This window comes from Burkholderia sp. Ac-20353 (assembly GCF_017104785.1).
Taxonomy (GTDB): Bacteria; Pseudomonadota; Gammaproteobacteria; order Burkholderiales; family Burkholderiaceae; genus Burkholderia.
The window spans coordinates 1-57,468 of sequence record NZ_JAAGPL010000038.1 but is presented as its reverse complement, the minus strand read 5'-3'; the positions used below and the strand labels follow the sequence as shown (position 1 = coordinate 57,468).

Genomic DNA, 57,468 nt, shown 5'->3' with positions numbered 1-57,468 from the left:
CTCGCTCGGCGCGGGCGAATGGATCAAGCGCGGGATCGGCGCCGCGCTGCTGGCCGGCGTGGCCGCGATCGCGCTCGGGCTCGATACGGGCGCCCTCGCACAACTGTCGACGGTCACGACCGGCGGCCTCGAGGCAAAGCTCGTCGATCGCCTCGGCGGGCACGCGCCCGGCGCGCCGGCGATGGCTGCAGAAAACACCGCAGCCAATGCGCCTGCAGACGGCGTGATGACCGCCGCAGGCACCTCCGCCACGCAACGCGATGGCGGCGCGATGATGCGCGCGGCCGACACGTCGCCACAGCCGGCGCCGCAACCGATGCACGCCGCCGCGGTCGCCGCGCTGCCGGTCGAAGGCACGCTGCCCGCGCTCGACGGCGCCGTGCAATGGCTGAACTCGCCGCCGCTCACGACGGCCGGCCTGCGCGGCAAGGTCGTGCTCGTCGACTTCTGGACCTATTCGTGCATCAACTGCCTGCGCACGTTGCCATATATCCAGGCATGGGCGCACAAGTACGCGCCGTACGGGCTCGTCGTGATTGGCGTGCACGCGCCGGAATTCGCGTTCGAACGGGACATCGGCAACGTCCGCAAGGCCGTGCACGATCTCGGCATCGACTATCCGGTCGCGATCGACAACCGCTACGTAATCTGGCGTGCATTCGGCAACGAATACTGGCCGGCGCACTACTTCATCGACGCGCAAGGCCGGATCCGCCGCCACCATTTCGGCGAAGGCGAGTATGTGGAATCGGAGCGCGCGATCCAGGCGCTGCTTGCCGAAGCGGGCCACCCGGAGGCGCTGAACGTGCCGATCGGCATCGCGGCGGCGAACGCGAAGGGGGCGATGGCCGCGGCCGACAACGCGGACATCCAGTCGCCCGAGACCTACGTCGGCTATGCGCGAGCGGAAGACTTCGCGTCGCCGGGCGGCGTCGTGCGAGATGTCGCGCACCGCTACGACACGCCGGTGCGCCCCGGCCTGAACGACTGGGGATTCGCCGGCAAGTGGCAGGTCGGCGCGGAAGACGCGACGCTCGCCGCACCCGCCGGCCGGATCGTCTACCGCTTTCATGCGCGCGACCTGCACCTCGTGCTCGGGCCTGACGCGAACGGCAAGCCGGTCCGCTTCCGGATCGCGCTCGACGGCGCGGCGCCCGGCGACGCGCATGGCGCGGATGTCGATGCGCAAGGCTACGGCACCGTGACGGGGCAACGCCTGTATCAGCTGGTGCGCCAGCAAGGTCAGATCGCGGATCGCACGTTCTCGATCGAGTTTCTCGATTCCGGCGTGCGCGCGTATTCGTTCACGTTCGGCTGAGCGTATGCGGCCCACCGACCGATACCCGGTTTCGTCTCGTCCGGTTCGACACAGGAGAACATCGTGAACACAACCTCATCGCAACAACCCACTCCGCCGCGCGGATCTGCCCTCCGGCATCGCATCGGCGTGCTCGCGCTGGCCGCCGCAGCCGCGTTCGGCTATCAGCGCATCGTCAACTCGGCCGAGCCGGTGACGACCGTGCCGGCGCCCACGCTCGACGAAACGCCCGCTGCATCGCACAACGAAACCGCCGTCCTTGCGGGCGGCTGCTTCTGGGGCGTGCAGGGTGTGTTCGAGCACGTGAAGGGCGTGAAGCAGGTGACCGCCGGTTACGCGGGCGGCATGGCCGCGACCGCGCACTACGAACTCGTCGGCTCCGGGCTGACGGGGCACGCGGAATCGGTCAGCATCGTCTACGATCCCGCGCAGATCAGCTACGGCCGGCTGCTGCAGATCTTCTTCTCGGTCGTGCACGACCCGACCGAGCTGAACCACCAAGGCCCCGACGACGGCACGCAGTACCGTTCGGCAATCTTCCCGACCGACGCGCAGCAGCGCGCGGTCGCGACCGCCTACATCGCGCAGCTCGGCCGCGCGCACGTGTTTCCCGCGCCGATCGTCACGCGCGTCGAGACGTTCGGCGGGTTCTACCCGGCCGAGACCTATCACCAGAACTACCTCGAGCTGCACCCGGACGCTCCGTACATCGCGTACAACGATCTGCCGAAGGTCGCCGGGCTGAAGCGGCTGTTCCCGGCGATCTACCGACCCGACGCAGTGCTCTGGCGGCAGGCGCATCTTTGACGGTGCGGTGTGCGCGTGACGCGACGGCGGTTGGCGGTTGGCGGTTGGCGACTAGCCGCATGCGCAACCGCCCGTTCGCTGCAGCACGGGAAACCGCGCGTTCACGACACGCGTTGTCGCGCGCGGCACCGCGCCACACCACGCGAACGCGCGCAATGTCGCAACGCAGCGGATGTCGCGTTCGCAAAGGCGCCGTTTTGACCGGAATCAATCCGGATCATGCTCGCGTATCCCGACGTTCCCTGATCTGGCGCTCCATCACGACCGACTTCGCGTAGACTGGACCCGATCCACCGTCCACATTCAGCGACGGTCGATTCTCCCGTCATGGAAGGAGGCGTCGCGCATGCGTGCAGTGCCCTTGCCGGATCATCGTGTCATCGAGCCACCCGCCAGCGCGCCCGTGCGCGACCTGCGCCGGGTGCCCATCCATCCCGATCACTGGTATCCGCTCGCGTGGTCGCACGAAGTCAAGCGCGGCAAAACGCTCGGCGCGCACTTCGCCGGCGACCCGATCGTGCTCGTGCGCACCGAATCCGGCACGGTCTTCGCGCTCGAAGATCGTTGCGCGCACCGCCAGGTGCCGCTGCACGCGGGCGTCGTCACCGGCGAATCGATCCGCTGCTGCTACCACGGCTGGACCTACGACTGCAGCGGCCGTTGCATCGACGTGCCGTACCTCGGGCGCGAGCGCCTGCCCAACGGCGTGCGCAGCTATCCGTGCCGCGAAGCGCACGGGCTGATCTTCGTGTTTCCCGGCGATGCGGCGCTCGCCGACCAGCGTCCGGTCCCCGCGCTGGCGTCAGCGGACGACCGCGCGTACAAGACGCGCCGCTTCGGCCGCGAAGTCAAATGCCACTACTCGTTCATGCACGAGAACCTGATGGACATGAACCACCAGTTCCTGCACCGGCGGCAGATGGGGCAGATGCGCGCGCGCTCGCTCGGCCGCCGGCGCGGCGACGACTGGGTCGAGGTGGACTACACGTTCGCGCGGATGGAAGGCAAGCAGCCGGTGGGCGAGGCACTCGTGTTCGGCGCCAGCAGGAAGGCCGGCGACCAGACCGACAAGAGCGTGATGACGGTGCGCACCGGCTATCCGTACCAGACGCTGCAGATCCGGTCGAGCGAAGGCACGCTGGTGATGGACCTGTGGATCGTCTACGTGCCGCTCGATGCCGCGCAGCGCACCAATCGAACGTTCGGAGTGTTGTCGATCCGCAAGCCCGGCGTGCCGTACGCGCTCGATCTCGCGTGGCCGCTACTCGTCTGGTTCACCGAGCGCATCTTCAAGGAAGACCGCTGGATCGTCGAGCGCGAGCAGGAAGCGCACGACATGCAGGGTGCCGACTGGAACCACGAGGTGTTTCCGGTGATCAACGAACTGCGCGACCTGCTGCGCAACTGTGGCGGCCGCATGGTGATTCCGATTCGGGATGCGGATGATCGCGCGTGATGCGGTGGCAGCCGGCGTCGGCGCGTCATTTCCCCGACCCGGTCACGACAATCGCTCGACCTCGACCTCGATTTCGGGTTCGACCGGTGCATCGGCCCCGTGCGTATTGCGCTCGAAACGCCGCGCGAGCCGATCGAATGCGAGATAAACGACCGGCGTCGTGAAAAGCGTCAGCAACTGCGACAGGATCAGCCCGCCGACGATCGCAATGCCGAGCGGCACACGCAGCTCGGCACCTGCGCCATGTCCGATCGCGAGCGGCAGCGCGCCGAACAGTGCGGCGAGCGTCGTCATCATGATGGGCCGGAAGCGCAGCACGCAGGCCTGGCGGATTGCGGCGACCGGCGCGAGGCCCTGCTCGCGCTCGGCCGCGAGCGCGAAGTCGATCATCATGATCGCGTTCTTCTTGACGATGCCGATCAGCAGGATGATGCCGATCATCCCCATGATCGACAGGTCCTGCCCGCAGAGCAGCAACGCGAGCAGCGCCCCGACGCCCGCAGACGGCAGCGTCGAGATGATCGTCAGCGGATGGATCGGGTTCTCGTAGAGCATCCCGAGCACGAGGTACACGACGACGAGCGCAGCGAGAATCAGGTACGGCTCGCTCGCGAGCGAAGCCTGGAACGCCTGCGCCGTACCCTGGAACGTGCCCGTGAGCGTGTCGGGTTTGCCGGCCGCCGCCTCGGCCGCGCGAATGGCCGCCACGGCATCGCCGAGCGAATGCCCCGGCGCGAGGTTGAACGAGATCGTCACGGACGGGAACAGCCCCTGGTGGTTGACCGAGATCGGCGACACGTTGTTTTCGATGCCGACCAGCACGTTCATCGGCACGAGTTCGCCGGTAAGCGGCGAGCGCACGTACAGGTGCGCCAGCGCGTCGGTGGACAACTGGAACTTCGGATCGACCTCCTCGACGACGTGATACTGGTTCAGCGACGTGAACAACGTCGCGATCTGGCGCTGGCCGAACGCGTCGTACAGCGTGTCGTCGATCGCCTGCGCGGTGATGCCGAAGCGCGATGCGGTGTTGCGATCGATCACGAGCGTCGCGCTCGTCGCCGACGCCTGCTGGTCCGAACTGACGTCGGTGAGCTGCGGCAGTGTCGCGAAGCGCTGCGTCAGCCGCTGCGCCCACAGGTTCAGCTCCTGCACGTCCGCGTCCTGCAGCGTGTACTGGTATTGCGCGGCACTGATCCGCCCGCCCACCTGGATGTCCTGCCTGACCTGCATCGACAGCGTGATGCCCATCACTTTCGCCAGCTTCGGCCGCAACCGGGCGAGCACCTGCGCGGCGCTTGCCGTGCGCTGGCCGAACGGCTTCAGGTTGATCATCATGCGGCCCTGGCTCACGGTCGGGTTCGGGCCGATCCAGTAATAGGCGTTGTCGACGGCCGGGTCAGCCTCGACAATCCGGCCGAGCTGCAGCATCTTCTCCGCCATCGCCGGCGGCGAAATGTCGGGCGCCGCCTGCGCGACACCCATGATCAGCCCCGAATCCTCCTGCGGGAAGAAGCCTTTCGGCACCGTCACGAACAGCGTGGCCGTGAGCGCGACGGTGCCGACGGTAACCGCCAGCATCGTGTTGCGATGCGCGAGCGCCCAGTCGAGACCGCGCTCGTAATGCCCCTCGACCGCGACGAACGCGATTTCGAGCCAGCGCTCGAGCGCGCGCAGCCGGCCGCGGTCCGAGCCCGGCGGGCGGATCAGCCAGCCGCACAGCATCGGCGTGACGGTCAGCGACACCAGCGCCGACATCACGATCGCGACGCTGACCGTCACCGCGAACTCGCGGAACAGCCGGCCGACGATGCCGCCCATCATCAGGATCGGAATGAACACGGCGATCAGCGAGATCGTCATCGAGACAATCGTGAAGCGCACCTCGCGCGCGCCGAGCAGCGCAGCGCGCAGCTTCGGCACGCCCTCCTCGATGTGGCGCATCACGTTCTCGATCACGACGATCGCATCGTCGACGACGAAGCCGACCGCGATCGTCAGCCCCATCAGCGACAGGTTGTCGAGACTGTAGTCGAGCAGATACATCACGCCGAACGTCGCGACCAGCGACAGCGGGATCGTGAGGCTCGGGATCACGGTGGCCCACACGTTGCGCAGGAACGAGAAGATCACCATCACGACGAGCGCGATCGTCAGCATCAGCGTGAACTGCACGTCGTGCACCGACGCGTCGATCGTCTGCGTGCGATCGCCGACGACGCGCACGTGCGCGGCCGCAGGCAGCGATGCCTCGAGCTGCGGCAGGCGCGACGTGATGTTGCGGATCGTCGCGACGACGTTGTAGCCGGGTTGCTTGTGCACGTCGATGATGATCGCGCGCTCGTGCTGCAGCCAGGCCGCCTGCTGCGTGTCCTCCGCCGCGTCGACCACGGTGCCGAGATCGTCGAGCCGGACCGGCGCGCCGTTCTTGTAGGCGACGACGAGATTGCGGTAGGCCGCAGCGGATGTGAGCTGGTCGGTCGCATTGAGCACGACCGAGCGGTCCGGCCCGTTGAGATTGCCCTTCGGCGCATTGACGGTCTGCACGCCGACGATCGAGCGGACGTCTTCCAGCGTGAGGCCGCGCGCGGCAAGCTTGTCCGGGTCGATGCGAATCCGCACCGACGGCCGCTGCTGTCCGTGGAAGTCGACGAGGCCGACGCCCGGCATCTGCGAAATCTGCTGCGCGAGAAAGTTCTCCGCGTAGCTGTCGAGCTGCGTGAGCGTCAGCGACGGCGACGTCAGTGCCAGCGACAGCATCGTGAAATCGGCCGGATTGACCTTCTCGTAGGTCGGCGGATTCGGCAGGTTCTTCGGCAGCGTGCCGCCCGCCGCGTTGATCGCGGTCTGCACGTCCTGCGCCGCGCTGTTGATGTCGCGCGACAGGTCGAACTGGATCGCGATCGAGGTCGTGCCGAGCGAGCTCGACGACGTCATCTGCGTGATGCCGGAAATGTTCGACAACTGTCGCTCGAGCGGCGTCGCGACCGACGTCGCCATCGTGTCCGCGCTCGCGCCCGGCAGCTTCGCGACGACCTGGATGGTCGGGAAATCGACCTGCGGCAGCGGCGCGACGGGCAGCATGAAGTAAGCGACGAGCCCGACGAGCAGCACGGCGAGCGCGAGGAACGACGTCGCGACGCGCCGGCGGATGAACAGTTCGAGCAGGCTCATGACGCTGCATCCAGCGTGGCGGCCGGCGCGGGCGTCGCGGCCTCGTCGCGCGCGCCGACGAGTTTCGCCGTCACGGGCGTGCCCGGATCGAGGCGGCTCTGACCTTCGAACACGACGAGGTCGCCGGCGGCCACACCGCTGCGGATCTCGGTCATGCCGTCGACCGCGACCCCCGTCTGCACCGCACGCAGGCGGGCCTTGCCGGACGCATCGATCACATAGAGCTGCGGGCCGGCCTGCGTGTTGACGACCGCGCGGCTCGGCACCGCAAGCCGCTGGCGGTCGGTACGCAGCAGCACCCGCGCGTTGACGAGTTCGCCCGGCCACAACTTGCGGTCGGTGTTGGCGAACGCACCCTTCAATTTGATCTGGCCGGTGGTCCGGTCGACCTGGCTGTCGATGAAGCTCAACGTGCCCTGCGCGAGTGCCTCGCCGCCCGCGCGCGCGGTGACGGTCACCGGCAACGGCGCTTTCGCCTGGCCGGCGAGCAGGTCGGGCAGCACGTCCTGCGGCACCGAGAACTGCACGTCGATCGGCTCCATCTGCGTGACGGTGACGATACCCGTCGCATCACCGGGATGCACGATCGCCCCGATGTCGGCCTCGCGCGCGCCGACCCGCCCGGCGAATGGCGCGGTCAGCGTCGTGAAGCCAAGCTGCAGGCGGTCGTTCTGCACGATCGCGGCATCGGCCGCGACGGTCGCCGTCAGCGCCTTGACCTGCGTGCGCGCCGTATCGACACTCTGCGTCGTCGCCGCGCCGATGCCGACCAGCTTCGAATAGCGGTCGAAATCGAGCCTCGCATTCTCGAGGCTGGCCTGATCCTTGTTCTGCGTCGCCTCGGCCTGGCGCAGTTGCGCGGCAAGCGGCCCCTGGTCGAGCTGCGCGAGCACCTGCCCGGCCTTCACGTCCTGCCCTTCGGCGAACAGCACGCGCTGCAGCTGGCCGTCGACGCGCACTTTCACGTCGACGGCATTGCGTGCCTGCACCGTGCCGACCGCGACGGCCCGGATCGGGAAATCGGCCGTCACCGGATGGCCGGCCGTGACCGGCACGGCCGGTTTGGCCGCGGGTGCCGCGTGCTTCGGCCACTGCCACCACGCGACGAGTGCGAGCACGGCGGCGGCGCCGACGGCGAGCCGGAACGAAAAGCGGCGGCCGTGCCGGATCGGCTGCCGCGGGGGAAGATCGGCAATGTGATTCATGGCGCGATGGAAGATGATGAAGGGACGGACGGCGCGGCCGGACCTGCCGCGCTCGCCAGCGCCGGCGGCGCTTGCGTGACGCCGAAGCCGCCGCCGAATGCACGGAACAGCCCGACGGACGCCTGCAGCCGGGCGAGGCGCGTCTGCACGAGCGTGTCCTCGGACTGATAGCGGGTGCGCTGCGTATCGAGCACCGTGAGGAAATCGACCGTGCCGCTGCGGTATTGCGCGTCGGCGAGCTGCGCGGCCTTGGCGGCAGCGTCGGCCGCCTGCTGGTCGGCGGACTCGACCTGCTGTTGCTGCGAGGCCGCCGACAGCATGTCTTCGACATCCTGGAGCGCGGCAACGATCGTCTGGCGGTAGTCGGCGACGCTCTTCGCGGACGCCGCCTCGCTCGCGTGCAGCTGGCCACGCAGCGCGCCGCCGTCGAAGATCGGTGCGGTCAGCGCGGCGGCCACGCTCGCGAACGGACTCGACAGGAAGTGCGACAGCGCGCTGCTGCTCAACCCGCCGTCCGCCGTCAGCACGAGGTTCGGAAAGAACGCGGCACGCGCGGCGCCGACGTCGTAGTTGGCCGCCTGAAGCCGCGCTTCCGACGCGCGGATGTCGGGTCGCGTATCGAGCAGGGTGGCCGGCAGGTTCGGACGCGGCTGCGGCACCGCGATGCCGGCCAGCGGCGCGGGCGCGACGTCGAAGCCCTCCGGCGCCGCGCCGACGAGCGTCGCGAGCAGATGCAGGTTCTGGTCGAGCTGCTGGCGCAGCGCCGGAATCGTGGCCTGGAAGGTGGCGAGCGCATTGCGCTGCTGCTGCACCTGCAGCTCGGTCGCGACGCCCGCCGCCTGCTGCGCCTGCAGCAACGCGAGGATCCGCGCCGCATTCGCCGAGATCGACTGCGCGAGCGCCACGCGTTCCCGCACGCTCTGCACCTGGAAGTACGTGTCGACGATCGACGCGGTCAGTGTCAGCGCGACCGTATCGCGATCGAAGCCGGCGGCCTGCGCGAGCGTGCCTGCCGCGTTCGCGGTGGCGGCGTTGCGGCCCCAGAAATCGATCTCGTAGCTCGCCTCGGCGAACAGGCTCTGGCTGCGGCTCGCGCCGCCCGAGTTCGACGATCCGCTGCTTGCGCTGCGGCGATGGCTGCGATCGAACGTGCCGTTCAGCGTCAATGACGGATAGAGCGGTGCACCGGCCTTCTCCGCGTTGGCGCGTGCCTCGTCGACGCTGGCGAGCGCCGACGCGAGCGAATAGTTATGCTGCAGCCCGCGCTCGACGAGCGTGTCGAGCGCGGCGTCGCCATAGCTGCGCCACCAGCCGCTCGTCACCGGCACGGTGCCCGCGAGCGACGTTTGCGCGGCGTCGTTCCAGCCGGCGGGCGCGGGCGGCGCCGGCCGCCGGTAGGTCGGCACGAACGAACAGCCCGCCAACGATGCGGCGAGCAACGTGACGGCGATCAGGCCGTGAATGGACTTGCGCCGCGGCGCGCGCCGGGGCGGCGGACCGTCCGACCGAAGCATGGATCGACTCCCTCGCAACTTTTACGCGACGAGGATAGCGACGGGTTCCTGTCCGGCCTTTCGCTCCAGGATGAAATTTATTTAATCGATATCGGCACGTACGTCGGGCGTGCTCATTCGCCGGCGCGCACCATGTAGCCGGCGCCGACGACGGTATGGATCAGCGGCTCGGCAAAGCCACGGTCGACCTTTGCGCGCAGCCGATGCACGTGCATGTCGATCACGTTGCCGCGCGGCTCGAACTGGTAGTCCCAGGCCGCCTCGAGCAGCATGCTGCGCGTGACGACCTGCCCCGCGTGGCGCATCAGGCACTCGAGCAGCAGGTATTCGCGATGTTGCAGTTGCAGGTCGCGCCCGCCCCGGCTCGCCCGGCGCGTGCGCCGGTCGAGTGACAGGTCGCCCACGCGCAGCACGTCCTGCAGCCGGGTGCGATCAGCGCGCCGCGCCAGTGCCTCGACGCGCGCCAGCAGTTCGGAAAATGCATACGGTTTGGCAAGGTAGTCGTCGCAACCGGCGCGAATCCCGTCGACCCGATCGTCGAGGCCCGCGATCGCGGACAGCATCAGCACCGGCGTTGCGCGATCCTGCTCGCGCAGGCGACGCACGAGTTCCATCCCGTCGAGCCCCGGCAGCCTGCGATCCGTCACGATCACGTCGTAGATGCCTTCGCGCGCGAGCGCGAGCCCGAGCGCGCCGTCGCCCGCCGTGTCCACGACGTGGCCGCTCTCCGTCAGGCCGCGCACGATGAACTGCGCGCCGCGCACATCGTCTTCGACGATCAGAATCCGCATGCAGGCAATAAACCAGATTAAATTTATTTCATGTTGGCGCGAACCGGATGTTTGGCGCGCCGGTGCATACTGTCGGCGAACAGTTTACGCTTCGCGCGCGGCCAGCGGGCCACCGTCGGCCGCGCCTCCTCCCTGGCGAAATACGGATGCCGAATATCCTGGTCGTCGAAGACGATCATCAGACCCTCGACGAAATCGTCTGCGCGCTCACCGACTATGGCTGGGTGGTCGAATCCGCGCAGACTGGCCGTGACGGCCTCGTGCTCGCCGTCGCGAAGCAGTACGACGCGATCGTGCTGGACCGGATGCTGACCGGCGGCCTGGAAGGGCTCGGCATGCTCGCGGCGATCCGCAGCGCCGGCGTGACCACCCCCGTGCTGATCCTGAGCGCGCTGTCCGCGGTCGACGAGCGGGTGCGCGGCCTGCGCGCCGGCGGCGACGATTACCTGACCAAGCCGTTCGAGTTCGTCGAACTGACGGCACGCCTCGATGCGCTGATGCGTCGCCGCGATGTGCCGGCAAGCGCCGCGCACGAATACCAGATCGGACCGCTGTCGCTGAACCTGCTGACCCGCGAGGTCACCTGTGCCGGGCAACCCGTCGCGCTGCTGCCGCGCGAATACCTGCTGCTCGAGTTCCTGATGCGACACGCCGACCAGACGGTGAGCCGCACGATGCTGTTCGAGGCCGTCTGGGGCTACCGGCTCGACGAGCGGACCAACGTGATCGACGTGCATGTGAGCCGGCTGCGCAAGAAACTCGATCCGACCGGCTCGCTGTCGCTGATCCAGACCGTTCGTGGCTCGGGATATACGCTCCGTGCAGCTGGCTGACCTGCACCGCACTACCAGCTTCCGGCTCGCGACGCTGTTCCTCGCGATGTTCGGCATCGTCTCGGCCGTGCTGTTCGCCTACCTGTACGTCGAAATCACCGGCTTCGAGACGGAGCGCGTCGACGACTGGCTGATGCGCGAGCACGCCGCGACCGTGCGCGACGCCAGGACCGACCTGGCCGCGCGCTTCGCGCACCAGAGCCAGTTCGATCCGCGCCAGCAGCGGCCATTCGGGCTGTTCGACGCGCAGGGCAAGCACCTCGCGGGCGGCTACGCGGGCGACCGGCCGCCGATCCCGGCATTCGACAAGCCGTTCTCGATGCGGCTGCCGCTGGGCGGCGAGCGTCACGCGCCGGGCCGCTGCATCGCCGCGCAGCTGCCGGACGGCCGCACCGCGCTGCAGTGCCAGAACACCCGCGAGCTCGATCATTTCGACGAAGAGCTGCTGCACGTGCTGGTGACGGCCGGCCTGCTGATGTTGCTGACGGGGCTCGTCGGCGCCGCGATCGTCGGGGTCGGCGCCGTGCGGCGGCTCGACGCCGTCACGCACTCGATCGAGGAGATCGTGTCCGGCAACCTGAGCCGGCGTCTGCCGGTGCATACGAAGCATGACGACATCGGGCGGCTCGTGCACGTCGTCAACGGCATGCTCGACGAGATCGAACGGCTGATGCAGGAAGTCAAGGGCGTGTGCGACGCGATCGCGCACGACTTGCGCACGCCGCTCACCCGCCTGCTCGCGGGGCTCGAACGCGCGCAGCGGCGCGCGCGGAACGAGGCGGATTACCGGATCGCGATCGACGACACGATCGCCGAAGCCGGCAGCATCCTGCACACGTTCAACGCACTGCTGCGGATCTCCGAGATCGAGTCCCATGCGCGCCAGCAGAGCTTCGCCGCCGTGGATCTCGCCACGGTCACCGACGACGTCGTCGAGTACTACGAACCTACTGCCGAAGACAAGCGCGTGACGCTCGACTACCACCGGGCGTCGGACGGTCCGCTCGAATTGCAGGGCGACCGCAACCTGCTGTTCGAGGCGCTGGCCAATCTCGTCGACAACGCGATCAAGTTCGCGCCGGAAGGTGGCCACGTGTCGATCCGGCCGTTTCGCGACGCAACGGGCATCGGCATCACGATCGCCGACGACGGCCCCGGCATCCCGCCCGACGAACGGCAGGCCGTGCTGCGGCGGTTCTATCGCGCGGAGACGAGCCGGCATACGGCCGGAAGCGGCCTCGGCCTCAGCCTCGCGGCTGCGATCGCGACCATGCACGGGATGGCGCTGCGCTTCAACGACGTCGCGACCGGCTGCAGCGTCACGCTGTATGTGCCACGCGGGCGGAACGCGGCCGCGCGCCGCTGACGGCTTGCGGCCGGCCGCCGCCGCTCAGTGCAGCGTGCGCAGCGCGTCGTCGACGAATGCGTTGGTATAGGTCCGTTCGACCTTCACCGACGCGCAGGACGGATTCGCCGCGGCGAGCACCTGCCACTCCTTCGTCGCACCATCGTCCGGCATGCGCCCGTCGTTCGCGAACATCGGGATTTCCTCCTTCAGCACCTTCAGATAGGCGGCGCGATCCTTGCCGCTGATCTCTGGCGGAATGACGGCCAGGAGCTGCTCGGGCGTATGCGTGTTGATGTACCGCAGCGTGCGCACGAACGCGGCCGCCAGATGCCGGGCAATTTCCGGATGCGCGCGAACCCGCGGGCCCGACATATAGACCGTGCTCGACGGAAACAGCGTGCCCAGGGTCCGGCGCGTGCCGTCGACCGACGTCAGGTCCGCAAAGACCGTCGCCACGCCTTTCGATTCGTAGACGTCGCCGTCAGGCGTCGGCGCCACGACGAAATCGGCGGCGCCGTTACGCAATGCGTCGACGTTCTTCTCCTTGCCGTCCGTGCCGAGCCGCGTGTAATCGCCGATGCCGTGGCCGCCCGCCAGCACGAGCGCATTCGCGACCGTGCTCTTCGACGAGCCGGCGCCGCCCGCGATGAAGCGCGCGCCCTCGAGATCGGTCACGCTCCGATACTTGTCCCTGGCCTGATTCGCGACCAGCACCTTCGCGCCCGGCGTCACGCCGAGCGTGACGACAGCCTCCGTATCGATGCCGTGCGCGTGGTTGACCACGTTGTGATGGTAATAGGCGACCACCGCGTCGACCCGTCCGTCCTTCAGCATGTCGGCGCTCGACACGTCGTCGCGGATGTTCATCACGGTCACGGTCGCCCCGCCGTCGCTCAGGTAACCGAGGCGCTCCGCGAGCACCACCGGGAAATTGCGGATCGCCTTGATTTCGTCGACGAGCAGCACGATGCGTGACGGCGGCGCATCGGCAGCGGGCGCAGCAGGTACAGCGGGTTCAGCAGATGCAGCAGGCTCGGCGGCCATCGCGTGCCCGCCGAGCAGGCAGGCGGACACCACCGCGAGTGCGAGTCGTTTCATCGGATGCTCCTTGTCAGTGGACGGATGGGTCATGGGCTCACGGCCACCGGATCGGCAACCACCACCTGCTCTTCGGTGCGCACGTTCTTCTTGCTGTCGCTGATCGCCTTCCATTCGGGGCTCTGCTTCAGGCGCTCGCGGACCTTGTCCACGACGGCCTCGCGCGCGCTCAGCGCGGCCTCATCCCGGTACTGCAGGATCACCATCGCCGTCCACGGGCGGCCGGCCGGGAACTGGCTCGTATAGAGCGAATACCCCGACAGCACGCCTTCGTCCATCCATCCGTTGAACTGAGGAATCACATAGGCGTCCGCATACTTCTCGTAGTCGCCGGCCGATACCAGCGTCTTGTACGGGATGACCACGTACACCGCATTCGGCGATTTCGCGTCGAGTGCCGCTGCGCGCCGGGTATCGACCGGCGTCGTATGGATCGACGTCGTCACCGCGAGTGCCTTTCCGGACAGCGCCGCGGGCTGCACCTGCTCGACCGAGCGCCAGCGATACAGGTCGTCCGGCGTCGCGAACGTCAGCAGCGCCATCGCATCCCAGTTGTCCGAATCGGCATAGCGATTGAACAGCAGCGCGTAGCGGCGCAGCCGCCCGTCGTGCTTCCAGCGCGCGAACTCGTGCGCGGTCGATTGCGCCAGTTCGCGACGCAGCGCGGGCCGGTTCGCGGGCGTCGTCTGGTAAGTGATGATCAGCGACAGCGCATCGTTGCCGGACGCCTCCGCGGCAAGCGCGGCCCCGGCGTTCAGCACGCCGGCCAGCACGCCGGCCAGCGCGACCACGGCTGCGAGGAAACGGCCGACGGCCCGGATCGATACGGGTTTCATGAAGTTTCGCTCGACGAGAGAAAGTGAAAGGGCTGGGCGTCGCATCAGAAATCGATCCTGGCGACCATCTTCACGCTGCGATCCATCCCCGTGCCGAGCGTGCCGGTCTGCACGGAATTCCAGTAGCGCTTGTTGAACAGGTTGTCGACCGCGAGCTTGATATCGACGTGCTTGCCGGCGATCAGGGTCGTGTAGCTGGCGCCGAGCGAGTAGATGGTGTACCCGGGGATGTATCCCTGATCCTGCGGGTTGACCGGGCGCTTCGTGATGAACGATGCGCGCACCGTCAGCGCGAGGCCGGGCAGCCACGCAGGGCGATGGGTCAGCGCGATGTTGCCGACCCACTTCGGCGTGTTTTCCGGCGTGAGGCCCTTGATCGTCATGTCATACACGGGATTCTGCACCGCGTGCATGTACTGGATCGCTTCGGACAGCGACCACTGACGCGTGATGTCCTGCGTCAGCACCGCTTCCGCGCCCCGGTATTCGATCGTGCCGTCGTTCGCGAAGATCTGCGTGGCCGAGTTGGTCACCGCGTTCGCACGCTTGATGTCGAACACCGACGCGCTGAATTGCAGCCACCTGAAGTAGTGGTCGCGCACGCCGATCTCGTATTGCGTCGACACGGCCGGTGCGAGCACCTGGTACGCGTTCTTCGCATTCGCGGGCGCGACACCGCCGTCCTCCAGGCCTTTCATGTAGCTCGCGAACAGCGTCGTGGTCGGCAGCACGTCGTAGAGGATGCCGAACGCCGGGGACCCGACCCAGGTCGACGACGACACGACGCCGTCATTCGCCGACGACCGGCTTGCGCGGAAGCCGAGCAGGAACTTCCACTTCGGGCCGACGCCGACCATGTCATACGTATAGAGTCCGGTATCCGCGTTGACCTGCTTCGGCAGCGACGTGTCGGGGTGGGTCGGCACCGGTGCGGGCAACGGGATCGGATCGAAGATGTTGACGCGCACCGGCAACACGATCGTATTTTGCGCAGGCGTCTCGGCGATGCGCTCGCTGCGCGACACGCCGAACGTGATGTCGTGCGTGAGCGGGCCCGTCGCGAACTGGCCGAGCAGCTCCGCCCGCTTGTACTTGTTGAAATAGACCTGCGTCACCTCGCTGACGGTCGGGATGCCACCCGCGCCGGTAAACACGTTGTACCCGCCGATCCGGGTCGTCGAGCGCGAACGGTCCGAATCCGACTGGCCGATTTCGGCGAGCACCTTCCAGCCCGGCGCGATCTCGTAGTCGACGCGCCCCTGGACGTTCGTCGTCTTCGCGGAAAAAACCGCCCACGGGCCCGACAGCAGGTTCCTCGGATCCGGCACGCGCGGCAGCGTGATGTGCCCCTTGACGGCCGTCGGCAGGCTGATGCTGCCCTGCTCGACGACCTCCTTCCGGTACGTTTCGAGATCGAACTGGAAGTGCAGGCGGTTGGTGACCTGCCAGTCGGCGCCGACGCTGCCGAACCAGCCGCGCCCGTTCGCGCCGTGCACGCCGTTCTCGATGTGCGTGTCCGACGCATTCACGCGGATACCGAATTGTTTTTCGCTGCCGAACCGATGGCTGACGTCGGCTGCGACGCCGATCTGCCCGAACGAATTGCCGAGCAGCGCGAGCGACGCGACGTCCTTGTCCATCGGCGCGCGCTTCGTCACCATGTTGAGGATGCCCGCGGGGCTCGCCACGCCGAACATCAGCGCGTTCGCGCCCTTCAGCGTCTCCACGCGCTGCTTGTTCTCCGCGGGCACCGACATCACGTTCGCGGTCGGCAGGCCGCCGTTGAGCCGGTAGTTCGCGAACAGGTTGACCTTGATGCCGCGGATGCTGGCCGCATCGGCCGGGCTGCCCGACGAGTTGGTCGGCGACACGCCGGCCTGGTTCTTGACCGCGTCGGTCACCCCCTCCTGCGCGGTCTGCAGCGCGCCGGCGCCCATCACCTCCTTGGTCATCGGCAGCGATTCCTTGTTGCCGAGCGCCTCCGCGTTCAGTTGCGCCACGATCACCGACGTTGCCGGCTCGAGCCGCCTCGGTTCGTAAAGCGCGGCGGCGTCGCGGATCCGCTTGCGCAGTTCGTCCCGGATCGTCTCGGCCTTCTTCACGAGCACCGCCTGGTCGTCGGACGCGCGGTATGGCATCACGACGCCGAGCGCGCCGATCGTCCGGCCCGCGGCATCCTGCAGCGGCAGCTCCACTTCGAGGCGATCGCCGTCGCGGCCGATCGCGGTCTGGGTCTTGCCGGTCTCGATCACACGCCGGTCGTCCGCATCGGCCGGCTTGCCGATGCGGCCGATGTTCGATGCAATGATCGGATAGTCGCCGTCACCGCCCGGTCGCGCGACGTGCATCGCGAGCACCATCACGTCGCGGCGCGTGCGGATCACGTCGTCGACGAGCGTCTGCGCGTACGGATTCGCCGGAATGCCCGTGGTCGGCAGCACGGGGTCGAAGAGTTCGTTCCCGTAGCGGATCTGCCGGCTCAGTTCGTCGCGGATCAGCGCGCCTGCCCGGATCAGCGCGTCCTTGTCGAGGCCGGAACCCGGCGGGTACGGGAACGTCACTTCGACTTCGCCGATCACCTTGCGCGTGACGTCGAGCAACGGCAAATGCACCTCGACGTTCTGGTCGGCGCGCTTGTTCACTTCCACGAACGGCGTGCCGGTCCGGACCACGTCGAGATCGTCGGGGTCCGACTTCCTGCCGATCCGGTTCGCCGATTTCGCCGCGACGATCACGCTGTCGTTCTCGCCCGGGGGACGCATGTGAAGATCCAGCTCGACGAGCTCCGGGTGCAGCGCGACCGTGCGCTCCACCAGTTGCTGCGCATAGTGCTTCGCGTGTCCGGGCTGCGGCACCTGCGCATTCTCGTGCGGGCCGCTGTCGGCCTGCGCGTAGAGCAACGGGGAAAACAAGGCCAGGACGGCCATTGCCACCATGGTTCTTCTGATCACGGTCTCCTCCAGGTCGTTTGCATTATCCGTCTTCGATCCGGTCCGGCCGCAACCGGCGTCGCGCCCGGCGGCACGAGGCCGGCGGCCGCCGTCCGGTCAGATGTCCAGCACCAGCAGATCCCCCTTCGCACGCGAGCAGCAGGGCGTGAAATGTCCGTGCCGTTCGCGCTGTGCGGGCGTCAGCACGCAGTCGAGGTGTTCGACGTCGCCGGCCAGCACCCGCGTGACGCAGGTGCCGCAAACACCCTGCTCGCACGACGTCGGAATCCTGACGCCGTGCTCGGCGAGCGACGCGACGACGGACTTGTCCGCGGGGATCCGGTACACCTTGCCCGTGCTGGCGAGCTGCACGTCGAACGCACGTGCCGCCGCATGCACTTGCGCAGCCGGTGCAAAGCGCTCGCAGTGCAGCTGCCGCTCGGGCCAGCCGCGGTTGCGCGCGGCGCGCAGCACCGTATCGATGAAGCCCGCGGGCCCGCACACATACAGATGCGTGGCCGGCGACTGGCTGTCGAGCACGCACTCGATGTCGAAGCGCCGCTCCGTGCGTGCGTCGCTGAAGTGGAACCTTGCACGGCCGGCGAACGGCGCGCGCACGAGCCGCTGCACGAATGCGGCGCGCGAGCGCGAGCGGGCGCAATAGTGCAGTTCGAAGTCGGCGTCGTGCCACGCAAGCCGCTCCGCCATGCCGATGATCGGCGTGATGCCGATCCCGCCCGCGAGCAGCAGCGAGCGCGACGCGGTCTCGTCCAGCGCAAAGTGATTGACCGGCGCCCCGATCTCGAGCAGGTCGCCTTCGTGTATCCGTTCGTGCATGGCCGCCGATCCGCCACGCGAGTGCGTGACGCGCAGCACGGCGATCACGTAGCGGCGCCGTTCGCGGGGATCGCCGCACAGCGAGTACTGGCGCACGAGGCCATCGCCCAGATGCACGTCGATATGGGCGCCTGCCGCGAACGGCGGCAGCTTGCGTCCGGCCGGATCCGTCAGCTCGAACGCACACACGCCGTCGGCCTCGATCGTCTTGCTTGCGACGCGCACGCTCAGGCGCGCATCGTGCGCCGCAGGACGCCACAGGCGGCGCAACGCGTTGCGGATCCCGGTCCAGGCAAGCAGCGGCACGCACAGCGCGCCGGCCAGCAGCAACAGTTGCCCGAACACGCCGCCCACCGCACCGGTGTGCCACGACAACGCCCAGAAATACAGCTTGTGTCCGATGCTGCTGCGCGCATACGGAACGAAGCGCAGCACCTTGCCCGTGTAGGCATCGATGAACAGCATCGTGCGAGCGTTCGGGTGCGGCGCGTCGCGATCGATCAGATACATCTCGACCGGATCGCGCGGCTTCCCGGGAACATGCAGCAGCGCGTCTTGCGGGTCGGGCGACAGCGACTGCGCGGTGCGCCAGAAACGCTCGAGCGGTTGCCGCTGCGCGTCGTTGGCAGGCACCGCCGACTTCGGTGGCCTCGCGGGCTGCGGCGAACCTGTCATCGCATAGATGCCGTGCGCGTACCAGTCGAACGCCCACGGCAGCCCGGTCAGCACCATCGACAGCAGGATCGCGCTCGCATAAATCCCGGCCGTGCGATGCAGCCGATACGCAAACGCCTGTCCGCGCGCGCCCGAGCCCGGCACGAACGCCATCCGCCAGCCGTGACGCGAGTGCGGCCACCAGAGCATGATGCCGCCGCCGATCAGCAGCAGCCCGAACAGAATCGCACTCGTGCCGGTAATCAGGCTGCCGTGCTTCATGAAACGAAACCGGTGAATCTGCTCGATCGTGCCGAGCACGCCGCCGTAACGCGAGCGCTCGCCCAGTACCGCTCCGGTACACGGATTCAGGTAGACGAAATGCTGATCGGTAAAACGAACCATCGCGGACGGCATGCGCGGCGCGCCCGGCCTGCCCGCGACGAGCCGGATATAGTCGAGCGTCGCTGCAGGCCGCATCTCGGCCGCATTCGCGGCCAGCGTGTCGAGCGTCACGCGCGCCGTGCAGGCCGGCACCGTCAGCAGGTCGCGATTGAGCACCGGCTCGAGGCCGGGACGGAATACGATCGATGCCCCGGTGATCGCCATCGACAGGATCACGAGTCCGACGGTCAAGCCGCACCAGCGATGGACCTGCAGCACGAGAGAACGGAAAACGGGTTTCATGAGGTTGCCCTGAGGTTGCCCGGACGACGACTGTTCATATCCGTCATCTTTGTCGGCAAACCTGAATGAAAGCTGAATTCAAGGGCATGTCGGGGTAAGTCCGGACTCGCAGCACGCGACGTGACGCACGCGTGGTCGCGTCCTCTTCGTCCTCTTCGTGATGCGAATACTTCGTCGATTCGCAGGCGCGCCGCGAACCTGAAACAGACCTGAACGCTTCCTGAATTTTCGTTCAGGAAGATCAGGAAAACCCCGCCTTTGACGTTACGTTGCTTGTCACGCCGAACCGCCTGCGCTAGCCTGAAACTACCCCACAGGCGGTTCCACGATGAAGATCCTGATCCTCGAAGACCAGCGCAAGCTGGGCCTTTACCTCAAGCAGGCGCTGGCCGAACGTGCATACACGGTGACCTGGGTCGAGAGTTGCGCGCAGGCACGCGAAGCCCTTTGCGAATCGAGTTACGACGTCATCGTGCTCGATCTGGGTTTGCCCGACGGCGACGGCCTCGAGCTGCTGCGCGAATGGCGCAGCGCCGGATTCAACGAGCCGGTGCTGATCCTGAGCGCGCGCGACGCAGTCGAAGATCGCGTGAAAGGGCTCGACGTCGGCGCCGACGACTACCTGCCGAAACCCTTCAGCCTCGAAGAGCTGCTCGCCCGGATGCGCTCGCTGCTGCGGCGCCAGTCGTCGGTCAAGGAAACCGTGCTGCAGCACCAGGGCATCAAGCTCGACCTGCTGAGCCGCACCGTCCACCTGAACGGCAAGCCGATCGACCTGACGAGCCGCGAGTTCGCGTTGCTGGAGATCTTCCTGCAGAATCCCGGCCGCATCCTGACGCGCACGCTCATTGCCGAGAAGATCTGGGAATCGCATTACGACGTCGACACCAACCTGCTCGACGTCTATATGAGCCGGCTGCGCGGCAAGTTCGAAGCGCCGCTCGGCAAGCCGCTGTTCAAGACGGTGCGCGGCGTCGGTTACCAGCTGCTTTGACGTCCTCCGCTTCCTAAAGGGAGCGGATTCCCACGACTGGCGATGCACGTCCGCATCGGAGAATGTTCAGCGCAGCATTGGTATCTCGATCATGCACGACACCGCATTCGCTGCAGGCCCACTCTCTAATTCGCAGTCCCGCGATACCTTTCGGCCGCGTCGTGCTGTCTTTCGACCCGCACGACGAACAGGACTGGGTCGAACCGCTTTCGTCCACTTCCACGAACGTGGCTCCGTGCGCCATCGCCTTGTAACGGAGCTTGTCCCGGAAGGACGACCAGGCTGCGTCGTAGACGCTCTTCGCCAGCCTGGTTCTGGCGAGTTTCGCGGCCGACACGTTGCCGACCGCGATGTAATCGAAGCGTCGCACCAGATCGAGCGCGAGCTTGTGCTGAAAGTCGGCGCGGGCATTCGCCACCTTGGCGTGCAGCTTCGCGATATGCCGCTTGTGCTTGCGCGCGCGCTGCGCCTTCGCGAGCTTGTCGGCCGCGCGCCGGCCGAACTGGTCATTGGGCAGCTTCTCGCCGGTCGAAAGTGTTGCGAAGTCTTTCAGGCCGAGATCGATGCCGACGCCGCAACGGATCGGGCGCGCCTGAACATCGGGGATCTCGACCACGATGTTGAGGAACCAGTTGCCGCGCGCATCTTGCGCAAAGTTGGTTCCGTCCTTGATCTTGCCATCGGGAAGCGGGCGACAGCTGAACACGCGGAAGGTGTTGCCGGCGAAGCGGAACGCGTCGCCCTCGCGTTTCAGGTCGCGGCCCTTCAGCGGCACCCAGCCCAGCGATTTCCTGCCGCGATAGCGCAGGTAGGGGCGACGGTGCTGGCTGCGCGACTTCGCGAACTGCTCGCACGTTGCGTTGACCGTGCCGGAATGGATGCCGAGTTCCTTGCTGCTGCCGGTCGTCAGCACGTTCAGGTCGAAACCCGTCGGCCACTTCTTGTTCCACTTGAGCGCGTGTTTCTGCGTGTCATTGCAGAAATTCCACACGTAGTTCACCGCTCGGCTCTGCTTGTTCAGCAGGCCGTTGAGCGACTTCACCCGGTAGCGATAGACAAGAATCATGCCGGTCATTCTAACGAAGGAATGCCGCCTGTCGGCGGCGCTCCTTTCCTCCTCGCCATCAATGGCGAGGTCTCCAGGAGCAACTGATGAAGTCGATCGGCGCGCGCCTCGCGATCTGCTACGTGCTCGCATCGACCGTCACGTTCGCGTCGCTGTTTCTTGCCGGGCGGTATTTCATCGAACACCACGCGATCCACGCACTGGATCTGCTCAACCAATCGGAGTTCGAACAGATTCGCGCCGCCTCCACTTCGCTCGGCACGAAGCCGCCGGAAGCGGAACTGCGCCAGCGCGTGCAGTCGATGATGTCCGACAACCTGGAACTGTTTTTTACCGAGATCTACGGGCCTGGCGGCACGGTGGTGTTTCGCTCGCCGGACCTGCACGGACGCGATCTCGTCCCGTCGCCTCGCCACCAGCAGGCGTTCAACACGGATATCGAAGGGCTGGGCGAGCTGCGCGCGGGCAGCTTCGCGCTCGGGCCGTATACGGTCGTGGTGGCCACCACGAAGGGGCACGTGCGCGTCGTGATGAGCGCGTACGAACATACGTTCTACGGATTGCTGGTCGTCATGGTCGTGGTCAGCAGCGTGATCGGCTACGGCTTCAGCCGGATGGCGCTGCGCCCGCTGCGGCTGATCCAGGACACCGCAGACCGGATCCGCTCGGACAACCTGAGCGAGCGCATCCCGGTGTCCGCCGCGCGCGACGAGATTTCGGACCTCGCGCGCCTGCTTAACCAGATGTTCGACCGCCTCGAAGCGTCGTTCGACCAGATCCGGCGATTTACCGCGGAAGCCTCGCACGAGTTGAAGACCCCGCTGACGCTGGTGCGGCTGCAGGCCGAGAAGCTGGTCGTCGACGGCCAGTTGACGACGGCGCAGGAACACGCGGTGCAGATCCAGATCCGCGAACTGGCCCAGCTCAATCGCATCATCGAGGACCTGCTGTTCCTGTCGCGCGCCGATGCGCGCGCGATTTCGCTCGATCTGCGGCCGCAGGATCCGGAGCCGTTCCTGCAGAATTTCGCGCAGGACGCCCATGTGCTCGCCGAACACCGCGAGCAGCGCTTCTTCCTCACGCATCACGGCAGCGGGCAGGCCGCGATCGAGCCGAAGTGGATCCGCCAGGTGCTGCTGAACCTGCTCAGCAATGCGCTCGCGGCCTCCCCGCCGGGAAGCCGCGTCACGTTGCGTTCCACGTTGATGAACCAATGCTGGCAGGTCCGTCTGGAGGACGAAGGGCCCGGCGTCGCCGCCGAACAGCGCGAACGCATCTTCGAGCGCTTCGTGCGCGTCCAGCGTCCGGGCCACGAGGACAAGGGCAGCGGCCTCGGCCTCGCCATCTGCCGCAGCCTCGTCGAACTGCACGGCGGCCACATCTACGCCGAGGCCGGGCCCGGTGGCCGCGGGCTGTCGATGGTCTTCGAGATTCCCGCCACCACGCCACCCGGTCCCGCCGGCCCGCCGCCGCTCAACGCGCCGCTCCATTCGACCGACGCAGCGTGAGCAGGACGCAGGCGCGCACTACATGTCGCGCTGATAGCCGACGTAGTACGAGAAGCGGTTGGTGTCGCTCACGTGCGTAATGCCGCGCCCGAACGAGAACAGCAGGCGGTCGCGCTCCGTCAGCCCGTAGATGCCGCCGAGATTGAAGCCGGCCGCGGACGGATCGTCACGGCTCGCCGCGCCGATGTAGAAGACTTCGCCGCCGAGCTGGAGGCGTTCGCCGAACTTGCGCAACACGGCCCAGCCGCCGGTCCAGTAGCCTTGCTGTCCCGCGTGGCGGTTCACGACGTACCCGCCGCCGCCGAACGTCGTCCAGTCGCCGATCGTCTTCTGCGCCCACAGCGGCAGCAGCACGTGCGCATGCCCGTCGCCAAGGCCCAGGCGCTCGTTGCCGGACGGCAGCGTGACGCTCGGCGCGAACGCGACCTGTGGACGCCAGCCCGCGTCGTCCTCGGCGATGAAGCGATACTTCGCGCCGAGTTCGGTGTCGCCGAAGCCGTAATGGGTGCGATTCGCGGTTTCGTGCATGAACGCCATGCCGAGCGTCGCATTGATCTGCACGTTGTCAGCCAGTCCGTAGTTGATCTCGACGCCCGGCAGCATGCCGCCATGGCTGCCGGCGCGCACCGTGCCCGACGCGGCGGCATCGATTTCGAAGTGCCCGCGCTCGACGGGCTCCGGATCGTCGGTCACGAACGGCGGGCCGGCCAGCGCGGCATGACAGGCCAGCGCTGCGCCGACGGCGAGCGCCGCCTTGACGAATCGGGCGCGACGCGGCGTGCGACGCGCGGCCGGAACCGGATGACGGATGACGGACATGACGCGGTTTCTCCTGGGCGAATGGTGGCCGGCGCCGTATGTGGGCGCCCGGTGCGAGACACGAGCGGGATAGGTCAGAGGAAAGACGGATGAGGCGGAAAGATGCACGGGTGCGCGACGGGTACGTGACGGCCACGCGAGATGCGGGTGATGCGGGTGATGCGGGTGATGCGGGTGATGCGGGTGCCGCGCCGGCCCACCGGATACGCGGACCGGCGCGGTGGGCCGAGGTCAGTGGCCCGCGTCGGAGAACTGCGGCGGGCGCCACTTGAGCAGCCGGTTCTCGAGTTGCGTGAGCACGAATTCGGCGCCGAGCGCGACGACCGCGAGCACGATCATTGCGGCAAACACGCCGGCCGCGTTGAACGCGCCCTGCGCGGTCGAGATCAGCAGCCCGATCCCCTGCTTCGAGCCGAGGAATTCGCCGACCACGGCGCCCACCAGCGCGAACCCGAAGCTCACGTGCAGGCTCGCGAGAATCCAGCTCATCGCGGCCGGCAGCACGACCGTCAGCGTCACGTCGTGTTTCGACGCGCCGAGGATATGTGCGTTGGCGATCAGGTTGCGATCGGCCTCGCGCACGCCCTGGAATGCATTCGCGAACACCACGAAGAACACCATCACGACCGCCAGCGCGACCTTCGACGCCATGCCGAGACCGAGCGCGATGATGAACACCGAGCCGAGCACCACGCGCGGGATCGAGTTCGCGATCTTGATGTAGAGGCTGAACACGTCCGCGAGCAACTTGTTGCGGCCCAGTGCGATCCCGGCGATCACGCCGCCCACGCTGCCGATCAGGAAGCCGAGCGCGGTCTCCTCGAGCGTCACGAGCACCTGGACCCACAACGGCCCTTGCGACGTTCCCTCGGTCAGCCACTGCCAGATCTGCTCAGCGATCAGCGACGGCGTCGAAAAGAAAAACGGATCGATCCAGCCAACGCGGCCCGCGAGCTCCCACCCGCCCAGCGTCACGACCAGCACCGCGAGCCGCAACACATGCACGAGCGTCTGGCGCCGGCGCATGTTCGCCTGGGCCCGCACTTCCACCTGCCGCAGCTCGATCTCGTTCGACGCGGCACCTGTCATCGGGGTATTCATGCTGTTCCTCAATGCGCCCGCGGGCGCTCAGATGTGGACTTCGTCGCGCAGATCGTTCCAGATCTGCCGCGACAGTTCGATAAAGCGGGGGGAATAACGCGATTCCGCGACGTCGCGCGGACGCGGCAGGTCGATTTCGTATGACGTCTTGACGGTCGCGGGGCCCGAGGTCAGCACGAACACCTTGTCCGCGAGCGCGATCGCCTCTTCGATGTCGTGCGTGACGAACACGACCGATGCGCCGTTCACGCTCCACAGATGCAACAGCTCGTCCTGCATCAGCGTGCGCGTCTGCACGTCGAGCGCCGAAAACGGCTCGTCCATCAGCAGGATCTCGGGTTCATTGATGAAGGTCTGGGCCAGCGCCACGCGCTTGCGCATGCCGCCGGACAGCTGGTGCGGATAGTGGCGCTCGAAGCGCGCGAGACCGACGCGGCGGATCCATTCCATCGCGCGCTCGTACGCCAGCGCCTTGTTCTCGCCGCGGTACAGCGGGCCGGCCGCGACGTTGTCGAGCACGTTCTTCCACGGGAACACCGCGTCCGACTGGAACACGAAGCCGATGCGGCGATCGATGCCGGCGACGGGCTCGCCCCAGATCCTGACCGTGCCGGCGCTCGGCGCGGCGAGGCCCGTGATCAGGCTGAGCGTGGTGGATTTGCCGCAGCCCGTCGGGCCGACGACGGCGCAGAACTCGCCCTTGCCGACGCTCATGCTGAAGTTCTGCAGCGCCATGATCGCCTTGCCTTCCGGACTGACGAAGCGGCGGCTGACGCGGTCGAGCTCGATCGCCGGAACATCGTTCGATGCGGCGACGGGATGCTGCGCGATTGCGAGGGGAGCTGTCATTGGGTTACCACCTATGGGACCAGATTGATATCGACGAAGCGTGAGCGACGGCCCGCTGGCGGACCGTCGCGGCGAGCGCGTTACTTGATCTGCACGGCGTTGATGAATTCGGTCGTGTAGGTCTTCGACAGATCGATCTTGTGACCCATCACCGCCTTGTCGAACGACCCGAGCACTTTCAACACGGTGGGCGGGCCCGATTCCGGCATGCGGCCGTCCGCAATGAACATCACCTTGCCGCTGGCCAGCGCCTTCGTGTACATCGCGCGGTCGCCCGCGTAGTAGTCGGCCGGCATCTGCGCGGTGATTTCCTCCGCGCTGTGCGTGTTGATGTAGCGCAGCGTCTTGACGAACGCGTTAGCGAGCTTCTGCACGGTCGCCTTGTGCGACTGCACCCAGTCGTTCTGCATGTACAGGCTGGCGGCCGGATACATGCCGCCGAGCCACTTCTGCGTGCTCTCGGGCGAGCGCAGGTCGACCAGCACCTTCGCGTCGCCGGTGTTCACGAGGCGCGACACCGTCGGCTCGGTCGTCATGCCGCCGTCGATCTTGCCCTGCTTGATCGCGGCGATGAACGTGTTGCCGGCGCCGACGGGCAGCGACGTCATCTCCGACGTCTTCACGCCGTGCGATACGCCGAGGTACTGCGTGAGGAAGTTGGTCGACGAGCCGAGGCCGGTGACGCCCAGCGTCAGCCCACGGAAGTCGGCCGGCGACTTGACCTTGCCGGCAACCTTCGACGAGATCAGCTCGACTTCGCCGGGCGTATGGCTGAACTGCACGACGGACTCGATGTACTTGCCTTTCGCCTGCAGGTCGATCGTGTGATCGTAGAAGCCGACGACGCCCTGCACCGTGCCGGCGACCAGTTCGTTCTCGGCATCGACGCCCGCCGCCTCGTTGATCAGCTCGACGTCGAGGCCCTGCTCCTTGAAATAGCCGAGCCGCTCGGCGAGCTTCGCCGGCAGGTAGATCTGCTTTTCCATGCCGCCGACCATCAGGGTGAGCTTCTCGGCGGCATGTGCGGCCGGCACCAGGGTGCCGAGCACGAGCGCGCCGGCAGCGATGCGCAGGACAGTGTGTTTCATGGGATGTTCTCCTCCGGTTTCGTCAGGTGTGGCGTATTGCCTTCCATGTGGCGTTCGCGCCGTGCGTCGCGTCGCGTCGGGACAGGACGGGACGCATCGGCTCACGGAACGGTTTCAGTTATACGGGGCAACCTTAAAATCAGGCTGAACGCAATATGAATGTCCGTTCAGGGATGCGCGGCCGTGCTTCGGTGCGCGCCGGATCGCGATCCCATCGCTTGCTACCTGAGCTTCGCCCGCTCTTCGCGCGTCTCTTGCGCGCTCAGCGGGAAGTACGCCGAATAGCGCACGGGCTCCTGGCCGTCGCGGCTCAGCACATAGCGCAGGAACGCTTTTTCCTGCGGCGTCAGCGGACGATTCAGGCGGATGTACATGTAGCGCGTGAGCGGGTAGCGGCCGCTCGCCGCGTTCTGCGCGTCGATTGCCTGGAACGGCTCGCCCGCGCCGCGCGCGACCGCGAGCGTCTTGAGTCCGGGGCCGCCTTCCTCGAGCCCGCCGAAACCGATCGCGCCCGGGTCCGCGGCGATCGCGCGTGCCGTCGCGTCGATCGATCCCTCGTGTACCGCGGCGTTCCAGGCCCCACCCGCCAGCACCATGACCTGCATCGACATCGCGTTCGGCGCGGTGTGCGGCGGGACGTGGATCGAGATCGGCCGGTCGGCCCACGCACCGGTCAGGCCCAGCTGGCCCCATCGCGTAATGCCGGGGTGCTGCTGCAGGATCGATGCGAGCTGCGGCAGCGTGATGCCGTTCAGCGGATTGTCCGGATGCACGAAGATCGCCTGCGCGGTGGTCCGTTGCGGCGTGTCGAAGCCGCCGCGCGCGACGCGGATCTCGAGCGGCGCCGCGTCGTGGCGAATCCGCGCGTAATCGGCGCGCTCGTCCGGCCAGAGTTCGCGGCCCATCGGCGCCATCCCGGTGTCGCCCGCGAGCAGCGCATGAAACCCGTTCAGCGTGCCGAGATGCTCCCACCGGTCGCCCTTGCGCACGCCCGGTTGCACGCGCGTGAAGCCGTCGATCCACGTATCCATCAGCGATTTCATCCCGTCGCTGCCGACGCTGTCGATCGCGCCGCGCAGGCCCGTCACCGCACGATAAGAGGCAAGCTGCGCATCGAGCGGCGGCAGGAAGCCATCGAGCTTCGCACGTTCGCGCGCGGCGTCGGCCGCGGTGAGCGGCGTGAAACGCGCCTGGCTCGCGACGATCGCCTGGCCCGCGTCGCTCAGCGTGAACGTCAGGAACGCCTTGACCTTGGGCGGCAGCGGAGCGCCAGGCCGCCGGTTCACGGCGAGGTAAGCCGCATGCCCGTCGAGATCCGCGACACGCACGAGCAACGGCGACTTCATCATGTCGCCGGCGAACTGGTGCGCGTACGGCTGCAGTTCGGTCGGCAACGGCTCGCGCGCGAGCGGCGCGACATCGGCGTCGCCGAACATCAGCGCGCCGAACGCGGTCGCACTGCCCGCGTGCCACCAGTGAGAGCCTTTGCGGATCCCGTGCTGGCGTCGCTCGAAGCCGGCCAGCCACGCGTCGAGCAGCGGCCCCATCGCGTCGTCCCCGACGCTGCTGAGCGTTCCGCTCAGGTTCGGCAGGCTCTGATAGGCCGGCAACCCCGCTTCGGGATCGGCCGCGCGCGCGGCGCACGGCGCCAGGAACGCCACGCAGACAGCAAGCGCGAGGCCGGATCCGGCGCGGCGCAAGAGCGCCGACGGTGCGCACGGATCCTGAACGCGCAACGGCTGGGGCGAATAAAATGGGAGCCGCAGCGACGGGGGCAGCAGCGACGACGAGGCGCGCCGCCATGACAGATTGAAAACGGGCACGGGGGGTCTCCTGCCGGAGGTGGAGGATGGCGCGCGGCGGCCCGGCTTACGGTCAGGAACGCCGCCCCGCCATCGCGCCCGGAGAAGCTGTCGCAACGGTACGGCCGCACGCTGAAGCGAACCTGAACCGATGCTGAAAAATCGTTCAGGCTCGATCGGGCGTTCCATGAACGGATTTTCAGGATGTCTTCAGATTGCGTTCATCCGGCGCCACTATCGTTCGGCACATGGCATGAGTGCGGCGCCGCTTCGACCGGGGCGCTTCAGTTTTCCGCGCCGGCTGCCTCACAATGAAGCGACAGCAGCATCACGCACGCTTTGAACAAAGGAGGAGACATCTCGTGAATCGAATCGAACCCCGTTGCGCAACGAGCCGGCGCCAGACGCGTCGTCGCCTGTCGCGTCTGGTCATCGCTGCGTCGGTCGTATCGGCGTGGGCGCTCGGCGCCTCGGCCGCCGACACCCCGTCGACGCCGATGGTCGAGTGGGTCGTGCCCGCGCTGAAGACGGTGGCGCCGCAAACCAAGGAGCAGGCCGATGAAGGGATGAAGGTCGGCCGTGCGCTGCTCGAACCGGAAGTCCTCCAGCCACGCATCGACGCTGCGCTGCCCGACTATCGCCCCCGCACCGACATCAAGCTCGCCGGCACGTTCAAGGGCGCGGCGTCCGACGTGCTGCCGTCGCTCGTCAACCGCTGGATCGAGGGCTTCAAGCAGTATTACCCGAACGTCGACATTCGCATTGCACCGCCGTACGCGGGCAGCCTCGGCGCGAAGGAGCTGGTCAAGCAGAACCTCGACTTCGTGTTCGTCTCGCGCGAGCTCAAGCCGGACGACGTCACCGACTTCAAGACCCGGTTCGGCTACGGCCCGCTCAGCGTGCCGATTTCCGGCGGCTCGTACCGGCACTTCGGCTTCCTGGACGCGATCGGCTTCTTCGTCAACAAGGACAATCCGCTGGAGAAGCTGAGCTACGCGCAGATCGACGCGCTCTACTCGCGCACGCACCTGCGCGGCGGCAAACCCGTCAAGACTTGGGGTGACCTCGGTCTCACCGGGGAATGGGCTGACAAGCCCGTGCATGTCTACGCGATCAAGCCGTGGAACGGCTTCGAGGAGTTCGTCCGGCAACGCGTGCTGAGCGCCAACGGCCAACGTGGCGAGTGGCGCGACGACATCCACTACGACAAGCTCGTGTTCCCGCTCGCGAAGGATGTGGCCGATGATCGCTACGGCATCGGCTTCTCGGGCATCGCCTATATCGACGCACCCGTGAAGATGCTGCCGCTCGCGGCCTCGGACAATGGCCCGTACGTCGCACCGACCTACGAAAACGTCGCGCTCGCGACCTATCCGCTAAGCCGGCTGATCTACTTCAACACCAACAAGGCGCCCGGCAAGCCGCTCGATCCGGCCATCGCCGAGTTCCTGCGCTACGTGCTGAGCAAGCAGGGGCAGCAAGCGGTGATCGATCACGCGATGTACGTGCCGCTGCGCGCGCAGCAGGCGGAAAGCTCGCGCGCGCTGCTGTCCAACTGAGCACGCGTCAACCCGCGCTCCACCTCGCCCAACCCGGCGCCGCCAGCCCGCCTCCCGCATTCGCACCGGGCGGCGGCGCCTCCAGGAGGTCTTCCCATGCACCGACCCATCCGGGCCGTCACGGCGGCGCTCGCGCTCGCGTCGGCCGCGACGGCCGCGACGGCCGCGACGGCATATGCCGCCCCAATCGCCGCGCCCTATGCGCAGCAACTCGTCGACACCACGCTGGCCGCGCACCCCGAGCTGACGATCCTCGCGCTACACGTCACCCCACCGACGGAAACCGACAACGTGATCATCGCGTCGAACATCGGCCGGATCGGCAAGCGGGCCGATGCCGACGACCTGGCCGTGCTCGACAGCGGCCAGCCCCGCGTCGAACTGACAAAAACCGGTGACCTGTCGGTCGAGTTGCCGATGCACGACGCCGGGGGCAAGACGATCGGCGTCATCGGCTCGACGTTCCGCTACGCGCCGGGCATCGATCGCGCGGTGATCGTGCGCGGGGCCGAGCGTGTGCGCGACGAGCTGGCGGAACGCACGCCATCGTTGGCCACGCTGTTTCAATCGACGCGCTGACCAGCCCCGGCCGCCTGAAAATCCGTTAAGGAACGCTTAAGGTCCGGTTTAACTTCACGGCCCATCATCATGGCAAGGCAGAAGCCTCGTCGAGCATGACAGGCGCCGGCCCCGCCGCTGCACTGCGAGCCGGGCCGACGCACCCCGATACGCTGCATGCCCCCCATCGCCCCGTCGAGGGCGAACCCACGAGTACATCTTCAATCAGGAGACGCACATGAAACAGACCCGGAAGATTGGCGAGTTGCGCAGGTCCGCGGCGGCATCGGTCGCGGCGGTGGTAGGCATCGCGGCGCTGGGCGCGCTGACGTCGCCGCCGGCATTCGCGTTGAAGTACGCGGCGGTCGAGCATCACCTCAAGGTCGACCCGTCGATTCCGGGCTGGCGTCCGGGCGAAGTCGAGTCGGTGCCGGAGGAGGAGCTGCGCGTCGTCGGTGCGGACGTGATGGACGAGATCACGCTCGGATGGATCAAGATGTATCGAAAGGCCTACCCGCACCTGAGCGTCACCATGGAGGCCAAGGCATCGGGCTCCGGCGGCCCGGCGCTGACCAACGGCACCGCGGACCTGGCACCCGTCGGGCGTGAACTGCTGCCGGCCGAGGAGAAGGCGTTTGTCGACAAGTTCGGCTACAAGCCGCTTGCGATTCGCGTCGCGACCGGCAGTGTCGGCTCGCTCGGCAAGACGGCGACGTCGGTCGTGCTGGTCGACAAGGACAATCCGGTCAAGGGGCTGACGATGGCCCAGCTCGACGCGATCTATTCGAAGACGCGCAATCGCGGCCATGCCGACATCAGCACGTGGGGCGATCTCGGGCTCGGCGGCGAGTGGGCCGACCGGCCGATTCACCTCTACGGCCTGAAGCCGGTCAACGGCATCGAATACTTCCTCAAGCTGAACCTGCTCGAAGGCGGCGAGTACAAGGACAACATCCAGTTCGTGAAGGGCAAGGGCTTCACGCATGCGTTCACGGTGGCCGCCGAGGACATGGCGACGCATCCGGGCGGGCTCACGTATGCGCTGCTCGCCAACGTGACGCCCAACGTGAAGGTCGTGCCGCTGGCTGCCAGCGAAGGCGGTCCGTACCTCGCGCCGACGCTGCAGAACGTGTACACGCACAAGTATCCGCTCTCACGCTACGTGTACATCTTCGTCAACAAGAAGCCCGGCGAGCCGCTGCAACCGAAGATCAAGGAGTTCCTGAAGCTGGTGTTGAGCCGCCAGGGGCAGGACGTCGTCGCGAAGGAAGGTGTCTATATCCCGCTGACCCCGGCTGTCGTCAAAGAAGAGCTCGCCAAACTCGATCAGGCGGATTGATCGGACGGCGGTCGCGATCGTGACGGCCACCCCATTGCAGGCTGAATTCGCATTCAGACCGCGTTAACGCTGGTTCAAGGTGGCGAGCCTACACTCGACTCGCACCTGCTTCCATGACGCCCACCGGGCAAAGAGAGGAGACACATGAAGACCCTGACCAAGACCCTGCTCGCCGCGACGCTCGGCGTCCTGACGGCCGCTGCGCTGCCTGCGGCCGACGCCGCCACCGCCGCGCCAGAACCGCACGCGAAGAACTGGACGCCGCCGAGCACGAAGATCTACGCACAGAAGCTGTCCGAGCAGATCATGAAACAGCATCCCGAACTGCTCAGCGTGACCCTCCACGGCGTTCCTCCGGGTATGCAGGATGCCTACACGATGTTCGCCGGCTCCTACCTCGACCGCATCGGCAATGCTGACGATCCGGACGACATCGATATCTCCAAGAAGGGCATCACGATCGTCGACCCGCGCTGGCACCGGCCCAACGACACGGTCAGGAAGTTCGTGATGATGCTGCCGCTGCGCGACGCGAGCGGCGAGAACGTCGGCGAGATCGTCCTCGCATACAAGAACGACGGTGCCAACGCCAAGGGCGAAACTGCATTCTTCCTCGCGTCGACGCGCCTGCGCGATGCGCTGCAAAAGCAGATCCCGAACTACGGCGCGCTGTTCGAGCCGGCGAAGTAACCGGACGCGGCCCGCCACGCTTGCAATGCCGCGTCTCCGGCGCGCCGGGGAAGCGGCCTGTTTCATCGAGCCAACCAGATCGAGGAGTCTGACCATGCGTTTGCGAATTTCCGCGCTCGTGCCGCTGACGGCGCTCGTGGCCGCGGTCCTGGGCACGACGCTGCCGCACATCGCGCACGCAGCGACGCCCGCCGCCGAGACCGCCGAGCCCGCCGGCGCCGCGAGCGCGCCGCTGCGGCTGGTCGGCAGCACCGCGCTGCCGGACTACAAGGGCGATTTCGACCACTTCGCGGCCGATGTCACCGGCGGGCGGCTGTTCCTTGCCGGCGAAGACGGCGCGACGCTCGAAGTGTTCGACCTCGGCAGCGGCAGGCATCTGCGCACGGTCAAGGGCTTCGACCAGCCCCATGCGATCCTGTACCTGCCGGACCTGAACCGCCTGATCGTCACCGACAGTGGCGCCGGGATGACGCGTATCGTCGACGGCGCGAGCTATCGCATCATCGGCTCGATCCCGCTCACTGCCGGTGCGGATTCGATGCGCTACGACCCGTCGCGCCGCCATATGTACATCGTGACGGGCGGCAAGAACGCCGAGCCGAAGATGACGCGGACGATCGTCTCGGAAGTCGATCCGCGCACGAGCGGCCATATTGGCGACGTGACGTTCGACACCGACTTCACCGAGGCGATGGCGGTCGAGCAACACGGACATCGCCTGTTCGTCAATGTGACCGGCAAGAGCACCCTCGCCGTTGTCGACAAGGCAACGCGCCAGGTGATGGCGAACTGGCCGATCCATGGCGCGGAGCTGAATGCGCCGATGGCCTTCGACGAGACGCATCAGCGCCTGTTCGTCGGCACGCGCAAGCCGTTCAAGCTGCTGGTGCTCGACGCTGCGAACGGCAACATGATCGCGTCGTTCGACGCGCCCCAGCGCACGAACGAGGTGATCTTCGACGAACAGAACCAGCGCATTTACCTGGCCGGCGACGACTATCTGAGCGTGATCCAGCAGAAGGATCGCGACCATTACGAGGAAATTGCGCGCGTGCCGACGGCCAAGGGGGCCAAGACGGCCATTCTGGTGCCTGCCCGCAATCGTCTCTATGTCGCGGTGTCACCGGGTGACGCAGGAACCGGCGGCAGGCTGATGCGCTTCGACGTCCTGCCAACGACAGGCGCGAAAGCGTTGGCCAGCAGGTGATGGGTTGCCGGCGCGTATGGATTTCAGCCTCCCGACATCGCCGCGCTGGCTCGAAATTCCCGAGGTGAACAGCCAACGATCCGTTTGAATGCATGACTGAACGCGCTATCGGAATCGTAGCCGAGCGACTGCGCGACTGCCGATACCGCCGCATCCGATTGCCGTAGCGCACGCATCGCGAGTTGCATGCGCCAGCGCAGCACATATTCGAGCGGGCCGAAGCCCATCCGTTGCTTGAAGCGTGCTGCAAACGTCGAACGCGACACATTGCAACGCGCGGCGAGATCATCGACGGTCCACCGCCGCGCGGGTTCCGCGTGAATCGCCGTAATCCCCGTTGCGATACGCGAGTCCGTGAACGCGGCGAGCCAGCCGGTCTCGTTGTGCGCGTGCGTCTCGGCATGAACGCGCAGGATCTGCACGAGCATCATGTGCGCGAGGTGGCGCACCATGAGCGACGCGCCAAGAGACGGCGCACCGAATTCGGACGCGAGCCGCTGCAGCGCCCAGCGCAGCACTGTCGCCGGCTCCGAGCGACCGCTCACGATCACGACCGGAGGCAGGCTACCGAGCAGCAGATGCGCGTTGTCCTCGAATGTGAAGCGGCCACCAACGAGAAAGCAATTCTCCGGCGCGCCATAACGGGCGATGCCATCCTGCATCTCGCGATAGACATCGGTTGCCGCGACCGGCGGCACCGCAAGATCACTCGCCAGCACAAATCGGCGTGGTGCGGCGAGCAGGAAGCAGTCGCCGGCCTCCAGCCGTGCCGGCGGACCGGCGCCGTCGACCGCGAGCCAGCAACTGCCGTCGACCACCGCATTGAACTTGATGCCGTCGGGCGGCGGGATGTCAATCGCCCAGTCGCCGCCGGCACGCAGGCCGGTGAAGTACGAGCTGCGCGTTTCCAGCAGTGACAACACTTCAGACAACGGATCCATTCGCACACCCCGGACGATCTCGATGGTTTTCCGGATTTTAGGACATTCACAGTCTGATTCTGCTTGCCGAAAATGAGAAGGCTGCCAACCCGACCATTCCGACGTTCGTCACCTCTGCAAGGAGCCCAAACAATGAACCAGCAGATTCCCCTTTCCTCCGGATTCGGTGCGGCCTCCACGGCGCGCGACGTACTCGCCGGCATCGACCTGGCGGGCGCCACCGCGATCGTGACAGGCGGCCATTCGGGCCTCGGGCTCGAGACAACGCGCGCGCTCGCCGCGGCCGGCGCGCGGGTTATCGTGGGCGCGCGCCAGCCCGACGCCGCGCACAACGCGACGCGAGATATCGACGGCGTCGAGATCGCCGAGCTCGATCTCGCGGACCTCGCGAGCGTTCGCGCATTCGCCGCGCGCTTCGTCGACGCGAATCGCGCGGTGCGCATCGTGATCAACAGCGCGGGTGTGATGGCCTGTCCCGAGATGCGCATCGGTTCCGGATGGGAAGCACAGTTCGCGATCAACCATCTCGGGCACTACGCGCTCGTCAACTGGCTATGGCCGGTACTCGCGCACGGCGACGGCGCGCGCGTGGTCGCGGTGTCGTCGCTCGGGCACCGTCTGTCCCCGATCCGCTGGGACGACGTGCAGTTCGCGGACGGCTACGACAAGTGGCTCGCGTACGGGCAGTCGAAAACCGCGAATGCGCTGTTCGCCGTTCACCTCGATGCACTCGGCGCGCCGCACGGCGTACGGGCGTTCTCGCTGCATCCCGGCAAGATCGCGACGCCGCTGCAGCGCCACTTGACGCGCGAAGAGATGATGGCACAAGGCTGGGTGGACGAGCACGGGACGCCGATTGATCCGACCTTCAAGACGCCGGAGCAAGGCGCCGCGACCCAGGTATGGGCAGCGACGTCGCCCCGGCTTGATGGACTTGGTGGCCTGTACTGCGAGGATTGCGATGTCGCGCCGATCACGACAGGCGATGAGGAAGCAGGCGTGCGCCCGCATGCAATCGATCCGGAACAGGCGGCACGGCTCTGGCGGCTGTCCGCGCGGTTGACGGGAGCCGACGCATTCGCACAGCACAACTGACGCGGGCGCACAACCCGTTCACCCGTTGCGCTCGACCGGATGCGGCTCCCTGAGCCGGTTCGCGACCCGCACCGCCTCATAGTACGCGGCATTCGGCGGCCGCTTCAGGTACCGCCCCGCGCCGCGCACCGCGCGCAGGTCGCCATCGGCCCAGGCCAGCGCACCGCGCGTCAGCGTATGCGTCGCGACACCCCGCACCGTCATCCCTTCGAACACGTTGAAGTCGACCTTCTGATGGTGCGTGTTCACCGAGATCGTCTTCGTCGCGGCCGGATCCCAGACCACCAAATCGGCATCCGCGCCGACCTGCACCGCGCCCTTGCGCGGATAGAGGTTGAAGATCTGCGCGGCGTTCGTCGACGTGATCCTCACGAACTCGTTCGGCGTGATGCGGCCGTGATTCACACCGTGATGCCACAGCACCGACATCCGGTCCTCGACGCCACCGCAGCCGTTCGGGATCTTCGTGAAATCGTCGCGGCCCATCGCCTTCTGCGACGCGCAGAACACGCAATGGTCGGTCGCGGTCGTATGCAGCTGGCCGGACTGCAGCCCGCGCCACAACGCTTCGCGATGCTCGGCCGAGCGGAACGGCGGGCTCATCACATGCGCGGCCGCGCGGGTCCAGTCGGGGTCCCGATACACGGCCTCGTCGATCACGAGATGCCCGGGCAGCACCTCGCCGAACACGCGCAGCCCCTCGTTGCGCGCACGCGCGATCGCGTCCACCGCGTCCTTTGCCGATACGTGCACGATGTAGACCGGCACGCCGAGCACCTGTGCGATGCGGATCGCGCGATTCGCGGCCTCGCCTTCGACCTCCGGCGGGCGCGACAGCGGATGCGCCTCCGGCCCCGTCATCCCGCGCGCGAGCAACGCCTGCTGCAGGCGGAACACGAGCTCGCCATTTTCCGCATGCACGGTCGGTAGCGCGCCGAGCTCGAGCGAGCGCGAGAAGCTGTTCACGAGGATCTCGTCGTCCGCCATGATCGCGTTCTTGTACGCCATGAAATGCTTGAAGCTCGACACGCCATGATCGTGCACGAGCGTGCCCATGTCGCGATGCACGGTTTCGTCCCACCACGTCACCGCGACATGAAAGCCGTAGTCGGCCGCCGCCTTTTCCGCCCAGCCGCGCCATTCGCGGAACGCGTCCATCAGCGGCTGCTTCGGGCTCGGAATCACGAAGTCGATGATGCTCGTCGTGCCGCCCGCGAGCCCGGCCGCGGTGCCCGTGTAAAAGTCGTCGCTCGCCGTCGTGCCCATGAACGGCAGTTCCATGTGCGTATGCGGATCGATGCCGCCCGGCATCACGTATTGCCCGTGCGCGTCGACGACCGACGTGCCTGCGGGCGCTTCGATCGTGTCGGCGATCTGCAGGATCGTGCCGCCGTCCTGCGGATCGGCGCACAGCACGTCCGCACGCCAGGTGCGGTCTGCATCGACGACGGTACCACCGCGTATCAGGGTTGCCATGTTGCTGCCTCCTCGTTGACTGTCTGTGTTCGAACCACGCGCGCCGCCGTTCAGGCGCTCGCGACCTGTGCGCCTTGCCCGGCGCGCCACTTCATCCACGCTCCGTACACGGCCGATGCCAGCACGAGGCCGACGAACCACGCGTACGTGTAGAGCGTGTTGAAAAACGCAGGCACGTTCGGAAACGACGCGGGAAATGCGGTATGCAGGAAGCCCGGCAGGTTGGGCAGCACGCCGACCGCGAGCGCGACCAGTGCCGCGGGATTCCAGCCGCGCGTGTAGCTGAAGCGGCCGTTCTCGTCGAACAGCGCGCGCGCATCGAGCTGCGTGCCGCGGATCAGGAAGTAGTCCACCATCAGGATGCCCGCGACCGGCCCGAGCAGCGCCGAGTACCCGACCAGCCACGTGAAGATGTAGCCTTCGGTGGTCGCGAGGATCTTCCACGGCATCATCACGATCGCGATCGTCGCAGTGATCAGGCCGCCCGCGCGATACGAGATCCGCTTCGGCCACAGGCTCGAGAAATCGTAAGCAGGACCGACAAGATTCGCGGCGAGGTTGCAGCACATCGTGTCGAGCGTCAGGATCACGAGCGCGATGCCCACGCCGATTCCGGTCATCCGGCTCGTCAGGTCGATCGGATCCCAGATCGCCTTGCCGTAGATCACGACGGTCGCCGACGTCACGACCACCGACACCACCGACAGCAGTGCCATCGGCACCGGCAGCCCGACCGATTGCCCGATCATCTGGTCGCGCTGCGAATGCGCGAAGCGCGTGAAATCGGGAATGTTGAGCGCGAGCGTCGCCCAGAAGCCGACCATCGCGGTCAGGCCAGGCCAGAACGTCGCCCAGAACAGCCCTTCCTTCTTGCCGCCCGCCGCAAACTGCGACGGTGCCGACAGCATCGAGCCGAACCCGCCCGCCTTCGACGTCGCCCACCAGACGAGCGCGACGCACATCACGACCTTGATCGGCGCCGACCAGCTTTCGAGCCAGCGGATCGAGTCGGTGCCGTGCAGGATGAAGTAGAGCTGCAGCGCCCAGAACACCAGGAAGCACGCAAGCTGCGCGCCCGAGATGCCGACGAACGGCAGCGCGGCGCCATGCAATGCATTGCCCGTCAGGATGTTGAGCAGCGTGTAGATCGCACTGCCGCCGAGCCAGGTCTGGATGCCGTACCAGCCGCACGCGACGATCGCGCGCAGCAGCGCCGGCAGCTTCGCGCCCTGCGTGCCGAACGACGAACGCACGAGCACCGCGTACGGAATGCCGTGCTTCGCGCCCGCGTGACCGATCAGCAGCATCGGCACGAGCACGATCAGGTTGCCGAGCAGCACGGTCAGCACCGCCTGCCATGGCGACATGCCCTCCTCGGTCAGGCCGGCCGCAAGCATGTACGACGCGATGTTCATCACCATCCCGACCCATAGCGCCGCGAAGTGATACCACTTCCACGTGCGTTGCGCGGCCGTCGTCGGCGCAAGGTCGTCGTTGTAGAGACTGCCGCCATGCGCGGCTGCGCCATCAGGGTCAGCAGGGGTCGCTGTCAGCTTCATCAAGGCACTCCACGGAAACATCCGCACCGGTGCCGCGTCGCGCGACACCGGGCCGAAGGGATCTGAAACGGCGCGCCCCGGCGCTTGCCGCCGGAGTGTGCCGGACGCCGGTCAAGCGGCCTTTGCGTGCTTCCCGGGCTCCGCCGCGCTCGCGCCTGCATCGACGCGCGCCGGATTGTTCGGATGCGTGGTCCAGTTCGCATAACCGCCCGCGTCGACACGCTCCATCGTGATGCATTGCTCGACCGGACAGACATGCATGCATAAATTACACCCGACGCATTCGGCGTCGATCACCTCGAAGTGGCGCATGCCGTCCTTCTCGCGCGTGATCGCCTGGTGCGACGTGTCCTCGCACGCGATGTGGCACAGCCCGCACTTGATGCAGCGATCCTGGTCGATGCGCGCCTTGATGTCGTAGTTCAGGTTCAAGTACTTCCAGTCGGTGACGTTCGGCACCGCGCGGCCGCGCACGTCGTCAAGCGTCGCATAGCCTTTCTCGTCCATCCAGTTCGACAGCCCGTCGGCGAGATCCGACACGATCCGGAAACCGTAATGCATCGCCGCCGTGCACACCTGCACGCTGCCTGCGCCGAGCACGATGAATTCCGCCGCATCGCGCCACGTCGATATGCCGCCGATGCCGGAGATCGGCAGGTTCGGCGTCTGCGGGTCGCGCGCGATTTCCGCGACCATGTTCAGCGCGATCGGCTTGACCGCCGGGCCGCAGTAGCCGCCATGCGTGCCTTTGCCGTCGACCGTCGGCAGCGGCGCCATCAGGTCGAGGTCGACCGCGACGATCGAGTTGATCGTGTTGATCAACGACACGCCGTCCGCCCCGCCCTTGTATGCGGCGCGCGAACCCATCCGGATGTCGCTGATGTTCGGCGTCAGCTTCACGAGACACGGCAGCTTCGTGCCTTCCTTCACCCAGCGCGTGACCATCTCGACGTATTCCGGCACCTGCCCGACCGCCGCGCCCATCCCGCGCTCGCTCATCCCGTGCGGACACCCGAAATTGAGTTCGACCGCGTCCGCGCCCGTGTCCTCGACGAGTGGCAGGATCCATTTCCAGTCGCGTTCGTTGCACGGCACCATCAACGATACGATCAGTGCGCGGTCCGGCCAGTCGCGCTTCACCTGCGCGATCTCGCGCAGGTTCACGTCGAGCGGACGGTCGGTGATCAGCTCGATGTTGTTCAGCCCCGCGATGCGTTGCCCGTTCCACTGAACCGCGCCGTAGCGCGAACTGACGTTGACGACGTGCGGATCGAGCCCGAGCGTCTTCCAGACCACGCCGCCCCAGCCCGCTTCGAACGCGCGGTTCACGTTGTAGGCTTTGTCGGTCGGTGGCGCGGACGCGAGCCAGAAGGGGTTCGGCGAAGTGATGCCCGCGATGGTGCAGCGAAGGTCGGCCATATTCGGCTCCGTGAGAGTGGGGTCGTTGTCGTGATCGGTGATGCGTGCGGCACACGCGCGCGGTGCCTGGTCAGGCCGCCCGCGCGGCGCGCCGTGCGAGCGCGGCGCCGATCGACGCGGCCGCGACCTTGCCGTCCTGCACCGCCTGGACCGTCAGGTCGACACCGGCCGTCGCCGCGCAATCGCCGCCCGCCCAGACGTCCGGCAACGTGGTCTGTCCGTTCGCGTCGACCGCGATCCGGCCTCCGTCGAGTGTCAGCAGTTCGCGCGCAATACCGACCGGCACGAGCGTCTGGCCGATCGCCTTCAGCACCATGTCCGCGTCGACCGTGAAGCACTCGCTCGACGCAGCCTCGAATTCCACACCCGTCACCTGTCCGTCGTGGCCGAACAGGCGCACCGGCTTCGCGTGCGTGACGAGCGTGACGCCGTTCTTCTGCGCGAATTCGCGTTCCGCCCAGGTCGCGCTCATCGATTCGACGCCGCGCCGATACACCATCGTGACGCGCGCCGCGCCGAGCTTGCGGCTTTGCACGGCCGCGTCGACTGCCGTATTGCCGCCACCGATCACGACCACACGGCGCCCGACCGGCACCTGCTCGAGCGCATCAGCCTGCCGCACCTGTTCGATGAAGTCGACCGCATTCATCACGCCGACGAGGCCCTCGCCGTCGACTGCGAGTTCGCGGACGCCGCCGAGGCCGATCGCGACGAACACCGCGTCGTGCTGCTGACGCAACGCATCGAGCGTCACGTCGCGCCCGACCGCGATATTGGTCTTCAACTCGATGCCGCCGACCGACAACAGCCAGTCGACCTCGCGCTGCGCAAAATCGTCGACGGTCTTGTAGGCGGCGATTCCATACTCGTTGAGTCCGCCGGCCTTCGCGCGCGCATCGAACACCGTCACGCGATGGCCCGCGAGCGCGAGCCGATGCGCGCACGCGAGCCCGGCCGGTCCCGCACCGACCACCGCGACGTGACGCCCCGTATCGGGCGCCCGCCGGAACGATACGGCGCCCGATGCCATCGCCCAGTCGGTCGCATGCCGCTGCAGCGCGCCGATCGCGACGGGCTGCGCGTCCTGGTGATTGCGCACGCACGCGCCTTCGCACAGGATCTCGGTCGGGCAAACACGCGCGCACATGCCACCGAGCGGGTTCGCGGACAGGATGTCCGTCGCCGCACCCTTCAGGTTGCCGTTGCCGATCTTGCGGATAAAGCCCGGGATGTCGATCTGCGTCGGGCAGGCCTGCACGCACGGCGCGTCGTAGCAGTAGTGGCAGCGGTTCGCCGCGGCCGCTGCGGCGGTCGGATCGAGCAGTGGCGCGATGTCGGCGAATTCGCACGAGAGTTGCGTGGACGACAGGCGATGCGCGGCGATGTCGCCGGTTTTCTGGGTGGCCATACACGTTCCTTCGTCAGTGTGAGGACAAAGCCGTGCCTGCCGGCTGCGCGGATGCGGAGCCGGGACGGCGTGTTTTATGAACGCTGCGGTCAGTCGATAACGGGAATGCCGGCTATGGTTGTGTCGGTTGCATCGGTCGTGTCGTCATGAAACGGCTTCGCACGCGCGCGACAGCATCGCGTGCAGCAGCACGTTCGCGCCTGCCTCGATCCATTCGGGTGTCGCGTCCTCGATCTCGTTGTGACTGATGCCATCGACGCAGGGGACGAACACCATCGACGTCGGCGCAACCTGCGCGAGATAGCACGCATCGTGGCCCGCACCCGACACCATGTCGCGATGCGTATAGCCGAACCGTTCGGCCGCCGCGCGCACGGACTTCACGCAGTCGGCGTCGAACGCGACCGGCTTGTAGTAGAAGATCTGCTCGAGCTGCGTATCGAGGCGGATGCCGGCCGCGATGCGCGCCACGCCGTCGCGCAGTTCGGCGTCCATCTGCGCAAGCACGGCATCGTCAGGATGCCGAAAGTCGACGGTAAAGAACACACGCCCGGGAATCACATTCCGTGAGTTCGGATGGACCTGCATCATGCCCACCGTCGCGCATGCGAGCGGTGCGTGATCAAGGCCGATCCGGTTCACGAGTTCGACCACGCGCGACGCGCCGAGCAACGCATCGCGCCGACGCGGCATCGGCGTCGGGCCCGCGTGCGCTTCCTGTCCGGTCAGCGTGATTTCATACCAGCGCTGCCCCTGTGCATCGGTGACGACGCCGATCGTCTTCTGCTCCGCTTCGAGAATCGGCCCCTGCTCGATATGCAGTTCGAACGCCGCGTGCAGCGGCCGCCCGCCGCACGGCACGTCGCCCGCATAGCCGATGCGCGCGAGTTCCTCGCCGATCGTCTTGCCGTCGATGTCCTTGCGCGATAGACCGTACTCGAGCGAAAACACGCCGGCGAACACGCCCGATGCCACCATCGCAGGCGCGAAGCGCGAGCCTTCCTCGTTGGTCCAGATCACGACCTCGACCGGGTGTTCGGTCTCGATCCCGTGATCGTTCAGGCTGCGGATCACTTCGAGGCCGCCGAGCACGCCGTAGATGCCGTCAAAGCGGCCGCCCGTCGGCTGCGAATCCGCGTGCGAGCCCGTGACGACGGGCGCCGCGTCGGGCACGCGGCCCGCGCGGCGCATGAACACGTTGCCCATCGTATCGACCGTCACCGTGCAGCCGGCCGCCTTCGCCCAGCCGACGATCAGGTCGCGGCCGGCCTTGTCGAGATCGGTCAGCGCGAGGCGGCAGACGCCGCCTTTCGGCGTTGCGCCGATCTTCGCCACCTCCATCAGGCTGTCCCACAAACGCTTGCCGTCGACCTTGATCGACGGATCGACAGTTGCCCGCTTCACTGCTTCCGATACTGCATCCATTCGTATCGCTCCCGTGGGGTCGGTTATGACGTCAGCCCGGTCTGTGCCGGTGCATGTTCGGCTGCTTGGCGGGCGAGCGCCGCACCTGCGTGGTGCATGTCCGCATCGTTCGCGCGATTCGTCCGGCCGATCGCCGGACCGGTTTCCATCGTCTTTCGCCACGCGTCGAATCCTGTCCGATTGGACAGGTTTTAGACGATCAAAATCACCAAATCAATGTCTTTCTTATGGGAATCGACAGAGCGAGAAACGTGCCACCGCATCGCAGCATCGCGCGGACACGGGATGTCGGCGATGCGTGCGCTCGATGCAAACGTGCGGCTAGAATGAAGCCCAACGCGGCATGCGCGCCGCGCGAGGGTAACGATGAGAGATGACGAAGCGGCAGCCGAAGCGACCGAAAGCGACGACGCGCCCGCGCCTATGCGGCGACGCAAGGCGCACATCCGCGAGTCCAACGAAGCACACCTGCTGGCCTGTGCGGAGGCCGTGTTCGCGGAACGCGGGCTCGACGGCGCGAGCACCGCGATGATCGCGGAGCGCGCCGGCCTGCCGAAAGCGAACCTGCATTACTACTTCCCGACCAAGCTCGCGCTGTACCGCCGCGTGCTCGACGACCTGTTCGAGGACTGGCATCGCGCGGCCGGCTCGTTCGAGGCCGACGACGATCCGGTCGAAGCGATCGGCAGCTACGTGCGCGCGAAGATGGCGCTGTCGCGGCGGCGCCCGCTCGGCTCGAAGGTCTGGGCCAACGAGATCATCCACGGTGCCGGGCACATGCAGGACATCCTGTCGGAACGCGTGAAGCCGTGGTTCGATACGCGCGTGAAGGTACTCGACGGCTGGATCGCGCGCGGGCTGCTCGCGCCGATCGACGCGCATGCGCTGATGTATCTGATCTGGGCGACGACACAGCACTATGCGGATTTCGATGCGCAGGTCCGCGCGCTGAGCGGCAAGCGCGCGCTCACGCAGAAGGCGTTCGACGAGAAGACCGAGCAGGTCGTACAACTCGTGATTCGCGCGTGCGGCGCGGTGTCGCCAAAGGCAAAACGATCGGCATGAAAACTCCGGCGTGTACCGCGCCGCTGCCTCGCTCATCGCTCCGCAGACACAGGTATCCCCGAGGCCCGGTTACCTTCAGAACGGAACCAGCTCGATGAAGTGGCTACTGGACCAGTCGGATTCGTTGTTGAGGACTTCGATCGAGGTGCGTGGAATCACGGGATTCAGCTCCAGTTGCAAGGCCAACCGGCTGCCCGTCGCCGGCACGCCTTGCTCCAGCGTCACGATGCCTGTGCCTGGATGCAGGCTGACTTTGCCGGCCTGCTCCGACGGTTGCTGGCCGGCATGTTCCACATGGCCCAATGCAACGGACCTGCCATCCAGATTCGCATCGCCGGCCACCACGGAAAGAACGCCCTGCGGACCAAACCGGAACGCGCGCTCGTTCAGCGCATCGCCGCGCAGGAAAATCGCCATGCGCACTGGCGTCTTGCAGACGACGCTCACGGAAACCACGCGCTTTCCCAACGAGTATCCCAGCGCCGATGCGGGCTGCCCCAGAATGCTCTGCCGGTACTGAACACCGTAGTCCAGCTGCGCATGCCCGGCATGCACCTGGCAATTGTCCGCCGCCAGCACAGCCCCGCTCAGGCTCAAGCCCGCGCACATTGTCCACGCCCACCGGCGGATACACTTCGGTTGTCGCAACATATCGTCTCTCGAAGCCAGGGTCTCATTGAAGTGTGCATCGGGCATCGGCGCTTTCGAACAGCGTGCCGGAACCCGCGCGCTCGGGCAGCACATACTGCAACAGGCATTGCCTGCCGTCCGGCAAAGCCACCGACAACGCGTCGTTCGCGGCGCCGTTGTTGAGAAACACCTGCCCCTGCTCGAGCACCGTGCCGACATACCGCTGACGACTATCCAGCACATAGGCGCCGGGGGGCAGCGGATTGCCGTCGGAGTCGCGAGCGTTGAGCAGCACCCGGCGCACGCGGGTGAGTTCGAAGTCGATCCGGTTCACCGACCCGCGCCCGGGGTCGACCTGCTGGAAGCCGTTGCCGATGTCGACGTTGCGCGGCAACGTACTCGTCATCACCTCCACGCGATTGCTGCTGTACGCGGAAAGCCGGGACACCACGGCACGCCCCCAGGGGTCGGTCCATACCGGCCCCTGCGGGGTGTTGATTTTCACGTTCGATACGCCCGACGCCGACACGATACCGAACGTGTCCTGCACCGGATACGGCGAAAGCGTCACTCCGTTGGCGTGCAGCACCATGCCGCCCGAGGCCCCGCCGTAATACGATCGAGCTCGCTTGCCGGTGTCGGAAAACCCCAGGTTGACTTGCGCAATGCGCGGCGTCGCGGCCATTTGACCCGCCACGGCGTTGCTCCGGTCGCGCGTGTTGCGGTCCACGTTCACCGAGTAATTCAGGTGATCGCCGATCCGCTCACTGTAGCTGGTGCCGAATCGCGTATAGCCGCTCGTATTGCTCGCGTAGGTGCGGACACTGCGTTTGCCGAACGGGATGCTCAACGACACGTAATAGGTGTTGCCTGGCCTGTCATACGCACTGCTACCGTAAAGTCTGCCCTCCCGGCGGGGGCTGAGATCACGCTCCACGTTCAGCGACATGGTGCCGAACGCGAAGCTCTTTCCCCAGGAAAGGTTCAGCCGCTGGGTACGCTCCCCGTTCTGCTGATTGGAGAATGAGTAACCGAAGGTCAAACCGCCCAGCCTGGAATCGGACCAGGCCAGCGCCGCGGTATGCCGGCTCCGATAGCGCGATGCAGCGAACCCGGCCCGGCCGACATCCACGGTGAAGTCGTCCAGCGTACGATAGCCGTTGCTCTGGTACGCACTGCTGAAGCTCATGCTCAGGTTCTCGTGCAGGCCGCCGAAAATGCCCGAGACCTCGATCTCCGTGCCCGACTTGCCGGCCTCCAGCGATACGCGCTGCTGCAGCTTGACGCTGCTCGAGCGCGACACGCGCATATCCACGCCCCAACTGCCAGCCTGGTAGCCGGGAGCGAACAGCGCGGCGGCGCCAAAGTTGCCGCGCTTACCGAGCGTCCAGTTTCCGCTCGCGCTCGCCACCCACGGATTGCGGGCCTTGTTGCCGTCGAGATTGCGACTCTTGCCGAATGCGAACGCATAGCCCGGCCGCTGCCCGAGCGCCCCCGCACTGAGCGACGCGGCGGGCACCACAAAGCTGCGCCGCGCGCCGTTGGATTCGATGACGGTCACCTCCAGGTCGCTGCTGTTGTTGAGAAGCGGCAGGTCGGTGAGCGCGAACGGGCCGACCGGCACGACGGTGGTATAGATCAACCCGCCCGCCTGGCGCACCTCGACGCGAGCCTGCGATTGCGCGACGCCTTCGACCATGACGATGTTGCGTTCCTGCCTGCTCAGCGCCGAATCGGGAAATATCTGGATGCCGGTCAGCGGTGCGCCGGTCAGCACCGAGTTGGCGATGTTTATCTGTCCGCCCTGCACCGTGGCGCCCAAGCGCAGCCAGGTTCGCTGGCCGTAGGCATAGAGGTGTCGACTTTGAAACCCTGAGTGATCCTGACTTTGCGAGTAGGCGCGGCTGCGCAGGATCCAGTCGCCGGCGTTCACGCCGAGTTCGGAGTTGAGCGACAGGAAGGTCGAGCCCGGCATGCCGCTCGCCTCGCTGCGCATGGTCATCAGGTCGTAGTTGAGCAGCGCCGCGTTGCCGCCCCGGCTGTAGCCGGAAAAGTCCGCTAGTGCCTGACGAAACGCCGCGGTCGGTACGACCAGCCGCACTTCTTCCCGCCCCGGCTTGAGCGTCACGTCCGTGCCCGGGAAAGCCCGCGCGAAGTCGTAGCAGGTGTCGGGGCCGGAATCGCCGGGCATCGCGTACTTCGCGTCGGGCACCACCAGTCCGGCCGCATCCAGAAAAGCGCGGTCGAAGCACAGTGCGCCGTCGTCGTCGAACCGCGTATTGATCCGCCCGCGCCGAATGTCGTTGACATAGACGACGACACGGCTGCGGCCGGGCCGATAACGCGGCGCGGCGCGAAAATAGTCGGCAATCTGCGGATCGAGCCCGCGCTGCTGCAGGATGCTCGTATCGAAGGCCGCATCGGCAGCGGCCGAATCGGCCGTCGTTTGCGCGGCGGACGACGTGTCGGGCGGCGCGGCCACCTGCGCGTGTGCCCGTGGCGAATAGGCGCCGGCCAGCAGCAACAACAGCGACGCGGCCGTCCCGCTGCAGTACACGCTCGATTCGCACTGGCGCCGTAATCTGCGCGACGCACGGTCGACACGCATTACGGTTGCGTCGCGGCGTCGACGAGCGGAGCGTCGTAGGTGTCGACCTCGTAGCCGTATATCGTCGCGGGCGATAGCCTGACACTGGTTGCCCGTGTACCGGCCTCCGGCGGCAACGGGACTTCGACGGTGCTGTCGGGCAGTACGTAGGTTTTGCCCAGATCCACGGCGGTCTTGTCCGGCAGGAGTTGCACGCCTTGCCCCAGACGCACCACGTACGGGCTGTCGTTGCGGACGCGCAATTTGCCGTCCGCCACCGACCACTGCAGCAGCGTCCATGGCGAGGTGTGCTTCGCGAGCTTGGCGGGATGCACGATCAGCGGGAGGTTCTGGCGGATCGTCATGCTGATCCGCGCCTTTCCGTCCGGGCCTTTGGGCGGAATGCCCTCGAACGTCACGCGCTTGAGTCGCTGCACCTGAAGCGGCGCCGGGCTCTGCAGAAGAAAACGCACCAGTTGCGTATCCTGACCTTCCACCCGGCTCACCGGCGGCACCGCCACGACCAGCAATTCCTGGTCTTCCGGCGTGTTCTGTATGGTCGTATGCAGAAGCAGCGGAATCGACTCCGTGTTCTTCACGTTCATGGTGGTTTCGCCATCTGCTTCGTTCAGGATCACCACGGACGATTCGGGCAACACGCCGGAGGCCTGTGAAACGGCGGCCGGGATGCCCAGGCATATCGGGAGTCCGGTCGTCAGGATGGCCTTTGCTAATGCGCGCCGGCGCGAAGAAACAGGCTGAACGCGGGAAACAGACCATGACGGGAAACGCAGGGCACGGCTAATCATAATTAGTAGTACGACTTAAATGGATTTTAAGAATAAGATTGGCCCTTACGTCCGAGAGGGCGGAGAAATTCGAGGGAGCGGCGGGATCGATCGCCGTGTCGGTCCGGCGGTCGCCGCCAAGCGCGATGCTTGCGACGACTTGGCGTTACAGGTAGCGCAGTTCCAGTGTGACGGAACCGTCGATCGCAAGCTCGTCGGTGAACGCGATGTCGGGCCGGAATGCGGCCACGACCTGCAACGTGTCCGACAGTGTCTTGAACGCCACCGGCTCCCTCTGCGGCCCATCCACGTCCCATGAAGTGGTATAGCCGGGGTACCAGCCGCCGTAATAGCCAGTCTTCCCGTCCCAAGTACTTCCGTCTTTACTGCGCCAGATCGTGTTGGCGTGCTTACCATCGACCTCGGCAACGCCCACAGTTAGAGAACCGCGAATGGTGTAGAAGCCGACTGCAGGATTGCCCAGACCGAGCGCACGCGTTCCGGGCGGTTGCGTACCATCGCGATTGTCGATCACCTCGACTCCGACCTTGGTCGGATGCTGGCAGTTGATCGTCAACGGCATGTCGCGTTCAATGTAAGAGTAGTACTTGCCAGCGTTAGGGAGATCATTGCGCGACACATTGCCCAGGTCGACAACGCCGCCGTTGCCCAGCGCTATGCTGCAAGCGCCGTCCGCTCGGATATGACCGTTGACGCTGAGGTCGGCAGCCGACGTCGCGCCCGGGATCGACAAACTGCTGGCCAGCGCGGAAAGAACAAACATCTTCTGCAAGTTCATGACAATATCTCGCTCATTCTGAATGGCATGGACAAACGCATATCGCGCGGGCGACGCTCGGCACGTTGACAGTCGCCACACCGCTGCAACGCGACAACCCCGTGAACAGCACACGATCCGATTTCTCATCGCGGACTCTTTGAAACGGGGGGCCAACGATGCACGTGCGCTACAGGTATACAAAATCCAAAGTCAACGAGCCGTCGATTTCGAGTTCGTCGGTGAACGCCATGTCGTGCACGAAACTCAAACCGAACCACAGCACGTCCGTCAGCTTCTTGAACGCCACCGGCTCAACCGGCGTTCGTGTGCCCCACGAAGTGGTGTAGTCACGACCAGTCCATCTCACCATGCCCTGAGGGCGACCTTCAATCGACCAAACATAAGGATGCCTCCAAGTAGTCGAGCCTTCCCGTCGCTCAATCGTCTCGACCCTGCCGCCATCCGCTAGGGGGCCCCACGTTGTGTGAGAGCCAACACGGTAGCTGCCGATGAGAGGATTACCCAAACCGAATCCTGTATGGCCATCGGGCACGGTACCTTCGCGGTTGTCGATCAGGTTAACCCCGACCTTGGTCGGCTGCTGGCAATTAATGGTCAGCGGCATATTCTCATCAACCTCAAAATGTGTCGACGAATTCGCGACGATATCCGTGCGCGACAGATTGCCAAAGTCGATAATGCCGCCGTTGCCGAGCGTTATGCTGCAAGCGCCGTGCGCTCGGATATGACCGTTGACGCTGAGGTCGGCAGCCGACGTCACGCTCGGGATCGACAAACTGCAGACCAGCGCGGAAAGAACCAACAACTTCTGCAAGCTCATAACAATTTCTCGCTTATTCGGAACGGCATGGACAACCGCGTGTCGCGGAGCCGACACTCGGCACGTTGACAGCTGCCACGCCGCTACCACGCGACACCCCCGTGAACAGCAGCGACACACTCCGATTTCTCATCGCTGACTCTTTGAAATGGAGAGGATCCAACGACGCCCGTGCGTTACAGGTATACAAAATCCAAAGTCAACGAACCGTCGATCTCGAGTTCCTCGGTGAACGCCATGTCGTGCACGAAATTCATATCGAACCGCAGCGTGTCCGTCAGCTTCTTGAACGCCACCGGCTCGACTGGAGTTCGTGTGCCCCACGAAGTGGTGTAGTCACGGCCAGTCCATATCGTCGTGCTACCAGGTCTACCTTGAATCACCCAAGTATCAGGAAATTCCCAAGTAGTCGAGCCTTCCCGTCGCTCAATCGTCTGGACTCTGCCGCCATCCGCTAGGGGGCCCCACATCCCATTAGAGCCAACGCGGTAGCTGCCGATGAGAGGATTACCCAAACCGAATCCTCTGTGGCCATAGGGCACTGTACCGTTGCAGTTGTCGATCAGCTGAACCCCGACCTTGGTCGGCTGCGGGCAGTCGATCGTGAACGACATGTGGACTGGATCAGCAATAGGTTTCACGGCTGAGGTCGACAGATTGCCCAGGTCTATGACGCCACCGTTGCCCAGCGCTATGCCGCAAGCGCCGCCCGCTCGGATATGACCGTTGACGCTGCTGAGGTCGGCAGCCGACGTCGCGCCGGGGCTCGACAATGTGCAGGCCAGCGCGGAAAAAACCCACAACTGCTTCACGCTCATAGAAATATCTCGCTCATTCGGCGTGGCATCGACAAACGCATATCGCGGCAGCCGACACTCGGCCTCACACGTCCTCTGGCGCTCGGCACGTTGACAGCCGCCACGCCGCTACCACGCGACAACCCTGTGAACAGCAGCGACACAATCCGATTTTTGGTCGCAGACGCTTTGAAGCGGGGGTTCCAACGACTCGCGGCACTACAGGTACACGAGGTCAAAAGTCGCCGAACCGTCGATCTCGAGTTCGTCGGTGGACGCGATGGATTTCCTCAAATTGATCTGGACCTTCAATACGTCCGTCAGGGTCTTGAACGCCGCCGGCAACGTGGGGCCCTGCGCCTTCCACGACATGGTTGTATCGGAACCCCACTTACCCCAGTTATCCGCTCCACCGCTCCAAGTAGTCTGGCCTTTATCCCGCCAAATCGCATAGGCGCGCTGCCCATCGGCATTGCCGTAGCCGCCCAAAGGAACACTGAAGACCCTGTAATAACCGAGGGTAGTGCCCAGACCGAAAAGGTCCGCGCTCGTTAGTTCGGGCGGCTTCGTACTGGTGCGATTGTCGATCGTGTCGACCCCGACCTTGGTCGGGTGCTGGCAGTTGATCGTCAACGGCATGTCGTACCAAAAAGAAGAGCCATTCTTATGAATGTCATTGTTCGACAAATTGCCCAAGTCGATGACGCCGCCGTTACCCAGCGTTAAGCTACAAGCACCGCCCGATCGGATATGCCCGTTGACGCTGAGGTCGGCAGCCGACGTCGCGCCCGGGCTCGACAACGTGCACGCCAGCACGGAAAGAACCAACAACTTCTGCAAGCTCATAAAAATATCTCGCTCATTCTGAACGGCATGGACAAACTCATATCGCGGCAGCACGCACGTCGGCGGGTGCTCAGCTCCAACGTCGTGAAGCCCGGAACCGCATGCCCGCCTATCGGCATACCCTCTAAGTCGTGACAGTGCGCATAACATCGACGATTTGAATCGCTCCCCTGCGTGCCCTGCTCGAGAGCGCAGACCGCGCCGACGCCTGTTGGAAACGAGCGTTCCGAAAACATGAGCCGAACGTCAGCCATCGCAGCCAGCCGACGCTCCGGCCGAATCGGGACGTTTTTTACAGATAGGTCAGTTCGACAGTCGCGGAGCCATCGAGATCGACACTGCCATTGGAAAGATCCAGCTCCGACAACTTGTTGATCGTCGGGGTGACGGTCAGATTGGCCGTGATGCTCTTGTATGCCCCGGGCGCCACGCTGCCCGATTCCGAAAACGATTTGCGCGCGAGGCCGCTCGCCATCGCGCCCGTGCCGTCGAAAGCCCATGCGTCGGAGCCGGCGGGAGCGGCCAGGACGTCCAACGTGGCACCATCGCTGACGGCACGGGTCAGAGCCAGCGTGTAGTAGCCTGCTTGATTCTTCTTGTCCTTGCCCCCCAACCCGAACTCGTAGTCGTCGCCCTTGCCGCCTGCAGCCGTACCCGAGCGATTGTCCCGCACGTTCAGCGCAACCTTGGCAGCCGCATTGCACGAGATGGCCACGGTCTGCGTCTTGGCGTCGAGTTTCGTCGTGGCATCCTGATTGAGCTTGTCCGACGAGATGGTGCCGAAATCATAGACGCCGCCGTTGCCGATCGTGAATTGGCACGCATCGGGCACGATTCTGCCAGTGACCTTGATCTCCGCAGTTTGTGCCTGCGCATGACCGGCAGCAACCAACACACCGGCAACCAGCCCGAATCCTGCTAATTTTTTCTTCATCGCCTTGCTCCAATAACAAATGAATCGAAAAAATGATGGCCCGCACCAAGCGACTGGTGCCAGACAAGCCATTGCGCCACCACGCCGACAAGTGTGCCGGCCCAGTGCCTGTTCAGGCTATTCGGAAGAATCTGTTTTTCGTCGAGAAATATCTGACGGGCCACTCAGCCCATTCGCCGCCAATCCGCATTCGAGTATGGTGATCGACAAAGTTGCCCGAACGACCACTCGGTACTACGCACGGTGGCTTTTTGGAAATTGGCGCCGATACCGTTTCGGCAACGGATTCAACCGAAAACAGAATGGACTGCCAAGCTATGAATGACGTGTTCGGCGAAAAAAGATCAATGAAGCAGAGGGGACCGTGATTCCTCGTATTGTGATCGTGGACGACCATCCGCTGGTTCGAATGGCAGTGCGAGTGATTTTGGAGCGTGACGGCTATGAAGTCGTCGCAGAGTGCCGTACGGGGGTCGACGGCGTCCAGGCCGTCCGGACTCTTAAGCCCGATCTGGTAGTGCTGGATCTGGTCATTCCCGATCTGGACGGCTTCTCGGTCATGGAGCGCCTGCGCGGCGCCAAACTGGACTCCAGCATCCTGGTGCTCACCTCTGGCGACACGCGCAACTATGCAATGCGTTGTCTGCAAGCCGGCGCGTCCGGCTTTGTCAGCAAGGACGGCGGGCTGGATGAACTGTCCAAAGCCGTAAAGGCCTTGCTCGCCGGCTATTCGTACTTCCCGCGAGTGGTCACCGACATGCTTCGCGAAAACCTGCAGGAAGTGGCGACGAACGAAGGCAAAGGCTCCGCCGCGGGACTCGATGGGCTCACCGACCGCGAAATCACGATCCTCGGCCTGTTGGTGAAGGGAATGAACAACCAGGAAATCGCGCATACGCTGATGCTCAGTCACAAGACGGTGAGTACCTATAAGGTACGTCTCATGAGCAAACTCAATGCCCCGAATATGGTCGAGCTCGTGAAGGTCGCGCAGCGCAATGGCATTGCGACATCCTGACTTTTTTCATATCGATCGATTGGCCGACATGCCAACTTGTGATTCGTGCGTGCGGGACGGTTTCTCCGAGCGACAAACTATAGGTATGCGAAATATATGAATCGATGGAAACCGACTGGAAATGACGGAAATTGCCCGACGTTGCAAAAGACGGTGATCGTCTTTCTCGGTTCGGCCCATGCAGTGACGGCTCCCGTGCGAATGAATTGCCGGACGTTGACGACAATGCATGAGCCCAGCTAATTTGTCGATTCGTGGAAGCGAAATCGCCCCGTCAACCTGACACCTCACTTCCGATGCAAGCTACCGACTTTTCCGACGACGAAATTGCGCAATTGCGCGCCAACGGTATCGTGCTGTTCGCGAACCGGGTCATCTTCGACGCGCAGCCGCCGATGCCCGCTGACCAGGTTGCCGCCGTACAAGCGTCCTGCAACGGCACTCTCCCGCCCGCTCTCGTCGAGTTGTGGCAACTGACGGCGGGAGGCAGTCTCGATTACGACCTGACGCTTCCGATGAACGGCAACCAGGAAGCGATCAGCTGGACGGAGCTGTTCTACAACGGCAGTAAAGGCTACCGGGACCTGGAAGGATGGATCGCGCACGAGCTCGAGTTAGCAGAAGAGGCGGCCGACGAGCGTGGCGAACCGTGGTCCGGCAAACTTGACGTGCTGCCGTTCGGCGGATTCGAGTATTGCGATCGCGTCTACATCGTGACGGCCCCCGAGGCCGACGATTGCGGCCAGGTGCTGGCGTGGAAGCAAGGACTGCCACCCGCGTGGCGCGGCCGGTTGCACGAGGACGGCCTCGCCACCATCGCCACCGATCTGCATGCGGCCTTTCGCGCGCTGCAGCTCGATGCCGATCCGCAGGAACCTGACGGCCAAAGCGGCACGGGCGAAGCGTTGCTCGACTACGTCGAAGCCTGCAAGGATCGCGACAGCATCAGCGAGCCTCTCGCCGACAAGCTGATCGCCTTCTACCGCCGTGCGTTGATCGACTGGCGCACACCGCTCGCGAACGGCACGCTGGCTACGCAGCCGGCGCTTGCGCGCAAGGCGCTGCGCTATGCGATCGATCATGACGACACGGCGCTGGTGACACAATTGGCGTCTACCGGCGTAAATCTTGACAAACCGCTGGTCGGCAGCTTGATTCCCACCGAGTATGGGCTTAGGCGAAAAGCCTATGACGCGACGGCGGCACTGGTCGAGCTTGGTGGTCCAGTCGCAGCCGATTCGCTGGAGTCGGTGTCGGGCGCAATACCGCCCGCGTTGATCGAGTTGCTACTCGACGCCGGCGCTCAGCCGAATTCGGATGTCATGGCGTCGTGTGTTGCGTATGGTGCATCCGACAGCGCTCGTCTCATCGGCGCGGCGCTGGCCGAGCATGGCGTCGACGTCGCCTCTGCGTATGCATCGGCAAGCGGTGCGCTGCTGCAAAAGCTCGTGGCCGATGCGGCGAAAGTCCGCACGGGCAAGCATCATCACTATCTTGGCCTTGAGAGCCTGGAAGCTCACGCACAGCGCATTCGCGAATTCGTGCTGTAACGCGCAGTGCAAGGCGTGCCACGCAAATGCGTTTCCGATCCGTAAGGTGCCCGGGACGCGCGGGCTGGCGGCAGGAACGGAAGCAGCATGAAGACCAAGTGTGCGTGGCCTGTCGATGGTGTGCGTCCGGCCAACCTGTCTTGTGTAGCCTTGAAGGGAACTGCCGCAGAACTGCCGGCCCCTGTTCGAGGCTGGCAGCTTCAAGCGATTCCGTTCAATCTTTACTGCCCGTCGGCGAGGACGACGCCTGATTGCGGATACGCGTTGACAGAGCCGACTCACGCTTGAGCAGGAAGTCCATCAGCAAATGCCGATAGTCGGCCCGGACCGCCGCGCGGACGGACGGGCGTTCGGCGAGCCGTTGCCGCCACGCGGCAACCTTGGGCAGGCGCGCGAAGAATCCGAAGTCGTCGATCTGCTCGAACACGTCGAAATATCGGAACACCGGCCCAAATGCCGCGTCCACGATGCTGAAATGCGCTCCGCCAAAATACGGGCCGGCGCCGAGCGAGCCTTCGATTTGCTCGAATCGCCCGTGGATGTCGCGGGCCTTTGCGGTCAAAGCCGTTTCGTCCGCAGCCGTGTAGAACCCCCAGATCGCGTTCAGCAGCGCCGATCCAAACTCAACCCAGGCGCGGTGCCGCGCGCGTTCGAGCGGCGCATCGGGATGCAGACGCGGTTCGAGCGTCTCATCGAGATAGTCACAGATCACGGCCGATTCGAAGATTTCCGCGCCATCGACGAGCAGGACGGGAGTCTTGCCGAGCGGCGAGATCCCGCGAAACCAGTCCGGCTTGTTGCTCAGATCGACGTCCGTGCGTTCGAACGGCACGCCCTTTTCAGTCAGCACGATTACCGCGCGCTGCACATATGGGCAAAGCACATGACTGACGAGGTGGAATTCGGGGAAGCTCATGTCGTCGCCTCGCAATCTCAAGCCACGCCAAGTGCGAACCGCGGGCTGCGCCGCACCGCCGGCGCACCAGAGGTGACAGCGATATCACTGGTCCGGATCGGTTGATTCATAAGGGTACCTATTGCAAGAGTTGGCAGATCGGCACCGAATTTAGCATTGCAGTTGCGCCTGCAAAATACGCGCAATTACAATTTGAGCATGCAAAAACGCAACGCGCGAGGGACATGACGATGCCGTACAAGCTAGACGCCGCGGACCTCGAAACGATCTTGGCGCTCTCCCGCACCGGGACGCTGGTCCAGGCCGGTGAGCGACTGGGTGTGGACGCTTCGACCGTGTTTCGCAACCTTCGGCGTATAGAGCGTGGCCTGGAGCAGCAGCTATTCGAACGGACTCGCTCCGGCTATCGAGCGAAGGAAATCGCGCTGACGCTGGCAGAACACGCGGAACAGGTGGAAGTGCAGGTCGAATCGGCCCGCTCGATTGCGCAGCAGATGCCCGAGCAGGTTGGCGGCACGGTTCGCATCACCACCACCGACACCCTCTTGCACGGGCTGGTCGCACCTGCGCTGAAGCAACTGGAAGCCACTCACCCGTTGCTCACGTACGAGTTGCACACGGGCAATGAGATCGCCGATCTCGGCCGGCGGGATGCCGACATCGCAGTGCGCGCGACCAAGCAGCCGCCGGAATACCTCGTAGGCAAGCATGTCGGGCCGATCCAGGTGGCACTATTCGCGTCGAAGCGGTACGACGTCGTCCAACGCTATGAAGACGTCACGGCAGGCAAGGCGCGCTGGATCGCTCCGGACGACGCGCTTCCAGGCCACCCTTCCGTCATCTGGCGCAAACGTCATTTCCGGAAGGTGGTTCCGCACTACAAAGTCAACAGCATCCTGACCGTCATGGAACTGGTCGCCTTGGGCATGGGCGTGGGCATCCTGCCTACGTTCCTGACACGCGGCCGATCCGATCTCGTGCAACTGACCGATATCCTGCACGACTGCCAGACCGAGCTGTGGGTGCTGACGCACCGGGAATCGCGGCATCTGCGGCGAGTCTCGACCGTATTCAAGTACTTGTCGATGACGCTGAAGATCTGAGACGGTACTGACGCCGGGCAGCGGCGTGGCCCCCCGCCTTTCCGTCGCGCCAATGCAAAAACCCCCGCCTTTCGGGCGGGGGTTTCTGGCTTAGGGGAGCCTGACGATTACCTACTTTCACACGGGAATCCGCACTATCATCGGCGTAGAGTCGTTTCACGGTCCTGTTCGGGATGGGAAGGGGTGGGACCGACTCGCTATGGTCATCAGGCAAAAGGGGT

Annotated in this window: 47 protein-coding genes and 1 rRNA gene; 17 read left to right on the top strand and 31 right to left on the bottom strand. The window is 65.7% G+C overall.

Annotated elements, in window-relative coordinates:
• From G3N94_RS14415 to G3N94_RS14405, 3 genes are all read left to right on the top strand, one after another.
• Window positions 1-1,318, top strand: a 1,318-nt coding sequence (locus tag G3N94_RS14415) for a thioredoxin family protein (protein ID WP_205793084.1), incomplete at its 5' end; no start/stop codon positions are given.
• A 63-nt stretch (window positions 1,319-1,381) separates the two neighbouring features.
• Window positions 1,382-2,125, top strand: a complete 744-nt coding sequence (msrA, locus tag G3N94_RS14410) for a peptide-methionine (S)-S-oxide reductase MsrA (protein ID WP_205793083.1) — start codon at window positions 1,382-1,384, stop codon at window positions 2,123-2,125.
• Window positions 2,126-2,471: 346 nt separating this feature from the next.
• Complete coding sequence (locus G3N94_RS14405) at window positions 2,472-3,581, top strand: aromatic ring-hydroxylating dioxygenase subunit alpha (protein WP_205793081.1); 1,110 nt, start codon at window positions 2,472-2,474, stop codon at window positions 3,579-3,581.
• Window positions 3,582-3,623: 42 nt separating this feature from the next.
• On the opposite strand, the gene G3N94_RS14400 is transcribed toward G3N94_RS14405, so the two are convergent.
• The 5 genes from G3N94_RS14400 to G3N94_RS14380 all read right to left on the bottom strand — a co-directional run bounded on the left by G3N94_RS14400 (window position 3,624) and on the right by G3N94_RS14380 (window position 10,444).
• A complete protein-coding gene (locus G3N94_RS14400; RefSeq protein WP_205793079.1) occupies window positions 3,624-6,755 on the bottom strand; it encodes an efflux RND transporter permease subunit in 3,132 nt (1,043 codons plus the stop codon).
• Entirely contained in the window at window positions 6,752-7,960 is a 1,209-nt protein-coding gene (locus tag G3N94_RS14395) for an efflux RND transporter periplasmic adaptor subunit (protein ID WP_205793078.1), read from the bottom strand. The genes G3N94_RS14400 and G3N94_RS14395 overlap by 4 nt, the downstream gene beginning before the upstream one ends.
• Window positions 7,957-9,474 (bottom strand): efflux transporter outer membrane subunit, encoded by a 1,518-nt coding sequence (locus tag G3N94_RS14390; protein ID WP_205793077.1) that lies wholly within the window; start codon window positions 9,472-9,474, stop codon window positions 7,957-7,959. Before G3N94_RS14390 ends, G3N94_RS14395 begins: the two co-directional genes overlap by 4 nt.
• Window positions 9,475-9,587: 113 nt before the next feature.
• Window positions 9,588-10,265, bottom strand: a complete 678-nt coding sequence (locus G3N94_RS14385) for a response regulator transcription factor (protein ID WP_205793076.1) — start codon at window positions 10,263-10,265, stop codon at window positions 9,588-9,590.
• Between the two features lie 23 nt (window positions 10,266-10,288).
• Entirely contained in the window at window positions 10,289-10,444 is a 156-nt protein-coding gene (locus tag G3N94_RS14380) for a hypothetical protein (RefSeq protein WP_205793075.1), read from the bottom strand.
• Between G3N94_RS14380 and G3N94_RS14375 the strand changes: the two genes are divergently transcribed.
• Window positions 10,412-11,098 (top strand): response regulator transcription factor, encoded by a 687-nt coding sequence (locus tag G3N94_RS14375; RefSeq protein WP_205793074.1) that lies wholly within the window; start codon window positions 10,412-10,414, stop codon window positions 11,096-11,098. The two genes, G3N94_RS14380 and G3N94_RS14375, sit on opposite strands and share 33 nt — an antisense overlap.
• Complete coding sequence (locus G3N94_RS14370) at window positions 11,085-12,464, top strand: ATP-binding protein (RefSeq protein WP_205793072.1); 1,380 nt, start codon at window positions 11,085-11,087, stop codon at window positions 12,462-12,464. Before G3N94_RS14375 ends, G3N94_RS14370 begins: the two co-directional genes overlap by 14 nt.
• A gap of 24 nt (window positions 12,465-12,488) precedes the next feature.
• Here G3N94_RS14370 and G3N94_RS14365 read toward each other — a convergent pair whose 3' ends face one another.
• The 4 genes from G3N94_RS14365 to G3N94_RS43205 form a co-directional block, all read right to left on the bottom strand.
• Window positions 12,489-13,544 (bottom strand): ABC transporter substrate-binding protein, encoded by a 1,056-nt coding sequence (locus G3N94_RS14365; RefSeq protein WP_205793070.1) that lies wholly within the window; start codon window positions 13,542-13,544, stop codon window positions 12,489-12,491.
• Window positions 13,545-13,573: 29 nt separating this feature from the next.
• Window positions 13,574-14,380 carry a hypothetical protein gene (locus G3N94_RS14360; RefSeq protein ID WP_205793068.1) on the bottom strand — a complete coding sequence of 269 codons (807 nt, stop codon included), beginning with the start codon at window positions 14,378-14,380 and terminating at the stop codon, window positions 13,574-13,576.
• A 44-nt stretch (window positions 14,381-14,424) separates the two neighbouring features.
• Window positions 14,425-17,331, bottom strand: coding sequence for a TonB-dependent receptor (locus G3N94_RS14355; protein ID WP_346778698.1), 2,907 nt, complete (start codon window positions 17,329-17,331; stop codon window positions 14,425-14,427).
• Between the two features lie 96 nt (window positions 17,332-17,427).
• The gene (locus tag G3N94_RS43205; RefSeq protein ID WP_205793066.1) at window positions 17,428-19,488 is read right to left on the bottom strand and encodes a PepSY domain-containing protein; all 2,061 of its coding nucleotides are present in this window, start codon (window positions 19,486-19,488) and stop codon (window positions 17,428-17,430) included.
• A 328-nt stretch (window positions 19,489-19,816) separates the two neighbouring features.
• On the opposite strand from G3N94_RS43205, the gene G3N94_RS14345 reads away from it, so the two are divergent.
• On the top strand, window positions 19,817-20,482 hold the full coding sequence (locus tag G3N94_RS14345) for a response regulator transcription factor (protein WP_205793064.1): 666 nt from the start codon (window positions 19,817-19,819) through the stop codon (window positions 20,480-20,482).
• A 13-nt stretch (window positions 20,483-20,495) separates the two neighbouring features.
• Here G3N94_RS14345 and G3N94_RS14340 read toward each other — a convergent pair whose 3' ends face one another.
• Window positions 20,496-21,548, bottom strand: coding sequence for an RNA-guided endonuclease TnpB family protein (locus tag G3N94_RS14340; RefSeq protein WP_205793062.1), 1,053 nt, complete (start codon window positions 21,546-21,548; stop codon window positions 20,496-20,498).
• 86 nt (window positions 21,549-21,634) lie between these two features.
• Between G3N94_RS14340 and G3N94_RS14335 the strand changes: the two genes are divergently transcribed.
• Complete coding sequence (locus G3N94_RS14335; RefSeq protein ID WP_205793060.1) at window positions 21,635-23,056, top strand: ATP-binding protein; 1,422 nt, start codon at window positions 21,635-21,637, stop codon at window positions 23,054-23,056.
• A gap of 18 nt (window positions 23,057-23,074) precedes the next feature.
• Here the strand turns inward: G3N94_RS14335 and G3N94_RS14330 are convergent, their stop codons facing one another.
• From G3N94_RS14330 to G3N94_RS14310, 5 genes are all read right to left on the bottom strand, one after another.
• On the bottom strand, window positions 23,075-23,875 hold the full coding sequence (locus G3N94_RS14330) for a hypothetical protein (protein WP_205793058.1): 801 nt from the start codon (window positions 23,873-23,875) through the stop codon (window positions 23,075-23,077).
• Between the two features lie 231 nt (window positions 23,876-24,106).
• Window positions 24,107-24,964, bottom strand: a complete 858-nt coding sequence (locus G3N94_RS14325; protein ID WP_205793089.1) for an ABC transporter permease — start codon at window positions 24,962-24,964, stop codon at window positions 24,107-24,109.
• 39 nt (window positions 24,965-25,003) lie between these two features.
• Complete coding sequence (locus G3N94_RS14320) at window positions 25,004-25,825, bottom strand: ABC transporter ATP-binding protein (RefSeq protein ID WP_205793056.1); 822 nt, start codon at window positions 25,823-25,825, stop codon at window positions 25,004-25,006.
• 80 nt (window positions 25,826-25,905) lie between these two features.
• A complete protein-coding gene (locus G3N94_RS14315; RefSeq protein WP_205793054.1) occupies window positions 25,906-26,913 on the bottom strand; it encodes an ABC transporter substrate-binding protein in 1,008 nt (335 codons plus the stop codon).
• Between the two features lie 221 nt (window positions 26,914-27,134).
• Complete coding sequence (locus G3N94_RS14310) at window positions 27,135-28,736, bottom strand: substrate-binding domain-containing protein (RefSeq protein WP_346778697.1); 1,602 nt, start codon at window positions 28,734-28,736, stop codon at window positions 27,135-27,137.
• A gap of 341 nt (window positions 28,737-29,077) precedes the next feature.
• Here G3N94_RS14310 and G3N94_RS14305 point away from each other — a divergent pair, with 341 nt between their 5' ends.
• From G3N94_RS14305 to G3N94_RS14285, 5 genes are all read left to right on the top strand, one after another.
• Window positions 29,078-30,274 carry a substrate-binding domain-containing protein gene (locus G3N94_RS14305; RefSeq protein ID WP_346778696.1) on the top strand — a complete coding sequence of 399 codons (1,197 nt, stop codon included), beginning with the start codon at window positions 29,078-29,080 and terminating at the stop codon, window positions 30,272-30,274.
• 96 nt (window positions 30,275-30,370) lie between these two features.
• Window positions 30,371-30,853 (top strand): hypothetical protein, encoded by a 483-nt coding sequence (locus G3N94_RS14300; protein WP_205793052.1) that lies wholly within the window; start codon window positions 30,371-30,373, stop codon window positions 30,851-30,853.
• Window positions 30,854-31,070: 217 nt separating this feature from the next.
• Window positions 31,071-32,171: a substrate-binding domain-containing protein gene (locus G3N94_RS14295; protein WP_205793050.1), complete on the top strand. Its 1,101-nt coding sequence runs from the start codon at window positions 31,071-31,073 to the stop codon at window positions 32,169-32,171.
• A gap of 144 nt (window positions 32,172-32,315) precedes the next feature.
• Window positions 32,316-32,861 (top strand): hypothetical protein, encoded by a 546-nt coding sequence (locus tag G3N94_RS14290; RefSeq protein ID WP_205793048.1) that lies wholly within the window; start codon window positions 32,316-32,318, stop codon window positions 32,859-32,861.
• Window positions 32,862-32,955: 94 nt separating this feature from the next.
• Window positions 32,956-34,068 (top strand): hypothetical protein, encoded by a 1,113-nt coding sequence (locus G3N94_RS14285; RefSeq protein ID WP_205793046.1) that lies wholly within the window; start codon window positions 32,956-32,958, stop codon window positions 34,066-34,068.
• A 23-nt stretch (window positions 34,069-34,091) separates the two neighbouring features.
• On the opposite strand, the gene G3N94_RS14280 is transcribed toward G3N94_RS14285, so the two are convergent.
• Entirely contained in the window at window positions 34,092-35,009 is a 918-nt protein-coding gene (locus G3N94_RS14280) for an AraC family transcriptional regulator (protein ID WP_205793044.1), read from the bottom strand.
• A 132-nt stretch (window positions 35,010-35,141) separates the two neighbouring features.
• On the opposite strand from G3N94_RS14280, the gene G3N94_RS14275 reads away from it, so the two are divergent.
• Window positions 35,142-36,104, top strand: a complete 963-nt coding sequence (locus G3N94_RS14275) for an SDR family NAD(P)-dependent oxidoreductase (protein WP_205793042.1) — start codon at window positions 35,142-35,144, stop codon at window positions 36,102-36,104.
• A gap of 18 nt (window positions 36,105-36,122) precedes the next feature.
• On the opposite strand, the gene hydA is transcribed toward G3N94_RS14275, so the two are convergent.
• From hydA to G3N94_RS14250, 5 genes are all read right to left on the bottom strand, one after another.
• On the bottom strand, window positions 36,123-37,580 hold the full coding sequence (gene hydA / locus G3N94_RS14270) for a dihydropyrimidinase (RefSeq protein ID WP_205793040.1): 1,458 nt from the start codon (window positions 37,578-37,580) through the stop codon (window positions 36,123-36,125).
• Window positions 37,581-37,630: 50 nt separating this feature from the next.
• The gene (locus G3N94_RS14265) at window positions 37,631-39,139 is read right to left on the bottom strand and encodes an NCS1 family nucleobase:cation symporter-1 (protein ID WP_205793038.1); all 1,509 of its coding nucleotides are present in this window, start codon (window positions 39,137-39,139) and stop codon (window positions 37,631-37,633) included.
• A 111-nt stretch (window positions 39,140-39,250) separates the two neighbouring features.
• Window positions 39,251-40,558: an NAD-dependent dihydropyrimidine dehydrogenase subunit PreA gene (preA, locus tag G3N94_RS14260; protein WP_205793036.1), complete on the bottom strand. Its 1,308-nt coding sequence runs from the start codon at window positions 40,556-40,558 to the stop codon at window positions 39,251-39,253.
• 70 nt (window positions 40,559-40,628) lie between these two features.
• Window positions 40,629-41,966 carry an NAD(P)-dependent oxidoreductase gene (locus tag G3N94_RS14255; RefSeq protein WP_205793034.1) on the bottom strand — a complete coding sequence of 446 codons (1,338 nt, stop codon included), beginning with the start codon at window positions 41,964-41,966 and terminating at the stop codon, window positions 40,629-40,631.
• A 144-nt stretch (window positions 41,967-42,110) separates the two neighbouring features.
• Complete coding sequence (locus tag G3N94_RS14250; RefSeq protein ID WP_205793032.1) at window positions 42,111-43,391, bottom strand: Zn-dependent hydrolase; 1,281 nt, start codon at window positions 43,389-43,391, stop codon at window positions 42,111-42,113.
• Window positions 43,392-43,757: 366 nt separating this feature from the next.
• Between G3N94_RS14250 and G3N94_RS14245 the strand changes: the two genes are divergently transcribed.
• Window positions 43,758-44,456, top strand: coding sequence for a TetR/AcrR family transcriptional regulator (locus tag G3N94_RS14245; protein WP_241021840.1), 699 nt, complete (start codon window positions 43,758-43,760; stop codon window positions 44,454-44,456).
• A gap of 75 nt (window positions 44,457-44,531) precedes the next feature.
• Here the strand turns inward: G3N94_RS14245 and G3N94_RS14240 are convergent, their stop codons facing one another.
• The 8 genes from G3N94_RS14240 to G3N94_RS14205 all read right to left on the bottom strand — a co-directional run bounded on the left by G3N94_RS14240 (window position 44,532) and on the right by G3N94_RS14205 (window position 52,660).
• A complete protein-coding gene (locus G3N94_RS14240) occupies window positions 44,532-45,152 on the bottom strand; it encodes a hypothetical protein (protein WP_205793031.1) in 621 nt (206 codons plus the stop codon).
• On the bottom strand, window positions 45,130-47,694 hold the full coding sequence (locus G3N94_RS14235) for a fimbria/pilus outer membrane usher protein (RefSeq protein WP_205793030.1): 2,565 nt from the start codon (window positions 47,692-47,694) through the stop codon (window positions 45,130-45,132). Before G3N94_RS14235 ends, G3N94_RS14240 begins: the two co-directional genes overlap by 23 nt.
• Complete coding sequence (locus tag G3N94_RS14230) at window positions 47,694-48,482, bottom strand: fimbria/pilus chaperone family protein (RefSeq protein WP_205793029.1); 789 nt, start codon at window positions 48,480-48,482, stop codon at window positions 47,694-47,696. The genes G3N94_RS14235 and G3N94_RS14230 overlap by 1 nt, the downstream gene beginning before the upstream one ends.
• Before the next feature lie 145 nt (window positions 48,483-48,627).
• The gene (locus G3N94_RS14225; protein ID WP_205793028.1) at window positions 48,628-49,260 is read right to left on the bottom strand and encodes a DUF1120 domain-containing protein; all 633 of its coding nucleotides are present in this window, start codon (window positions 49,258-49,260) and stop codon (window positions 48,628-48,630) included.
• 169 nt (window positions 49,261-49,429) lie between these two features.
• Window positions 49,430-50,083, bottom strand: coding sequence for a DUF1120 domain-containing protein (locus tag G3N94_RS14220; protein WP_205793027.1), 654 nt, complete (start codon window positions 50,081-50,083; stop codon window positions 49,430-49,432).
• 176 nt (window positions 50,084-50,259) lie between these two features.
• Window positions 50,260-50,901: a DUF1120 domain-containing protein gene (locus G3N94_RS14215; protein ID WP_205793025.1), complete on the bottom strand. Its 642-nt coding sequence runs from the start codon at window positions 50,899-50,901 to the stop codon at window positions 50,260-50,262.
• Between the two features lie 198 nt (window positions 50,902-51,099).
• Window positions 51,100-51,726 carry a DUF1120 domain-containing protein gene (locus G3N94_RS14210; RefSeq protein WP_205793023.1) on the bottom strand — a complete coding sequence of 209 codons (627 nt, stop codon included), beginning with the start codon at window positions 51,724-51,726 and terminating at the stop codon, window positions 51,100-51,102.
• Window positions 51,727-52,018: 292 nt separating this feature from the next.
• A complete protein-coding gene (locus tag G3N94_RS14205; RefSeq protein ID WP_205793022.1) occupies window positions 52,019-52,660 on the bottom strand; it encodes a DUF1120 domain-containing protein in 642 nt (213 codons plus the stop codon).
• Window positions 52,661-53,024: 364 nt separating this feature from the next.
• Here G3N94_RS14205 and G3N94_RS43200 point away from each other — a divergent pair, with 364 nt between their 5' ends.
• Both G3N94_RS43200 and G3N94_RS14195 read left to right on the top strand, forming a co-directional pair.
• The gene (locus G3N94_RS43200) at window positions 53,025-53,678 is read left to right on the top strand and encodes a response regulator transcription factor (protein ID WP_205793021.1); all 654 of its coding nucleotides are present in this window, start codon (window positions 53,025-53,027) and stop codon (window positions 53,676-53,678) included.
• 296 nt (window positions 53,679-53,974) lie between these two features.
• Window positions 53,975-55,228 (top strand): SMI1/KNR4 family protein, encoded by a 1,254-nt coding sequence (locus G3N94_RS14195; protein ID WP_205793020.1) that lies wholly within the window; start codon window positions 53,975-53,977, stop codon window positions 55,226-55,228.
• A 214-nt stretch (window positions 55,229-55,442) separates the two neighbouring features.
• On the opposite strand, the gene G3N94_RS14190 is transcribed toward G3N94_RS14195, so the two are convergent.
• Window positions 55,443-56,144, bottom strand: a complete 702-nt coding sequence (locus G3N94_RS14190) for a glutathione S-transferase family protein (RefSeq protein WP_205793019.1) — start codon at window positions 56,142-56,144, stop codon at window positions 55,443-55,445.
• A gap of 230 nt (window positions 56,145-56,374) precedes the next feature.
• Here G3N94_RS14190 and G3N94_RS14185 point away from each other — a divergent pair, with 230 nt between their 5' ends.
• On the top strand, window positions 56,375-57,247 hold the full coding sequence (locus G3N94_RS14185; protein ID WP_205793085.1) for a LysR family transcriptional regulator: 873 nt from the start codon (window positions 56,375-56,377) through the stop codon (window positions 57,245-57,247).
• A 98-nt stretch (window positions 57,248-57,345) separates the two neighbouring features.
• Here the strand turns inward: G3N94_RS14185 and rrf are convergent.
• Window positions 57,346-57,458: ribosomal RNA gene (rrf, locus tag G3N94_RS14180) — 5S ribosomal RNA — on the bottom strand.
• Window positions 57,459-57,468: the final 10 nt, after the last annotated feature.

Coding starts and splice junctions, on each gene's coding strand:
- G3N94_RS14380 (WP_205793075.1), bottom strand. CDS start 10,444: ATGATCGTCTTCGACGACCAGGATATTCGGCATCCGTATTTCGCCAGG.
- G3N94_RS14395 (WP_205793078.1), bottom strand. CDS start 7,960: ATGAATCACATTGCCGATCTTCCCCCGCGGCAGCCGATCCGGCACGGC.
- G3N94_RS14220 (WP_205793027.1), bottom strand. CDS start 50,083: ATGAGCTTGCAGAAGTTGTTGGTTCTTTCCGCGCTGGTCTGCAGTTTG.
- G3N94_RS14235 (WP_205793030.1), bottom strand. CDS start 47,694: ATGCGTGTCGACCGTGCGTCGCGCAGATTACGGCGCCAGTGCGAATCG.
- G3N94_RS14365 (WP_205793070.1), bottom strand. CDS start 13,544: ATGAAACGACTCGCACTCGCGGTGGTGTCCGCCTGCCTGCTCGGCGGG.
- G3N94_RS14360 (WP_205793068.1), bottom strand. CDS start 14,380: ATGAAACCCGTATCGATCCGGGCCGTCGGCCGTTTCCTCGCAGCCGTG.
- G3N94_RS14240 (WP_205793031.1), bottom strand. CDS start 45,152: ATGCCCGATGCACACTTCAATGAGACCCTGGCTTCGAGAGACGATATG.
- G3N94_RS14215 (WP_205793025.1), bottom strand. CDS start 50,901: ATGAGCGTGAAGCAGTTGTGGGTTTTTTCCGCGCTGGCCTGCACATTG.
- G3N94_RS14275 (WP_205793042.1), top strand. CDS start 35,142: ATGAACCAGCAGATTCCCCTTTCCTCCGGATTCGGTGCGGCCTCCACG.
- G3N94_RS14385 (WP_205793076.1), bottom strand. CDS start 10,265: ATGCGGATTCTGATCGTCGAAGACGATGTGCGCGGCGCGCAGTTCATC.
- G3N94_RS14250 (WP_205793032.1), bottom strand. CDS start 43,391: ATGGATGCAGTATCGGAAGCAGTGAAGCGGGCAACTGTCGATCCGTCG.
- G3N94_RS14225 (WP_205793028.1), bottom strand. CDS start 49,260: ATGAACTTGCAGAAGATGTTTGTTCTTTCCGCGCTGGCCAGCAGTTTG.
- G3N94_RS14375 (WP_205793074.1), top strand. CDS start 10,412: ATGCCGAATATCCTGGTCGTCGAAGACGATCATCAGACCCTCGACGAA.
- G3N94_RS14185 (WP_205793085.1), top strand. CDS start 56,375: ATGCCGTACAAGCTAGACGCCGCGGACCTCGAAACGATCTTGGCGCTC.
- G3N94_RS14405 (WP_205793081.1), top strand. CDS start 2,472: ATGCGTGCAGTGCCCTTGCCGGATCATCGTGTCATCGAGCCACCCGCC.
- G3N94_RS14195 (WP_205793020.1), top strand. CDS start 53,975: ATGCAAGCTACCGACTTTTCCGACGACGAAATTGCGCAATTGCGCGCC.
- G3N94_RS14400 (WP_205793079.1), bottom strand. CDS start 6,755: ATGAGCCTGCTCGAACTGTTCATCCGCCGGCGCGTCGCGACGTCGTTC.
- G3N94_RS14210 (WP_205793023.1), bottom strand. CDS start 51,726: ATGAGCTTGCAGAAGTTGTTGGTTCTTTCCGTGCTGGCGTGCACGTTG.
- G3N94_RS14265 (WP_205793038.1), bottom strand. CDS start 39,139: ATGAAGCTGACAGCGACCCCTGCTGACCCTGATGGCGCAGCCGCGCAT.
- preA (WP_205793036.1), bottom strand. CDS start 40,558: ATGGCCGACCTTCGCTGCACCATCGCGGGCATCACTTCGCCGAACCCC.
- G3N94_RS14285 (WP_205793046.1), top strand. CDS start 32,956: ATGCGTTTGCGAATTTCCGCGCTCGTGCCGCTGACGGCGCTCGTGGCC.
- G3N94_RS14205 (WP_205793022.1), bottom strand. CDS start 52,660: ATGAAGAAAAAATTAGCAGGATTCGGGCTGGTTGCCGGTGTGTTGGTT.
- G3N94_RS14280 (WP_205793044.1), bottom strand. CDS start 35,009: ATGGATCCGTTGTCTGAAGTGTTGTCACTGCTGGAAACGCGCAGCTCG.
- G3N94_RS14230 (WP_205793029.1), bottom strand. CDS start 48,482: ATGATTAGCCGTGCCCTGCGTTTCCCGTCATGGTCTGTTTCCCGCGTT.
- G3N94_RS14300 (WP_205793052.1), top strand. CDS start 30,371: ATGCACCGACCCATCCGGGCCGTCACGGCGGCGCTCGCGCTCGCGTCG.
- G3N94_RS14340 (WP_205793062.1), bottom strand. CDS start 21,548: ATGATTCTTGTCTATCGCTACCGGGTGAAGTCGCTCAACGGCCTGCTG.
- G3N94_RS14245 (WP_241021840.1), top strand. CDS start 43,758: ATGAGAGATGACGAAGCGGCAGCCGAAGCGACCGAAAGCGACGACGCG.
- G3N94_RS14190 (WP_205793019.1), bottom strand. CDS start 56,144: ATGAGCTTCCCCGAATTCCACCTCGTCAGTCATGTGCTTTGCCCATAT.
- G3N94_RS14295 (WP_205793050.1), top strand. CDS start 31,071: ATGAAACAGACCCGGAAGATTGGCGAGTTGCGCAGGTCCGCGGCGGCA.
- hydA (WP_205793040.1), bottom strand. CDS start 37,580: ATGGCAACCCTGATACGCGGTGGTACCGTCGTCGATGCAGACCGCACC.
- G3N94_RS14320 (WP_205793056.1), bottom strand. CDS start 25,825: ATGACAGCTCCCCTCGCAATCGCGCAGCATCCCGTCGCCGCATCGAAC.
- G3N94_RS43205 (WP_205793066.1), bottom strand. CDS start 19,488: ATGAAACCCGTTTTCCGTTCTCTCGTGCTGCAGGTCCATCGCTGGTGC.
- G3N94_RS14390 (WP_205793077.1), bottom strand. CDS start 9,474: ATGCTTCGGTCGGACGGTCCGCCGCCCCGGCGCGCGCCGCGGCGCAAG.
- G3N94_RS14290 (WP_205793048.1), top strand. CDS start 32,316: ATGAAGACCCTGACCAAGACCCTGCTCGCCGCGACGCTCGGCGTCCTG.
- G3N94_RS14325 (WP_205793089.1), bottom strand. CDS start 24,964: ATGACAGGTGCCGCGTCGAACGAGATCGAGCTGCGGCAGGTGGAAGTG.
- G3N94_RS14345 (WP_205793064.1), top strand. CDS start 19,817: ATGAAGATCCTGATCCTCGAAGACCAGCGCAAGCTGGGCCTTTACCTC.
- G3N94_RS14315 (WP_205793054.1), bottom strand. CDS start 26,913: ATGAAACACACTGTCCTGCGCATCGCTGCCGGCGCGCTCGTGCTCGGC.
- G3N94_RS14335 (WP_205793060.1), top strand. CDS start 21,635: ATGAAGTCGATCGGCGCGCGCCTCGCGATCTGCTACGTGCTCGCATCG.
- G3N94_RS14330 (WP_205793058.1), bottom strand. CDS start 23,875: ATGTCCGTCATCCGTCATCCGGTTCCGGCCGCGCGTCGCACGCCGCGT.
- G3N94_RS14255 (WP_205793034.1), bottom strand. CDS start 41,966: ATGGCCACCCAGAAAACCGGCGACATCGCCGCGCATCGCCTGTCGTCC.